Genomic DNA, 57,671 nt, shown 5'->3' with positions numbered 1-57,671 from the left:
ATATGCAAGAGAAGGCAGGCCAAGCTATTTGGGTGGCGCAAACCGAACAAGATACAATCGCTTTGGCGCAGCAGCTGGCTGCTTGGGCGAAGCCGGGCACATTGCTTGCGCTTGATGGTGATCTTGGTGCGGGCAAAACAAGATTCTCGCAAGCCTTTGCAGCAGCAATTGGCGTACAGGGCATTGTGAATAGTCCTACTTTTACAATAATTAAGGAATACGAAGGGCAAGAGCTGCCCTTTTATCATATGGATGTGTACCGGCTGTCGCTTGAAGAAGCGGATGAGCTTGGTTTAGATGATTATTTCTATGGTGACGGTGTGACGATTGTGGAATGGGCAAGCTTAATTAAAGAACTGCTGCCAACGGAACGGCTTGAGCTGTATATCGAGCATCTTGGCGATGAAGCAAGACGTATACAGTTGACAGGAATCGGAGAGCGATACGCAGCGTGGTGCGAAGCTTTGAACGAGATAGGAGCAATGGGATGAGAACAGAGCAGAATGGGCAATCGGGAGCGATATTGGCGCTTGACACGTCAACGGCCTCGATGGCTGCTGCAATAGTAAAGGATCATAAGGTACTGGCCGAAATTCAATCGCTAGCAGAACGGAATCATTCGGTTCACGTCGTATCGCATATCAAGCAATTGCTGGCAAGCAGCGGAATTACAGAAACGGATATTGAGGCTATTGCTGTCGGCAATGGTCCCGGCTCCTACACAGGGATGCGCATTGCTGTGTCAGTAGCGAAGACGCTTGCTTGGGTATGGGACAAGCCGCTTGTTGGCGTATCCAGTCTAGAGGCGATTGCTTATGGCGCTTGGCATCAAGACTTGGCGGCGAAACTTCAGGATTCGGCCAATATGGCGGGCGAGCACTGGGTGCTTCCTATTATGGATGCTAGAAGAGGGCAGGTTTATTCCTCTGGCTTCGCGATGACGGCCGAATCGGTGTGGAGACGCTGGGCAGAGGACGGCGTAAGGCTGATGAAGGACTGGGTTGAACAGCTAGCAGAGCGATTAGAGGCGGGGTCAAGTGGAGCTGCCCGCATTCAGAGCCTGTCGCTGGTTGGTGACTTGTCACTGCATGAAGAGGGGGCGCAGAGGCTGCAAGCGATTGGCGAAGCAGTGGGAGTGAAGGTTATGCTGCAGCCCTTTGTCCAAGAGGGACGTTTTATTGCTGAGCTTGGCCGCGCAAGGCTTGCGGCGGGTCTAACCGAGAATCCTCATACTTTTATTCCTAATTACACGCAGCTGACCGAGGCCGAGGTGGTCTGGAAGGCCAAGCAAGCAGGTGAACCCAAACCATGAAAATAGATGTAGATGAAATCATTTACCGTGCAATGACGATGGCGGATATACCTGCAATCGTGAGCATTGAACAGGAGGCTTTCACCAGTCCTTGGACAGCGGAAGCGTTCACGAATGAGTTGATGAACAATATGTTCGCCCGCTATATGGTGATGGATCTAGGCGGCGAAATAATCGGGTACGGCGGCATGTGGGTTATTATTGACGAGGCGCATGTGACGAATATAGCTGTACGAGCGGATTTCCGCGGGCAGGGACTGGGCAACTGCCTGCTGAGCGAGCTGCAGCGGACAGCGGTCTTTTTTGGTGCAGCCAAAATGACGCTGGAGGTTCGTCCCTCCAATGAAATTGCACAGCAGCTTTACCGGAAATTTGGATTTAAGCCTTCTGGCGTAAGGCCTCGTTATTATTCGGATAATAACGAAGACGCGCTTATTATGTGGGCAGAGCTCGACCGTGAGCAGTTGAAGGCAGGGGAGCAATGATCGTGAATCAGTCAGCATATGAAGCAGGGAACGAGCAGACGGACAGCAGCCTTATTCTGGCTATTGAAACGAGCTGTGATGAAACGTCAGCTTCCGTTATACGCGGAGGCAAGCATATACTATCTAACATCGTGTCGAGTCAAATTGAAATTCATGAACGCTACGGCGGCGTCGTTCCGGAAATTGCATCACGCAAGCATGTGGAGTCCATTACTCTTATTATCGAACAGGCAGTGAAGGAATCTGGATTCTCGCTGAAGGATATGTCAGCCATTGCCGTGACGCAAGGACCCGGACTTGTAGGGGCGCTGCTCGTTGGCATTGTTGCAGCCAAAAGCTTATCCATGGCTCTTGATATTCCTTTAATCGGAACGCATCACATTGCCGGACATATTTATGCAAATGAGCTTGTGCATGACATTGTTTATCCGTGCATGGCACTGGTCGTCTCCGGTGGCCATACCGAATTGGTGCTGCTTGAGAGCGAGGGGAATTTCCAAGTGGTTGGCCGGACAAGAGATGATGCAGTCGGAGAGGCTTATGATAAAGTAGCGCGTGCGCTGCGCCTGCCTTATCCAGGAGGACCGCATATCGATAAGCTTGCAATGGAAGCGGAGGAGTCTACCGTTCTTCCGCGCGCATGGCTTGAGGCGGGCAGCTATGACTTTAGCTTCAGCGGGTTGAAGTCGGCCGTGCTTGCTGTTATTAATCAGACCCGAATGAAAGGGTTGGTGCTGGATGAAGCAGCTTTGGCACGCGGTTTCCAAGAATCCGTAACGGAGGTATTAGTAACGAAAGCATTGCGTGCTGTTCGCCAATATGGTGCGAAGCAGCTGCTGCTTTGTGGTGGCGTAGCTGCAAACCGCGGCTTGCGTGCAGCACTTGCCGCTCGCTGCGAAGCGGAGAAGGTTCCACTCCTCATTCCGCCGCATACGCTTTGTACGGATAATGCGGCAATGATTGGCGCGGCAGCTCATCTTAAGCTGAAGCGGCAGCAGTTCACAGATCTCGATATGAAAGCTGATCCAGGGTTTTCGCTTGAGAGCTGGTCGGTTAGCCCTTTTTCCAAAAAATAATATATTTCGAATTGACAGACTATTTCTTAACGCATATAATAAGCAACAATACTTCAAACTTCATACGTTACAAACGCAAGGAACAGGAATAGTAAAGCTTGTCCGGGATGGTCGGCAGTATGGTAATGGATTTCGTTATCCTTACGGAACTGCGATTTAGAGAGCTGCGGGTCGGTGCAACGCAGTCGAAGGATGCTTGAAACTCGCCTGGGAGCGGAACTTTGGAAGCAAGACCAGCTATCATTAGATGGGGCTGATCATTGCAAGTACATTGTTACGGTTAACCCCCGTAATCGGGTGCATATGAGTCAACATCCGGAGTTGGCCATATTGCTTAAGGTGGGCGTCCCTGCTCGTTTGCGAACGTATGGGTGTCAACAAGGGTGGTACCGCGCGGGTCTTTTATAGCCTGTCGTCTCTTGAATAAAGAGACGACAGGCTTTTCTTGTTGTCCAGAAGGTGGAGTATCCAGCTTGAAATACAGAAGCAACAAAAACATAGAGTGAAAACGCAATGAACAGGAGCAGTAGAACATTAGGCTGGCAAAGCGGTTATCGAGGCACCCACATATGGTGATGGGCTCGAAATCGAACAGAGAGCTGCGGATGGTGTGACGCAGTCGAAGCTGAGGTTTGAATCTCGCCTGGGAGCGGAGCGGTGGAATGAGGTGAAGTAAGACACTCAACCTTGTGTACATCGTTACGGCTAGCCGCCGTCATCAAGCTATTAAGCGGGCTCGGACCCCGCAGCAGGCTGCATGTTGTCTCAGTGATGACAATTGCGATTAGCTTCTGCACCAGGGTCCGGTCAATTAGAGTGGTACCACGGCAGCGTAAAGGCTCGTCGTCTCTTACAAGGAGATGACGGGCCTTTTTGTTATTCAACCATAACTAAAAAAATTTGGAGGCTGATGAAAATGACAAACGAAATGAAAAAAATTCAAATATTTGATACGACTTTACGAGATGGTGAGCAATCACCCGGAGCTTCTATTGATCCTGAACGTAAAATTATTATTGCTCGGCAGCTTGGAAAGCTTGGCATAGATGTGATCGAGCCGGGTTTCCCGGTTTCAAGCCCTGGTGATTTCGCAGCTGTACAGCAAATTTCACGCGAGCTGCAGCATGTGGAAATTGCGGGTTTCGCAAGAGCGGTTAAGATCGATATTGATGCTGCGGTGAAAGCGACGCAGGATGCGGCTCGCAGACGGCTGCATCTGTTCATCTCTTCGTCGGATATCCATCTAAACCATCAGCTGCGCAAATCACGTGACGAGGTCGTAAATATCGCACGTGAGATGGTGGCATACGGTAAACAATTTGTAGATGAAATTGAGTTCTCAGCTATGGACTCTACCCGTTCAGGCAGAGACTTTGTTATTCAGCTGGTAGAGGCTGTTATCGCTGAAGGGGCGACGATTATTAATCTGCCGGACACGCTTGGCTACGCCATGCCGGAAGAAATGAGCGAGCTGTTCCGTGTCGTGCGCAAGGAAGCAAGAGGAGGAGATACCGTTAGATACAGCGCGCATTGCCATAACGATCTGGGTCTTGCTGTGGCGAACAGTCTGGCTGCCATTCAGGCGGGCGCAACGCAAATCGAAGTGACTGTTAACGGTATTGGGGAGCGGGCTGGAAACTGTTCACTGGAAGAGCTTGTTATGGCGATTGAAACGCGCAAGGATGCTATTCAAGCGGAGACGAATATTCAAATTGGTGAAATTTATGAAACGTCGCGGATCGTGAGCCGCGCCATGCATTTCCCAATTGCTTATAACAAGCCGATTGTCGGTCGCAATGCGTTCCAGCATGAATCGGGCATCCATCAGGACGGGTTGCTTAAGAATCGCAATACGTATGAGATTATGGACCCCGAAGCGATGGGCATTCCTCGTAATATGATTGTGCTTGGCAAGCATTCGGGGCGACATGCTATTAAGCATCGGCTTTCAGAATTTGGAATCAAAATTACAGATGCACAGCTGCAGGACGTATACGACAAATTCAAAGAAAAAGCCGATGAGCAAAAGATGGTAACGGATGACGAGCTGATTCGTATAGCTGGTGAAATGACAGAGACGCAGCCTGATCCTTATGTGCTTGTGGATCTGCATGTTCATGCTGGTACGCAGCGCTCTCGAACGGCTACGGTAACGATACGTGAGAATGAATTCGGCGGAGAGCAATCCTACATCGCTATGGGGGCGGGGCCGATCGAAGCCGTAATCCATGCAATCCAGCAGGCTATTCCTGTCGCAGCTGAGTTCGAGGATCTGGAGCTTCATTCCTTATCGACAGGCGAGGATGCGCACGGCGAAGCAGCTGTTAGTATCGTGCACAAGGGCCAGCGCTTCCGCGGTACTTCGATACACAATGACATCGTGCTTGCAGCGGCTCAAGCTTATGTCGCAGCATGCAATCAAGCAGTTATGACAACAGGAAGCAGAATTGTAGAAGCTAGCTGGGGCCAAGCGTCCAACTGAGCCAGTTGATTCCCTAAACGGTTGAAGGGAGAGGATCAATTTGAATAAAATGATTGATTACTACAACCAATTTGATGAGTGGGGGCGTCTCGAAAGAGAGCCCCTTGAGTTTATCATTAATTGGCATCACATCAAAAGCATGCTTCCACAGAGCGGACATATATTGGATAACGGAGCAGGGCCCGGGAAATATGCGATGGAGCTGGCAAAACACAGCTATGACGTTACGTTGACCGATTTAACACCGCGGCTTGTACAGCTAGCACGTGAGAAAGCGGCGGAGTTGGGACTCACGGAGCGATATAGAGGCTTCCATACAGCCAATGCAACGAATTTGAGTCTATTTCCTTCCGAGCATTTCGATGCTTCTCTTATGCTGGGACCGTTATATCACCTGCAGCAGCTGGAGGAGAGAAATCTCGCAGCAAAGGAACTGTATCGCGTTACACGCCGCGGCGGTTATGTTTTTGTTGCTTTTATGAGCCGAACTCGGCATTTATTAACTTCGCTGGCTTATCCGCAAAGCTGGAAGCCTACCGATAATATGGAGGCTATAAGAGCTTTTCTGGACTCGGGCATATTCAATCATTCGGACGAGGGAAGGTTCACCGGTGTTTATTACTATAATATAGAGGATATTAAGCCTTTCATGGAGGCGCATGGGTTTGATACCGTTAAATTAATTGGATCATCCAGCATAGCGGGGGGACTGGGTGGAGAGCAGCTTGATTATTGGCGTTCTCGCGGTAAGAAAGAATATGCGAATTTTGTTCAATTGGTTTGTGAGTCAGCAGAAGATGTTCATTTATTAGGAGCATCCTCACATCTGTTATATATCGGAGTGAAAAAGTAACTCGTTATTCTTCCAATATTAGTGTTGTGCACAAAGTTATCCACAGTTGAGTGAAGAATTGTTGATAAAGCTGAAAAATCCCCGAAAATAAAGGATTTACTGAAGCTTAACATTGTGTGCGAAAAGGGGATAGTTTTTTCTCAAGTAAACTGTGGATATTGTGCATAACGTGGATAAATGACTATTAACTATGAAGAAGTACCTAGAATGCGACGAATTCCGCGGAAATACTACTGCATCATTAGGCATATATCGACAGAATTAACTAACAATTTATACAGAGGTGTGGATATCTTTGTGGATAATTGTTAATGAATATATTTGGAATAAAGCTTCCTTCTATGGTTTTGCTGCCTCCATTTGCGCTCTTTTTGCGGTCACGCAAAAAAAATGCGTGAATTACGAATGAGATTTTCGGTGAAAAACATAAGGGTATACGTTATCGTAATAGTATGACGCATACCAACAACACAAATCTCACCTTAAAACGATAAACTCAAACGTTCGTTAAAGTGTGAATGGAGGTTAGCCAAGGAATGGATAAGCAAACAGTCATTCAGGTAAGCTCGATCAGCAGGTACTATGGTGCGAATAAAGCGGTCAATGGAGTGTCCTTCCAAGTGCAAGAAGGAGAAATTTTTGGAATTATCGGCACAAACGGTGCAGGGAAAACAACACTGCTCGAAATGCTGATGGGCATTCGTATGCCGGATAGAGGCAGCATTCAGATTTTGGGATTGGACGCACTTATGGAAGTAGAACGTTTGAAGGAAGACATAGGCATCCATCTGCAAAGTACTTCCTTAGTCGATAAAATGAATGTTCGCGAGGCATTGGAGCTATTCCAAGGTTTTTATGATCGAAAAAGTGATTTGGATTTAATTGTTGAACAGCTGGGTTTAGGGCCTTATGAGAATAAAATGATCAAGCGCTTGTCAGGCGGCTGGAGACAGCGGACTGCTCTTGCTATTGCACTCGTAAATGATCCGAAAATCATTTTTCTGGACGAGCCTACAACCGGTTTGGATCCACAAGCCAAACAAGAATATTGGTCTTTATTGCGCCAATTAAAGCAGCAGGGTAAAACGATTGTCGTTGCCTCTCATGATATGGATGAGATACAACGAAATTGTAGTCGAGTTGCTGTAATGCGCAAGGGCGAGCTCGTCATATGCAATCATCCTTCCAAGCTTATTTCGGGGTTGCCTGGCGGCGGGATGACGATGGAAGCCGTATATATGTATTATGCTGCTGATGCAGGGAGTATCAGCGTTAAGGTTGTATAGATAGGTAGGCACAAAAAAATTGAATTAGCTTTTACGTATACACCAAGGAGGGCTTTGAAGCACATGGATCATCGTGATCGCATCGAAAGTCCGTCAGTCGAGCGCAGAAAACTAATCGAGAAAAGAATGGAGATGGTTGGACTTTTATTTCAAAGAATGGGCGAGGGGGAGAGCTGCGGAGAGGATCGCAAAGAAAGCGATCAAAACGAAAATAAAAAGCGCATAAGCAAAACCGACTGTTACGGCAAAACGAGAATGTATTGGGTGAGAAGATTTGTTAATGTAGTACATGGTATGTTTCCTTAAGCAATCATTGTATAATAGAATGATGTTGAATCAAGCGGAGGAACAAACGGTGAAGGATAGCATTCCACTCATAGAGCAGAAGATGCGCGAGCTGGTTCAGCAATGGTTTACGGCTGAGCCTCTGGTGCATTTTACTGAGCTTTTTATAGCGGAGAAAGTGCGGGAATCATTGAAGTTTGGGCAAATGACTATCGTACATTTCCGAATGTTCGGCGGTACAGGAGATCATGTTCATCAAGCGGCAGCGGCTGTAGAGCTGTTTATATTGGCATCAGATATATTAGATGATTTACAGGATCAGGATGCTCCTGCAAAAGCTTGGATGAAAGCCCCGCAGGCTGTGTCGATTCATGTCGCGTCTTCTCTCTTGACGCTATCTCAGCAAGCTATGCTTGATTGCTCGATGGATAACGACATTCGAGTGGCATTAATGGAAATGATGAATCGTCAGCTCTTGCTTGCGGCCAACGGGCAAATGAATGATATTATGAATGAAATAACGGATGAATCGACTTATTTGGAAATGGTCAAACAGAAATCTGCGGCGTTGCTGGTTTTTGCTTGTATGACTGGCGTTATGCTGGCAGGACAGCCATGGAATCAGACGGTTGCGGAGTATGCAATAGAAGTAGGTGTTGCCGCTCAACTCCAGAATGATCTTCAAGACTTGCTGCGCTGGGATGATAAGAGCGATTTCCTGCAGCGAAAGCTTACACTTCTTACGCTGTATTTGCTAGAGGGCGAGGCAGAAGAGGATCGCTGGATAAATGATTATTTCCAAGGCCGATTATCGCTGGAAGAGGCGATGCTCAGCAGGGAACGATTCCAAGAAGCCTGTGAACGTACGGGAGCTATTTTGTACGGTTCTGTCATGAGTCGGTTGCACTATAATAGATTCGAAGAATTACTAGGTACTATCCAGGAAGCAAGTCCTTGGAAAGCAACTTTTTTGCAAATAATAAATGAAGAAATTGCATAACAACAAACCACGCAAAACCTCTTTCGGTAAATACGAATCAGTTTTGCGTTTCCTGTCGTATCTTTTCCTGTTATAGTAAAAATGTATCAAAAATAATAAAAAAATGACTAGAGAAGCGGAGGAGTTAAAATGTTGAAAGAAACAATTCGTCAATTGGTAAGCGGTACTGAAAAAATGTCTATGGCTATGGGTGGACAACCTCAGTTAGCAGGTATTTCTGCAGCCGAACAGAAAGCTCTTCTTGGTGAACTGAACAATAAAAACGAGAAGAACAGCGGTTACGCATTCTTGTGGAACTAGAAATTTGATTATGTTTGAAGGGAAGAGGACTACATGAGACCAACCTTACTTAATCGCTTACTTTCCATCCTCTTCCTAGTAGTACTTTTTTCAACCCTTTTGTATCTGACTGCAGTTATTGTCAGAATTCCATCTATTGGCGCGGTACTACTGCAGGAGTCGGAGAATCGATATTTTGTGAAATCAATGGAGCCTGCCGGGCAAGCGGAAATAAAAGGCATTCGAATTGGCGATCAAATATTGGAAGTTAATGGCGAGCCAGTCTACGATTTTGAAAATGTGAAAAAGTACAATTTAATAGAATATGCAGATAACGTTTTGGTATTACATAGCGATAAAACAACACAAAACATTATTTTCCAAAAAGGATGGACAGGTGATCATTCTGTTTGGGAATTATTAATACAATTATATATTCCGGGTATATCGCTCGTTGTTTTTTGTGCATTCTCGGGTTTCCTTTATGCAAAGCGCAGAAATGATAAAGCAGCTATTATGCTCATTTTATTTTTTATTTCTATTGGATTAAGCTACTACAGCTCAGCAGCTTCAAACCGAAGCGACCCAATTGGCATAACAATTATTTATCTTGTTTTGCCACAAATACCGTTAATATTTATGACCTTTATGAATATTTACTTGAAGAGATTTGATGTTCACTTTATTAATAGGCGAGTATTACACGTTCTGTTTGCTTTAGTTGGCTTAGTAGGGATAGCAAGTCTAGTTTATATTTGGACTGACCTGTCATCTATTGAAATATTTACTTATATTCAAATGGCCTATAGCGGTACAGTGCTAATAGGTAATTTTGTATGTGTGTACATGCTTATTCGAAAGTTTATCAAGCATCGTCGTACAAAACTACATTCATTATTCACTATCACTTTAATATCTCATCTTGTAGCTTTTACGCCATTTGCATTATTGAATTTACTTCCTCAAATTTTTGGAGCGGAACAAATTTTACCTGCAGCATTTACGGCACTCTTCCTATTCGTACTTCCAATCGTTTATTTCTATTTATCTACTTCGAATCAGCTGTTCGATATTGATTTTATATTAACGAGGTTCAAATACTATACGGCGCTTGCTTTACTGCCCTCCATCATCGTAGCCGGATTAGTTGCTTTTGTAATACTAGGTGAGAACAGTTCGTCATGGTCCGCATGGTTTGGCATATTTTTTGTCATCTATATCGGAATGACGTTGTTTTTATATGCAAAGGAACAAATAGATCAGCGTTTCAGGCCGAAGCTGTTCAAAGCGATGTACAGCTATCAGGATAGCCTTGATCGTTTCTCCCGCAAAATTGCTCGAGTCATGAAGCAAAGTGATCTTGAAGCGGTACTTAAACAAGAAATATCAGAGCTTTTGCCGGTGAACCGAATCTCTTTCCTACTCGTAGAACAATCGGAGAATACCGTGTATCCGATGGGTGAGCACCCTGAGGAACTTATTACAGCAGAGTTTCTGCTGGGCACGGTAAATGATATTCAGGTTGGCGAACTCATTGACTTGCCTTATGGATTAGGGCTTGTAATTGGCAGGCAACGGACGCGATACCACATATTGTGGATTGGTTTGAAGACGAATCATACTCGTTTCAACTCGGATGAGATTCGTTGGTTGAAAACAATGGCCAACTATGCAAGCATCGTGTTTGAAAATTTATATTTGATTGAAGGGCTGATCGAAGATCTTGAGTCTGAGGTTCGTAAAGAGCATTCTACCTCGCCTTGGGTGCTGCGCCTGTTATTTTGCTTGTCGGAGAACGAGCGGAGAAAGCTTGCAGCTGATTTGCATGATTCTGCCCTTCAGGATCAGCTTCTCTGGTATCGCAAGCTTGAAGCGGTTATGATGGATTATCCTATTTCCAATAAGCTTGGCCGTGAGCTAGAGGATATTAAAGAAGGCTTGCTTGATGTAATCCATCAAATTCGTGAGACATGCAATGAGCTGCGCCCGCCGCTTCTGAAGGAAATGGGTGTAATTGAAGCTGTTGAGTCCATTATTGAGCATACGCAAATGCGTGTGAATTTTGCAGTTGATTTCAATGCTCAACCGTTTAGCCGTCCCCTTAATGAGGAGCAAATAACGGCAATTTATCGAATCGTGCAAGAATTGCTGCGAAATGCGGATAAGCATTCCCAGGCGAAATTGGTTACTCTTGAGCTTGAGCAGCGCAAAGGGACTATCTATTTCCGTTATCAGGATGATGGTGTTGGCATGGATGTGAATCAAATGATCGCATCATTTGAACATATGGGGTTGTCGGGAATAAAAGAGCGGGTAACAGGTCTTGAAGGAGACATTTCTTTTTATTCTCAATGCGGTAACGGCCTGGAGGTTATTATTCTGTTGCCAGAAATGATGACAACCGGTATATCGGAGAGGGGTATATCTCGTGATTCGTATCTTATTAGTTGATGATCATCCATCTGTGGGTGAAGGTACCAAAACCATGATTGAGCAAGATTGCGAAATGAAGGTATCCGTTGTCCTATCTGCAGTTGAGGCATTGGATATCGTACAAATTGAGCAATTTGATCTCATTTTATGTGATTTAAATATGCCAGGCATTAGCGGACTAGAATTAACGAAGCGACTTATTCAACAGGATCCCGAGCGAAAGGTTATTATATATTCCGGCTATGAGATTGGTTCGCATTTCAACCTGCTTATCGAATCCGGCGTATCTGGCTTTATATCCAAGACCGTATCCCGAGAACAGCTTCATAATGCGATTCGATGCGTAATGCGCGGTGATACTGTAATTCCAATCTCCTTATTGAAGCAGCTTAGACGGCACGAGATCACGATAGGTCGTGCGGAAGTTGCGATTGAGGATGTTTCGATCAATGAAAAAGAACAAATTATATTAAATGAGGTCGCAACTGGTATCAGCAATAAGGAGCTAGCGGTTATGCTTCATGTCAGTCAACGAAATGTCGAATATCAGTTATCTCGTATTTTTGAGAAGCTGAATGTTCGCTCGCGTTCCGAAGCGATCAAAGAAGCACAGCGTCTAGGCATTATTCGTTCGGAGCAGTTTTAAATAAAACAGTAACGGCAGGCCTAGGATTACTCCATAGCCTGCCGTTTTATATGTTAGCTTCTGTTAACTACACGATGTGATTATATTTGAGCTTACATGAGCTGTTCCCATTCTTCATAAGCGGCTGCAAGGGAAGATTTGAATGTTTCGATGGACGCCTGAATTTCTTGAATTCGGATATAATCATTGAATATTGCAGGATCGGTTAACTGCAGCTCCAATTGTTCAATTTGCTGCTCCAAATTTGCAATTTCCTGTTCTAGCTGCTCGATCTTGCGCTGTCTTGTACGTTCATCACGTTTCGCCTGTTTATTAGCTTCGTAAGAGGTTGCCGGTATATTATCGGAATTCGTACCAGCTTTTGAGCCTGCTGTCAATTGTTTTGATAGTTTTTCCAGACGTTCTTCTTCTATTTCCATTTTTTTCTCTATCATTTCGTCATAATTTCCTAGGAAATGTTCCGTACCGGTTGGTTTAAGTTCTATAATTCGTTCTGCCATTTTGTTCAGGAAATAACGGTCATGAGAGATGAACAGCAGCGTTCCATCATAATCCAATAAAGCTGCTTCCAATACCTCTTTACTGTATAGATCCAGATGATTGGTAGGCTCGTCCAAAATGAGCACATTTGCTTGAGCCAGCATAAGCTTGGCGAGTGAAACACGTGCTTTCTCACCGCCGCTAAGCGAGGAAACCCGCTTGAGTACATCTTCACCGCTGAACAAAAAGTTGCCGAGTACAGTACGAATTCGTGCCTCCTCCATATGGGGATAATTCCCCCATACTTCTTCCAGTACCGTGTTTTGTCCGTTAAGACGTGTTTGTTCCTGGTCATAATAACCGATTTTCACGTGGGTACCGAATCGAATGGTACCGGAAGAAGGCTCATTCTGGCCCACAATTACTTTAAGAAGTGTTGATTTCCCAATTCCGTTTGGTCCAATCAAGGCCACTGTCTCGCCTCGGGTTAATTGAAAGGAGACATTGCGGAATATAGGTTTATCATGGCCGTCGAACGTAACGGAAATATCTTCAACCGCTAGAACATCCTTTCCGGTGGAACGTTCGATTTCAAAGCTGAAATGAGCTTTTTTCAAATCACCCATAGGCTTGTCGAGACGTTCCATCTTGTCTAATGTCTTGCGCCTGCTTTGCGCTCGCTTCGTCGTTGAGGCTCTTACGAGATTACGCTGGACGAATTGCTCCATCCGCGATATTTCATCCTGCTGCTTCTCAAATTGCTTCAAATTAATTTCGTATTCAGCCGCTTTCAGTTCCATATAACGGCTATAGTTGCCTGTATATCGCTTAGAGGTATGACGCTCGATTTCAATAATAGTTTGGGCAAGCGCATCGAGAAAGTATCGGTCATGCGATACAACAAGAATAGCACCTGAATATCCGCGTAAATAAGACTCCAGCCAAGTCAATGTCTCAATGTCGAGATAGTTCGTCGGCTCATCGAGCATAAGTAAATCTGGCGCTTGCAGTAGAATACGAGCCAAGGCCAAACGGGTTTTCTGACCGCCGCTTAGCGTTGCGATTAGTGTGTCTGGAGGGAAATCTCCAAAACCCATTCCGTGAAGAACGCTGTTAATGCGTGTATTGATCTCGAAGCCGCCCTGCTCACGGAACCAATCTGAACGTTTGGAGTATCGCTCCAATATATCGGCATATTTTTTCTCATCGGCGTGAAGCGCTGGATCAGAAATCTTTATCTCCAGCTCGCGCAGCTCTTGCTCAGCTTCCAACAAGTGTGAAAAAACAGCGCGCATTTCTGCTTCAATTGTGCGATTGGACTGCAGACCGCTATTTTGTGCTAAGTAGCCTATTTTCGTTTCCTTTGCCTTGTGAATTGCGCCAGAGTCGGCGGACATTTCACCTGCAATAATTTTTAACAGGGTTGATTTTCCTGCGCCGTTGACGCCAACGAGTCCCACTCGTTCACGCTCTTGAACCTGCAATGAAATATTGGATAATACGACGTTTACGCCGTAGCTCTTCGTAATATTAGAAACCTGCAGCAGCATTTTGAAACCTCCACCAAATAATTGTAAAGACCATTGCTCTCGTTCTATATTAGTGTACCATAAACGAGCGCTAACATTGGCGAAAGTTGCATAACAGTGGTAAACTACAGTTAATGAAATATAATGCTGGGAAGCAGAATAGGTGAATACTTTTGAGTGATCGAATGGAACGTGACATGAAAGCTCACATACGCAATATGATGACACAGAAGCGAAACAGCTTGTCTGACGAGCAACGAAGGATTTCGTCAGAATCCGCCTGCTTAAGCGCGCAGAAATGGTTAGAGAGTCGTTCTGCCGAATCATTTATGGTCTATGCTCCCTTTCGGAGCGAGCTGGATTTAACGCTGTTGGTGGAATGGGGCTGGAAGTCCGGAAGAGCGGTTATTGTACCGCGCTGTAAAGCTGAGGACCGAACGATGACTCTTCATTATTTGCGCAGCTGGGACGAGCTTGTACCAGGCGCATATGGCATTATGGAACCTCATTCAGCAGCTAGTCCGCCCATTAATGATTTTGTGCCCGATGTGGTGTTTGTGCCTGGTCTTGCGTTTGATCGTGCTGGGGGAAGACTCGGTTACGGCGGCGGCTATTATGACCGGTTTGCAGAGGCGCAGCTTGCATGCTCGGAAGCAGCGGAGCGGACCTCCTTATGGATTGGAGCTGCTTTTGAGATACAGCTTATTGATGACGTGCCCATAGAAAAGCATGATTTACAGATAGATGGCTTACTAACCGAACAAGGTATTTACATGGTTTAAATGCTGCTTGTCTTCAGCGAGAGATGCAGCTGTTAATAGAAGAGAGGGATGAAGCAAGTGGAGCTGACTCATTTCAATGAGCAAGGTCGGGCGCGAATGGTGGATATCTCCGACAAGGAAGTCACTTCACGAAGCGCGACTGCTCAAACGATTGTTAAGATGAAACCGGACACATTAGCCCAAATAAATGCAGGAATGATCGGTAAAGGCGATGTGCTGGCAGTAGCTCAGGTTGCAGCAATTATGGCAGCAAAAAAAACGGCAGATTGGATTCCAATGTGCCATCCGCTTCCGCTGACAGGCATCAATATCGTATTTAGCGATAATGGGACGGATGAGCTTTACATAGAAGGAACTGTCAAGACAACTGGCAAGACCGGCGTTGAGATGGAGGCGCTGACCGCTGTGTCAGCTGCAGCGTTAACTGTCTATGACATGTGCAAGGCGCTGCAAAAGGATATGATAATCGGACCGACGCAGCTTGTATCCAAAACCGGCGGGAAAAGCGGCGATTATCACGTTTCGTCTAACCCATGAACGGACTAGGGATGGGAGGTATGGGGTAAATGCGGTGGAAGGTAGCTATATTAACAGCAAGCGATAAGGGCTCACGTGGAGAACGGGAAGATACTAGCGCACAAGTTATTCGTGAGTTGATTGAAGAAGAATTGGGCGGAGAGATTATCGATTACCGCATAGTTCCGGATGAGCAGGATGAGATTATGGCAGCAATTATTGAAATGACAGAATATTTCCATGCTGATCTTGTGTTAACGACAGGCGGAACAGGGCTAGCAGAGCGTGATGTTACACCAGAAGCGACTCTAAAAGTGATTGATCGCGCCGTTCCAGGCATAGCTGAGGCCATGCGGATGGGAGCCATCCAGAAGACAAGAAGGGCAATGCTTTCACGCGGGGTATGCGGTATTCGCGGAAGATCACTCATCGTCAACTTGCCGGGCAGCCCCAAGGGCGTACAAGAAAGCTTGATGGCGATTATGGATCAATTGCCGCATGCGCTGGGCATTTTGTCCGGACAACTGGGGGAACATAACATATGAGTGCAAATCAGCATCATTCAAATGAAGCAATCGAGCAGCATGGAACAACAGTGCTGAAGGAAGTGTCGATTTATGATGCGATTGGCTTACGGCTTGCCCATGATTTAACACGAATTATTCCGGGGAAATTCAAAGGCCGTTTATTCAAGAGAGGCCATGTTGTTACGGAAGAAGACATTCCAAGCCTTCTAGATATCGGTAAAGAGCATATTTATATAATGGAACTTGGGGACAACGAGCTTCATGAAGATGATGCGGCTATTCGTATGGCTGAAGCCTTGTATGCTGAACATATGCAATTATCGGAGCCGCATGAAGGCAAGGTTAGCATAAAGTCGACGCTGCTTGGCTTGGCTAATATAAATAAAGACATAGTTGATGCCATTAATGGCTTGGGCGAAATTGCTTTGGCGACGCTTCAGACGAATACGGTCGTTAAGCCAGGCCAGATTATAGCAGCAACCAGAGCAATTCCGCTTGTTGTGCCGAGAAATAAAGTCGAGACGGTTGAGCAGCTGGTTAAGCAATTCCGAACGGCTCATGAAGGCTCTGCTCCTATTACAATACGGCCTTTCCGCAAGCTGCGAGTCGGATTGCTGACGACAGGCGGCGAAGTGTTTACAGGCAGAATCGAAGACAAATTTGGTCCAGCTGTGCGAGACAAGATTGAGCAGTTAGGTTCCGAGGTAGCTGAACAGCGATTTGCACCAGACGATCGACATACAATTGTCAAAGAAATACACTATTTGCTCAATCAACGTTATGATATGATACTAGTGACGGGCGGAATGTCAGTTGATCCTGACGATCGTACGCCGGGTGCTATCAAAGCCGCAGGGGCTGAAATTATAAGCTACGGCACGCCAATGCTGCCAGGATCGATGCTCCTCATGGGTTACCTGGAAGGAGTGCCGATCATGGGCTTGCCAGGCTGTGTCATGCATGATCCATATACCTCATTCGATGTTCTTCTGCCACGTATCCTCGCAGGAGATATTATCGTCCGTGAGGACATCGTTAATATGGGGTACGGTGGATTATACAGCTGCTAGCTGCTATAAAACCCCATACATAGTAACGGGGAATTAGGAATGGAAAAAATGAAATAGGAGGTTTTCAAAATGAGTGGAATTGGTGCAACGGGATTTATACTTCTCGTATTGGTTGCTTTGCTGCTGTTTGGTCCGAACAAATTGCCAGAGCTTGGCCGTGCATTTGGACGTACGCTGCGTGAGTTTAAAGCTGGCGCAAGAGAAATTATGGAAGATGATGACCGCAAGGATAAACAATCGTCTCAAGCAGAAGTGAATCGGTCAGAGAATAGTGATAAAGACAATAAGCGGCTTCCGGACTAATCGGGCCCGCTTTTTTCTTGATTAAAAGGATGCAGCGGAAAGCGAAGGAGGGAAGCACTCGTGGGATCGGAACCAAACAGTAAATCGGAGCAGAAGTCTCGCAGAGAACTGCTTCGCGAGGAAGGGCTAATGCCGCTTCTTGAGCATCTTGGAGAGCTTAGGAAGCGACTCATATATGTTATCATTATTCTTACTTTGGGATTAGTCGTCGGGCTCATATTTGCAGAGCCGGCTTATAATTTCTTAATGAGTCAGAAACCAGCGAACACCATATCGTTACATACGTTTTCGTTATGGGACGGAATTGGCATGTATATGAAGTTTGCATTTGTTATAGCCTTAATTTTGGCTATGCCTGTCATAGCTTATCAGCTATGGGCGTTCGTAAAGCCCGCCCTGCGTAAAAATGAGCAGCGTTCGACATTGAAATATGTACCGTTTGCTTTGTTTATGTTTTTGCTTGGATTAGCATTTTCTTATTTTGTCGTATTCCCGCTGGCCTTTAACTTTACGAGAACGGTATCTCAGCATCTAAATCTTGAAGAAACATACGGAATTGCGCAATATTTTGCCTTCATGTTTAACTTGTTGATTCCGATATCTTTGTTGTTTGAGCTGCCGCTCGTCATTATGTTCCTGACAGCAGCCCGGATATTGAATCCAATGCGGCTTCGCAAAATGCGGCGCCTTGCGTATTTCATTATGGTTTTTATTGGAGTCGTCATTACTCCGCCGGATTTCATATCCGACATTTTAGTAGCGATTCCATTGATTCTCTTGTATGAAATCAGCGTATTTCTTTCAGGCACCGTGTACAAAAAGCAGCTGGCTGCTGATGCGAAATGGGAAGCTGATTATGAAGATCAATTAATGAATACGTAGTAAGAAGGAGAGGGCATGCAGCCTCTTCTTTTTTTAACACTATAGAATTTATATGTTTTCGAGGCGGAACGAAAGTATTCCGCCTCATTGTCGAACAGTCACTTTCGTGTTTCTAGATTGTAAGTCAAAAGAGGAAATACCATTAAAGATTGTGCGGGATATGGATGTAATGGATGGGGGAGATCCGTCTGTACCTTCACGGTTCTCGTGTTAGGAATGTCAAGGGATTATGGATCCTCTATATTACAAGAGTGTGCATGGGTACGAGTACCGAATATATGAATGAAGTAAGTTTGTTGGGTTAGCACAATAAAGGACCGGAGGCATGGCCTCCGGTTTTTCTTACGTTCAAAAAAGGACCTCATCGTGATGTTTGTGTTCAACGCCTCGTAGATTTTTGCAGGGTACATTTTCCTTTAATGATGATAGTATTAGATAATCAACTTACTTATTGCGTTCTTGTAGATTGGGGTTAGGTTCATAATGAGGGGTATTCTCCGATTCGGTTCTCGTTCTATCTTGCTTTATATAATTGCTGCCGTTGTTATTGGTTTGATTGTAAGCTATGCCGTCATCTCTGAACCGGACTCCCCTAAGTTCCAAAGTGAAGAAGGCATTCTGGATTTAACGCAGGTTCATGTCAGTGAGAATCCGGTAAAGTTAAAAGGGGAGTGGGCGTTCTACTGGCAAGAGCTGCTGTCGCCTGAGGACATACAGATTCGTTCTACAAGGGACGGAAATCATGACCGCTGGATCAGCATCCCGGGCTCATGGTTAGGCTATCAATTAGATGGTCAGCTGCTGAACGGTACAGGCTTTGCAACCTTTCGGGTGGTCATTGAGCTTAGCGAGCAGGATAGAAATGAGCGGCTTGCTCTGCGGCTGCCTACCATCTTTCATGCGTATAAATTATGGGTGAATGGCGAGCTGCTGGCAGAAGTTGGTGTGGTTGGTCAGGACAAGAGTAGCGTGACACCGCGTCTGGCAACGAAGCTGGTGTTCTTTCAGCCCGAGAATGACAGGGTGGAGCTGGTTATGCAAGTTGCCAACTTCCATCATAAGCGAGGCGGCATCACCAAGTATATAGAGCTCGGCGGTAGTGATGTGTTGACGATCAGGACAAATCTGAGAATCGCTGCTGAAATGTTCATCACCGCAAGCCTGCTGGTGATTGGCGTGTATCACCTGCTGTTGTTTGTGCTGCGACGCAAAGACAGGGCTTCATTGTATTTTGGTCTGTACACCGCGTTGTCCGGTATCCGATCCTTGCTGGTCGGCGAGCTCTTGCTCACACAATGGTGGCCAGCATTTCCATGGGGCTTGCAGTTCAAGATCGAGTACCTGATTCTTTGCAGCATTGGTTATATCGTCACGATGTACTTTGATAGCATTTTTCCGAATTATGTGTCGCGTTGGTTTCATCTTGGCACGCGGATCGTTACCGGCGCATACTGTATCGTTGTTGTGGTGACCCCTGCACTTCTATATACCAAAATGTTACTGATGATCGGTGTGATGGTTGTTCTGCATATGGTTTATCTGATGGTTGGGCTGGTCAAAGCGGCTGTGTGGCGTATGGAGGGAGCGCTAATCTTCCTGTTGGTGTCGGTGGTTGGTTTAGCTACTGTCGTCAACGATTTTTTATATTACAATGAAAGGTCACGAATCGGAAATACATCTCCGCTTGGTCTGTTGGTGTTTACGATCGCACAGATGATTCTGCTTTCGTCGAGATTTACGAGGGCGGCTTCGAACGAGGAGAGAATTGCACTTGAGCTGCAGGACGCTAACAACAAGCTGACTGAAATGAATATGAGTTTGGAACAGACCGTGCAGGAACGCACACAGGCCTTATCCGCAGCTCATGATGATCTCCGCACTTCGTATGACCGATTGCTTCACTCCGAGGAAGGGAGGAAGAAGCTCCTTGCCTATATTACGCATGATCTGCGTATGCCTCTGTCCAGCATGCTTGGTTATGTCGAGGCTGTGCAGGACAGAGTCAAGCCGGAGCGCGATGAACAGTACTTGAAGTATATCCGGGATAACACGATAAGGATTAACCGCATGATCGAGGAGTTGTCATTCTTGTCGCATTTGGAGACGGGACAAGTCTCGTACCGAATGGAGCCGGTTCATGTGATTCACTTCTTGCGTAGTTTTTTTGAACAATATGAGCTGGTTGTGCGTGACGCAGGGTTGGATTTCATACTGGATATCGGAGATGCGGAAGATCAACGATCGAACTTGCCTGTTGTCGGGATGGATGCGCAAAGATTAGAGCAAGCGTTGTTTAATCTAGTATCGAACGCGATGAAGTTCACCTCTAGGGGTGGGCTGGTGCGTATTGCGTTAGCTGTGGACGAGGTGAATCCTACCCGCTATGCGATAATTAGCGTACAAGATTCTGGCACAGGTATTCCCCCGGATCAGCTCGAGCAAATCTTCAATCGTAATTACAAGTATGATCGACCGGGCGTGGAGAAGGGAGTAGAGGGCAGCGGACTCGGGCTGGCGATTTGCAGGGAAATCGTACAAGCGCATGGAGGGACGGTTCGAGCGGAGAGCGACGGCAAGACGGGGTCGATATTCTATGTATCGCTGCCTTGTATTGTAAATGAAGGAAGGTGACGGTGTGGTGAACACGCACAAAATAATGATCGTCGATGATGATCCCCATATATGCGAGATTGTTCAGGTGTATTGCGAGAGGGAAGGTTTCATATCCTCCTACAGTCATAGCGGGACAGAAGCCATGAAGCTGCTTGCATCGTTCGAGCCGGATTTGATTGTACTGGATGTACTGCTGGCTAATGAAAACGGCATAGATTGGTGCAGGAACGCACGTAGCTACACGAATGCGCCGATCGTGTTTCTGAGCAGCCGTGAGGAAGACGAGGTGAAAATCAGCGCATTATCCTATGGCGGCGACGATTATGTGACCAAACCGTTCAGTCCGGGAGTACTCATGGCCAAGATTAAGGCTCACCTTCGCAGAGTGTCGACGGGCAGAAGGGAACAACTGCTGGAGTTACCGGGTTTGACGCTGGATTTCTACGCACAGTCCGTCAACATGGGTAGTGAACCCATCTTTTTATCGAAAAAAGAGTTCAGTCTACTGTCCTATATGGCACAAAACGTTAATCGTGTCGTCAGTGTCGATGCGTTGTTTCAGCTCATCTGGGGAATGGAGAGTCTGGAGGATACGAGAACGGTCGCTGTACACATCAGTAATTTACGCAAAAAAATCGAGGCTGACCCTGCCAATCCTGAGAGAATCATTACGATTCGGGGGGCCGGTTATATGCTGGTTGCCAGAAGTGCGTTGCAAGCGCGAACATAACGAAATACAGATAAGTTTGAAATGTTAGCGAATGTGGTTTGCTTTCATTTTAATATCCTCCCTTACAACGCAAAACAGCCCCAATCCCGGCGAAAGGATGGAGGCTGTTCATTGTTTCGTTGTATGTTGCTCAAACTTTAAGGTAGATGGTTCCGCCGAGATGCGGCTGTGCTGATTGCTGCACGGCTTGCGCCTGCTTCAACAGGTCTACGATGCCCTCCGCATTATTAGTTGCCGTATTCATAGCCGTTTTCACCGTTGCCAGCGACGCCGCTTGCTTGACGCTGGACTGGTTTAACGTGATGGACAATGCTGCTACGTCCATACCAGTTCACCTGCCTTTCCGACCGTTAGTACCTTCGTGTAACGAATTACGATAATGTATAGGGACGAAGGACGACTTCCAGCTCGCGGTGTAAGACGAGGAATGCCGGTTGCAGACTGAATTGTAGCTTTTCTTGCACCTGTCCTGGCTGTTCCTGTTCGTAGGCAGTGACGACCCGTTCGAGCGATTGCTGCAGCTGTTGAACAAGCTGTTCAATGTTGTTGGCCGGAAGCCGCTTCAGTAGTGCGGGCAGCGCTTGCTCCAAATGGTAGAAACCCTCCACGACATTGCTCATGAGCGAGCTCGTTTCCTCAAATTGTCCTTCGTTAAGCTTGGCTTTGATATGCGCAATCGCCTCTAGACAGGTTTCGGACAGCTTTAGCGTCTTGTCCATGACATCGATGTATTTTTCCATTTCACGACCTCATTTCGGAGTATGAAAAAGGAGACCCTAGAGAGTCTAGAGTCCCCTTTGATAAGGATAATATTAACGGAGCAACTGTAGAACGCCTTGCGGCTGTTGGTTCGCTTGCGCCAGCATCGCTTGCGCAGCTTGGGAAAGGATGTTGTTTTTTGTAAACTCCATCATTTCTTTAGCCATATCGACGTCGCGGATACGTGACTCGGCAGCCGTCAGGTTCTCTGCGGAAGTTCCAAGGTTGTTGATCGTATGCTCCAGACGGTTCTGGAACGCACCCAGCTTGGAACGCTCGTTGGAGACAGTTTTGATCGCGTTGTCCAGTACTTCGATCGCAGCTGTTGCTTTATCCGATGTTGTCACATCCAGACCGTATTCAGCACCGGTATTGTTGGTTCCGTTCGTTACCGATTGAGTGGACGTGAACGCAGCACCGGCCACAGAACCTTGTGCAGCGCCAGCGCCTTTACCGGAAATACCAAGTGCCAGGGAACGCATATCTCCAATGTCAACGGTCAACGTTTGTCCGTTGTTTGCACCGATTTGCATTTTGAGGCCTTGATCTACAGCGTCGGCTCCAACTGTCGATTTAGCGCCTTCGGAAGCAGTCAGCTTCAATGTTTTCGCCAGCTCGTCCGCGCCGATCGTTACCGAACCTTTGCTTCCTTGAGTTCCAGCGGAGATGACGAATTTGCCATCTTCCAGACTTACCGTTGCGTTGGCAAGAGCAGGATCAGCCGCTCTGATCTGCGATTGCAGGTCGGATGCTAGACCGCCAGCTGTGTAATTGCCTGCGGTCAGCGAAATATTGACGTCAATGCCGTCAATCGTCAGCGTGCCGGTATTGTTGGCATTGTGACCCTGCTGCAGCGCTGCCGATCCGAGGCCCAGCGCGGAAGCCGCGCTGCCTGTAGTTGCGCCGATCGTGCTCGCGCTGCCAGTCAGACTGTTCGTAATGACAAGTGCGTTGTCAGCGTTGAAAGACGCCACCGCGTTGCCTGTGCCGAAAGCCGTATCCAGCTTGCTGTTAAGATCGGTCAGGAATGTTGAGCGATCGCCTGCCACAGTAAAATCATAGTTGCCGTCAGCCAATGTAATGTTTTTCGTGGCACCGCCAACTGTCACGGACAGTTGGTTGTTGCCCAAACCCTCAGTGCCTGTTGTGAACGATGTTCCGATAAGCGCTGCTGCGCCGCCGCCATCAATCGTGAACTCATCCGAAGAATCTGCAGTTGTGAACACAATTTTGTTGTTGTTATCGAAGCCAACCGTGACGCTAGCGAAATTGCCGCCCAGCGCCTGGATTTTCGCTTGAACATCAGCAACAAAATCTTCTGCACCATCATCCCCGCCAGCACTATAATTATTTGTATCCAGGGTGACCGTACGCGTTTCGTTGTTCAGCGTAATCGTTAACTGGTTGTTCTCCGTGCCTTGTACGTAATCCGCTTTGCCTGCATCCAGACCGAGGCTAGCTGCTGCGGAACCGGAGATGTTAGTAATGGTGCTCGCGCTGCCAGTCAGACTGTTCGTAATGACAAGCGCGTTGTCGGCGTTGAAAGACGCCACCGCGTTGCCTGTGCCGAAAGCCGTTTCCAGCTTGTCGTTAAGATCTTGCAAGAAACTGTCGCGTCCAGCGATAGTAGTCATATTGTAATCGGCTGCGGCCAAGCTGATTGTTTTCGTATCGTTGCCTACGGTCAGCGTGAGTTTGTTGTTAACCGTGTCGGCACCAGTTACGAGGTCAGCACCGTCGCCCGTAGTGGACAAGTGCGTCAGCGCGCCGCCACCTGCGATTGAGAAGGTATCAGTAGCGTCGGCAGTTTTGAACACAATCTTGTTGTTTGCGTCAAACTTTACTGTTACAGTCGCGAAGTCGCCGCCTTGAGCCTGAATTTGCGTTTGAAGATCTGCAATAAAATCGTCTGCTGATCCGGTAGTGCTGTAATCCGCTACTGAAAGCGAAATTGTCTTAATAGTGCCGTTCAGATCAATTGTCAGCTCGTTATTGCCAGCCGTTACGTTTGGACCAGAGCCGGCAGCAGCATGTCCGGTATATGCCTCAGCCGAGGTAATTGTCGCTCCGGTTTTAGTAGCGTCAATAACACTAAAGCCCGCTCCCAAAGTGGTAGCAACATTCACATTACCCGTAGCTGTCGCAGACGTACCATTAACATTCGGGCCGCTGTTCGTTTCAGACCGCTTATTGTAAGCCACGCTGCCTGTTACCGTGCTGCCGCCAACTGCAGAGAAGCTAACTTTGCCAAGCGCAGAACCTGTAGCCGTTGCTTTCGTATTCAAGTCCGTAATCGAAATATTGCCGGAGACTGCTCCGCCTGTAACACTGGCAGTGGACACCTTCTGTACGTTCAGTTCGCCTTTCAGCAGGCTCTTGGAGTTAAACTCCGTCGTGTTGCCGATCCGGTTGATTTCGGAAGTCAATTGATTTATTTCCTCCTGAATCGCCTGACGATCTTCGCCGGAGTACGTGCCGTTCGCCGATTGTGCTGCCAGCTCGCGCATACGTTGCAGGATAGAATGCGTCTCGTTCAACGCGCCTTCTGCTGTTTGAATAAGGGAAATAGCATCTTGGGAGTTGCGCTGTGCTTGATCCAATCCGCGGATTTGTGCGCGCATTTTTTCGGAAATCGCAAGGCCTGCAGCGTCATCGCCCGCACGGTTGATCCGAAGACCGGAAGACAATTTCTCTAAAGATTTGCCTGCTGCTCCTGTGTTACCTGCTAATTGGCGGTGCGTGTTCTGTGCTGCAATGTTGTGGTTAATTCTCATTTCTCATTACCTCCATGTGGTGTGTTTTAGGATGCCTATCCGTTGGCATCCTTTGAAGCGCATACCCTGTACTCACAAGTCATTGATGGATTGCGCGCTAATCCAAAACAAGGAATTGTAAGTCAAACTGTTATCTTCCTTGATTTCACCACTCGTCCTTAAGTGGCAGAGGTTTAGACCTTTTTTGCCATTTCTAAAGCTATATTGTTTTCTTCCCATAACTCTCCACGAACAATAGCAATATGCTTCGGTGCTTCAATTGCCAAGCGTAAATGGCCTTCATCGCTCTTAATGACCTTTACCATAATGTTGTCGTCGATCAGCACATATTCTCCGGGTTTTCTCCCTAACACGAGCATTGGCTCATCCCCTTATCCCGCTTATTATATTGACATAAAAAAATGAGCAAACAGGTCGCTGCCCTTCTTCCTCCTGAAGAATGACGGCGACTTATTTGCTCATCCTAAGTCTCGTAATTATTTAATAAATTATTCAATTGTCAAAAAACGACATTTAAACAACAAAAGGACGAATAAATAGGCATCTGTTTCAAGTGTTCCTCCTTGAAACTACATGCGTATTTACTCGTCCATGAGTAATCGGATATGTGATTAATTTATATATCGACAATTTATTTGAAATGTTTAGTCTTTTTGCAAAAAACTTTTTTGAAAGTTGAGAGAATTTCAAAATTCGAAAGCCTTACTGGGCTTGAGTTTTTAATGCGTGAAAAAAAGGAGTACCTCCCCAAATCTCGTGCAGAGTCGGATTTGCTTTGGGACTTCCTTGAACTGGTAATCCGTAATGCCGATGCCGAAAGGGGAATAATCCTGTTGGAGAGAGAGGGGAAATTGGTTGTAGAGGCTGAGAAAGAAATCAACCGGAGTCGAGGGAGACCCATGGATATCCAAGACCTTTATCTACTGGGGTTGTTCAATTCGTGATGCGAACGCGGGAATCCGTCGTTCTGGGGCAAGCTCGAAAAAGTATATTTGCATCCGATCCATATATCCAACGGAGACGATCCAAGTCGATTTTGTGCTTGCCCATTCGTTATCCGGATAACCGGGACGGCGTTTTGTACCTGGAAAATAGTCTAACATCCGGTGCTATTAATTCAGACCGTTTGGAAGTATTGGAAATGGTATTCTCGCGAATGGTCAATTTGAAGCTCTGGCAATTACAAGATAATGCTCAAGTGAACTGCAGCTATTGGACTAGTTCAAAGCTGCCGAAACGAAAGCTTGCATTAAAAATCGAGATACTTGTGCTTATTCTTGATTTAGCAATTCTCCTCGAACGATAGAGATATCTTTTGGCGCTTCAATAGCCAAGCGTAAGTGCCCCTCTTCACTTTTAATTACCTTTATGATAATTTTTTCGTTGATCACTATGTATTGTCCGGGTTTTCTTCCAACGACCAGCATCAGACTCACTCCTTTACCGTATGTGATTTGAACATCTTTTACGAGAATTATCATCATTCGTTCAATTGAAGTTTCCGTATTGCTTCCTCCAACAGTAACTTTCTTGTTTGTAACTATTGGTTGTTACCCTTTTAGGGTCAAGTTGTCCATTTCCTTTTTCAACTGCTAATATTTTTACTACTTACTCCTTAGCGATTTGTCTGACTTTGTACCCTCCCCTACTGCTTGAGCAGCAGGGAGGGGAAAGCTCAGTAGCAACGCTAAAAATAAGCTGACCATTGCCTTTTCATAGCGATTTTCCTCCTTGTATTTTATCATGGTAGATTAGCCTATTAATGAAACTCAAAGAAAACTTTAAGTTCGCGTTCGAGATAAAGCATGCGAAAGAAACAGATTACAAAGATAATTGGCTGTAAAAACGTTGATTCGATGCGAATGAATAGCAGGAGAGCGACTGCGGCCAGTCAGAGCAGAGGATCATCCTTTCTAACAGAAGGCTATAGTGAAAATATTACTTCCCCCCTAAGCAAAGCAAACCCCAAACTTCAAATTTTTTGAAGCTGCCCTATTGACAAAACAGGCTCATATGCTTCATATTTAAACAATCGTTTAAAACGGTTGTTTAAATAGAGATTAGGAGTGGTTACGTATGAAAAAAGCATTACAAGCATTTATGAAGCGTCCTTCGACGTGGGTAGGAATAATTACAGCCATCATGTTCCAGGTTATTTTCTCGGTCATATGGATGACGGGCTACAACGGGGTAACAGATCGAGTGGATCAGCTTCGCATTGCAGTGGTGAATGAGGATCAACAGATGGGTGAGCAAATATCAAATGGATTGATAAAGAATCTTCCTTTCGCTATGACTCAGGCAGCTAGGCTAGAGGAAGCCAAGGGGCAGCTCGACAATCGCGAGCTGCAGATGATTGTGGTCATCCCAGCTGATTTCTCACAGAAGGTGGCATCCGCTGATAGTGCTGCATCTATTCAATATCTCATAAATGAATCGAATCCGGCTCTCATCAAGAGCATTATGACCGGAGCTGCTGCGAAAATTACGGCAGAGGTAAACGGGCAAGCAGTTGCTGCAGGCGTCCAAAACGTTCTTGGAAGCATGAATATGCCGGCTGAGCAAGCGGCAGCGGCGGCACAGGGATTGTCCCAGCGCGTGACATCAGATATTCAGTCTACGAATGTAGTAAAAAATATGAGCAATCAAATGGTTCCGATGATGATGGTGCTTGCTTCCTTCGTAGGTGCTATGATTATGGGAATGAACTTTGAGCAATCCACTATGGTAATCAGCGCTACTACCGGCAAATGGCACAGGTTTGCTGCCAAAAGCTTGGTGAATGTGATAGCGTCGGTCTTTATATCATTAGTTGGATCTTCGCTGCTCGCTTCCTTCGGCGGACAAATGGAGCAGGGTTTCCTTCATTTATGGTTGTTCCAGTTATTATTCCTGCTTACGTTCATCTTTGTTACTCAAATGTTTCTTTACCTGTTCGGCATGGCGGGCATGTTGTTTAATATTATGCTGTTGTCTGCTCAACTCGTTACGTCGGGCGCAATCGTGCCTCGTGAGCTGTTGTCAGACTTCTACATTAAGCTTGGAGATTTGTTTCCTGCAACGTATGCGGTGGAAGGCATTATGAATATATTGTTCGGTGGACCCGCTGCAACCTCGGACGTTTGGGTACTTCTTCTTGTTCTCGTCGTGGCAATTGCGGTAAGCATGCTGAGAGTGGGCTTGAACCGTAAGTCGATTGAGCAAACATCGCCAGCGGTCGCTAATCAAAGGGCATAATCCTAATAGTAGGAGGATCAATATGACAGCAGAAGACGCGGACATCAAAATAAAAATATTGTTAGCAGCTAAAAAGCTGTTTGCCCAACAAGGGTTCGAAAAAACGACTATCCGGCAAATATGCGAAGTAGCAGGCGCTAATGTCGCGCTCGTGTCGTATCATTTTGGCGGAAAAGAAAATATGTTTGGCGCTCTATTCGAACACTTTTTTCCAAATAATCAAATTGCAGAAATCGATCCGTCATTAACTCCTGTAGAGGGTGTTAAACTCATTATTAGCGAAGTCATCACATTTCGTAACCATGATGAAGAGCTGATTAGCATCATTCAGCAGGAAATCATGATTAATACTCCCCGCATTCGAAAAATTCAAGATCATGTTATGCCGATCTGGCAGAAGCTAAGAGAATGGCTGGAGCAGGGACGAGATCAGGGGCTATTTCATTTCCGCTCACTGGATGGGACGTTAATGTCTGTTATCCGATTGATGCTGTTTCATCGAAATAGCGCTTACTGGGATGTTTTAATTGAGGAAGAGGAGACCAGTCTTGATCTCATGGTTGATGATCTAACTCAGTTCGTCTTAAACGCCCTACAGTACAACAAAAAATAGCATGGTGCAGAGACCGTTTGCGAGAAATCGCAGAGCGGTCTTTTTTTGTGCAAAATAAGGAAGTAATTGTTAATCGCAATCTGCTAAAATAGGTGGTACAGAGCAATTATACCTTTCGAATGAACAGATAAGATAAAAGCGAGGGAAGAAACGGAGCGATATTCAAAAATGAGAAAAGAGCAAATGAAAGACATGCTTGATCAAAGCAGAAAGCAAGGTCTTTCCTTACTTGCAGCAGGCGGCACGATCTCTCAGTTGAAAGAAAGGATGCTTTCGGAGTGGAATCAACCGCTTATTGCTGAAATCAGAGCGGAAGCAAAGCGGATGGTCCTGGAAAGTGATTCAGAGCTAACTTACTCCCTCTTTCAAAAATTTGATGAAACAGGCGAGAGGCTGAGCTATGAGCGTGTTTATTTCGAAAGGCGAAAAAGGCTGAATGCGTTCACGATTATGTCGATGCTGGAGCCTGACAATGAGGCATACAAAGAGGCATTTCATAATATCGTTTGGTCCATATGCAATGAGTATACTTGGTGTCTTCCAGCCCACTACAATAAGTCTTCAGAAAGAACGGAAATTGATTTATTTGCTGCAGAGACGGGCTTTGCACTGAGTGAGGTGCTGCTGCTAACCGAAGACGAGATGCCTGATTTGCTCCGAAAGCGGATCAGGGAAGAAATTGAACGGCGACTGCTTCAGCCATTTCTAGAAGAAGGCCCTTACGGCTGGGAGAAGGCTGATCATAACTGGGCTGCGGTATGCGCAGGCTCGATAGGCGCGGCTTCCATTCATCTGATTGAGAGTACGGAGCGACTGGCTCAAGTGTTGGAGAGGGTGCTTGAGGCGCTCGAAAGTTATTTAACCGGCTTCGGCGATGATGGGGCATGCCTGGAAGGCTATAACTATTGGCAGTACGGCTTCGGCTATTATGTTTATTTCGCTCAGCTTTTAAAGGCTGCGACAGCTGGCCGCGTGAATTTATTTGCTTCTAAGAAGGTAAAGGAAATGGCACGCTTTCAACAGAAATGTTTTACCGGCGGCAATACGGTCGTCAATTTCTCCGATTGTATGTCTGAATGCGGTATATTCATGGGACTTAGCTGGTGTCTGCATGATGAGTATGAGGATGTTGTAATTCCGGATATGAGTCTCCGAGCATCTTATGCTGCAGATCACTGTGGCCGCTGGGCACCGGCTATACGTAATTTGCTATGGACAAAGAAGGAGCACACCACTCTAAATGAAGGGCCGAACCGAACAATATGGCCAGCGGAGTCGCACTATTTGCCGGGTACACAGTGGCTGCTGTCGCGTCACGTAACAGATACTGGAGGCAGCTACAGCTTCGCGGCAAAAGGCGGACATAATGATGAGCCGCATAATCATAATGATGCGGGACAATTTATCGTGCATGCTGATGGAGAAGCATATTTGGCCGACCTGGGCAGCGGCATGTATACAGCACAATATTTTGGCCCAGATCGGTACACGCTCTGGTGCAACGGCTCTCATGGACATTCTGTGCCGATTATCGGAGGGCAGCACCAGAGGAGCGGAAGACAGTTTCGGGCAACCATTCAAGAAGCGGTGACGAATAATGAGTACGATCAATTGACAATCCATTTACACGAAGCCTATGAGAATGAGCAGCTGGATCTGGTTGAGCGCAGTTTTTATTGGAATAAAGACGAGCTGCCTGCTTTGACACTAACGGATACGATTGTATTTAAAGATGTTGCTGCGGGAACGAAGAATCAATCCGTCGTCGAGCGTTTTATAACTTTCCTTCATCCGATTCATGTTAAAGAAGGGCAAATGCGATTACTAGGGAAAAGGCAGCTGGGGGTGTACTATGATTATCTCGCATGGGAGCCCATTGTAACCGCTAGAAGCGATATGGATCATTATGGCCGTGAACGCTTCTGGTACACGCTGGATTTCAGACCGATCTTAGAGGATACTAATCGTATCATTGGTCATTTTATATTTCAGTTTGAATCATAAAGGATAGATTTGAAGCGAGGAGCTGAAAGGTTTGGAGCAGAACAATTGGTTGGAAGAAGCGTGGGAGAATGTACATAGGAAAGTAGCGCGAACGAGCGAGCGCATTGGCGCCAGATTTCCGCATGCCAGCGTAGATGGAGCTTACGTGCTGGAAGCGCCAAATTGGTGGACAGCAGGATTTTGGCCGGGACTGTTATGGTTATTGTACCGTGATCCCGCTTCTAGAGACGAGCGTTATAAGGATATTGCGGAAGCCTGCGAAAAACAGCTCGATGAGGTACTGATCGGTTATGATCGGCTTGATCATGACATCGGTTTTATGTGGTCGCTGACTAGTGTTGCCAGATATAAGCTGCTTGGCGAGGACCAGTCGCGGAAACGAGCGCTGCTTGCTGCGAGCGTGCTTAGCGGCCGATTTAACGTTAAGGGGAACTACATAAGAGCATGGAATCCTTGGGGGGAAGGAGGTCGGAACGAAGGCTGGGCTATTATAGATTGCATGATGAATTTGCCTCTGCTTTATTGGGCTAGCGAGACGACTGGCGACCCGAGATTTAAACATGTGGCAATGGAGCATGCCGACACAGTGCTTGCCCATTTCATTCGAGAAGATGGGTCAGTTAATCATATTGTTATCTTTGATCCTCAAACAGGGGAGTTTGAGAGCGTGAATGGCGGGCAGGGATATGCGCCGAACTCGGCTTGGTCGCGCGGAGCTTCATGGGCGATATATGGCTTGGCGCTAAGCTACCGTTATACGGGAGAGAAGAGATATCTTGAGGCAGCGAAGCGAGTAGCGCATTTCTTCATTGCGAATCTGCCCGAGGATTCTGTTCCTCATTGGGACTTCCGTTTGCCGTCTGGCGTAGAAAGGTATCGTGATACATCGGCGGGAGCTTGTGCAGCTTGCGGTTTGCTCGAAATTGCGGCTTCTGTGCCGCAGGAGGAAGCTACTCTTTATCAGCTTGCAGGAGAGAAAATGCTGATATCCTTGTATGAGATCTATGGGGCTTGGGATGATCCGGGCGAAGAGGGGTTAATCCTGCATGGCACGAGTCATTATCCGGAACGAAGAAATATTGATGTTCCGCTTATTTATGGCGATTATTTCTTTGTAGAAGGCTTAGCAAGACTAAGAGGAGATTCCACGACGTTCTGGTAGGAGTGGATGATAGGGGTAGCTTTAAAAATGAAGCTTTTTTCATTAGAACAGCCGATCAGGATTTCGAAACCTGATCGGCTGTATGGCTTCATTAGTCCATTGCTGCCTGTTCATGATTTAACGTTAGAATATGAAAAGCATGATGTCAATCAAGCGGTTCGATATAGCGATACGATTATGGTGATGAAAAACGGTGAAATGCTCATGGCTGGAGTGCCGGAGGAAGTCATTACAGAGCAGGCTATGAAGGACATATATGGCGTAAATGTTGCGATCAGGAGGGAGGAAGAGACGGGCCTGATTGTTGTTCCTCTAAGTATCGTGTAAAAAAACGGCAAATTCATGCCAAGCACTTGAAATCCATTACGAAAATGAGTATGATAAAAATAGTTGTTAGCACTTGAAGGTCATGAGTGCTAACGGAAAAAAATAAGCGACAATTTTTGAAGGAGGCTATTTTCAATGATCAAACCTTTGGGTGAACGCGTATTGATCGAAGCAATCGCGAAAGAAGAAACAACCGCTAGCGGTATCGTATTGCCGGATTCAGCGAAAGAAAAGCCGCAAGAAGGTAAAGTGGTAGCAGTTGGCAGCGGTACGCTGAAAGATGGCGTTCGTGTTGCTTTGGAAGTTAAAGAAGGCGACCGCGTTCTTTTCTCCAAATATGCAGGTACTGAAATCAAATACGAAGGCAAAGAGTATTTGATTATGAAAGAAAGCGACATTCACGCGATTTTTGGATAAGCAGCCCTTTTAGGGACACATAGAAGGCAAGACGGTGACGGTGCATTGCAAATGTACTTACAATATCTTTAGGAGGTTACTTAATAATGGCTAAAGAAATTAAATTTAGTGAAGACGCACGTCGCGCAATGCTGCGCGGAGTTGATGCGCTTGCAAATGCAGTTAAAGTAACACTAGGTCCAAAAGGCCGCAACGTAGTATTGGAGAAAAAATTCGGCAGCCCGCTCATCACAAATGACGGTGTGTCCATTGCGAAAGAAATCGAGCTTGAAGATGCATTCGAAAACATGGGTGCTCAGCTTGTTAAAGAAGTAGCAACAAAAACTAATGACGTTGCAGGTGACGGTACGACTACCGCTACTGTTCTAGCTCAAGCGATGATTCGTGAAGGCTTGAAAAACGTTACTGCAGGCGCAAATCCTATGGTTATCCGCAAAGGTATCGAGAAAGCTGTTAAAGCTGCTGTTGAAGAGCTTAAAGCCATTTCGAAACCAATCGAAGGCAAACAATCGATCGCACAAGTTGCCTCGATCTCATCTGCTGATGATGAAGTTGGCCAACTGATTGCTGAAGCTATGGAAAAAGTCGGCAACGACGGCGTTATCACAGTTGAAGAGTCGAAAGGCTTTGTAACTGAGCTTGAAGTGGTTGAAGGTATGCAATTCGACCGCGGATACGTTTCTCCATACATGATCACGGATACGGACAAAATGGAAGCGGTTCTCGACAACCCTTACATCCTTATCACGGACAAAAAAATTGCGAGCATTCAAGAGATCCTTCCGGTTCTTGAGAAAGTCGTTCAATCCGGCAAACAGCTTCTAATCATTGCTGAGGATGTTGAAGGCGAAGCACAAGCTACACTAGTAGTGAACAAGCTTCGTGGAACATTCACTTGCGTAGCGGTTAAAGCTCCAGGCTTCGGCGACCGTCGCAAAGCAATGCTGCAAGATATCGCTGCTCTTACTGGCGGCCAAGTAATTACAGAAGAGCTAGGCCTTGAGCTTAAATCAACAGATGTTGATTCCCTTGGTTCCGCTCGTCAAGTACGCATTACAAAAGAAACAACAATCATCGTTGACGGCAGCGGCAACTCCGCTGACATCGTTGCTCGCGTGAATCAAATCCGCGCTCAACTGGAAGAAACAACTTCCGACTTTGACCGTGAGAAGCTTCAAGAGCGTCTTGCGAAATTGTCCGGCGGCGTTGCTGTAATTAAAGTTGGCGCAGCTACAGAAACAGAATTGAAAGAGCGCAAGCTCCGCATCGAAGATGCCCTCAACTCCACTCGTGCAGCGGTTGAAGAAGGTATCGTATCGGGCGGCGGTACAGCCCTCATTAATGTATACAATGCTGTTGCAGCTGTTAAAGCAGACGGCGACGAGAAAACAGGCGTTAATATCGTTCTTCGTTCCCTTGAAGAGCCGCTTCGCACAATTGCTGCGAACGCAGGTCAAGAAGGTTCGGTTATCGTTGAGCGTCTGAAAAACGAAAAAATCGGCATCGGCTACAACGCTGCTACTGGCGCTTGGGTGAACATGTTCGAAGCGGGTATCGTTGACCCTGCTAAAGTAACTCGTTCAGCACTACAAAACGCAGCATCAGTTGCAGCTATGTTCTTGACAACTGAAGCAGTTGTTGCTGACAAACCAGAACCTAAGGGTGCTGGCGCTGGTATGCCAGATATGGGCGGCATGGGCGGTATGGGCGGCATGATGTAATAAGGGGTTAAACCCTTGTACATTAAGACTTTTCAAGCTTCCGAAACTTGAAAGGTAACGGAAGGGAAACGCCGTTAGACCACATTTTAACCACATAGTTTAATAAAAAACTTCTCATTAGATTTTACATTAATGAGAAGTTTTTTGTTAATTTGACTATGTTTAATCTTGTTGTTGATTTTCAAAGAAAACCGCCAATTGAAAAGCGATTAATCAACTTCAACTATAGATATCCATTTGTTGAATGAACATCTACAACCGAATGTTCTTTTAGGCAATCGGTGTACCATTTTTAACTGGCTCATTTGGTTTCAATAGTACAACATCACTTCCTCTGGAACACCTCAAATTACCAACACTGCAGATTCAAAACCAGCAATTCGTCTTACTGGAAAATTTACTATTGCGACACTTGACTACCTATAAGTTGTTCTCGTTCATATCTTCTCGTTATTTGGGCAAAAAAACGTTAATACCGATTTCACCAAAATCAATTTCTAATTTTATTGCAGGTTTTCGTGCTTTTGGAAAAGGCTCTGCTTTAGTCACAGTACCTATACGGGAATCTAAGTTCAAAAAATCATTGATTGTTGCCACGATTATTCACTCCACCTATTACAGATTACGTTGCTTTAACTTTCATACCGTTTAGTGTAGAGAAAAGAAGTTTGTCGAAAAGTGGTGTTTATCTTATTAAGAGTAAACAAGCAAGAAGCGATAACCATATTTTTGTCATTCGACGTTTTGCTCTCATATTCCTTGCTATTTAAGTAACGGAACAGCGGTTATGTTGCCGTTAGACCTCCCTTGTATGAGTTGCAGACATTTTAAATTTTAAGCAGTATTAGTAGGCGGTCATTCTTCTAAGGCAGGCAATGGTGTCTCCGCTTTTTGATTGTCTTTTCATAATTGAAAGTTAAAGTAAAAGGAAGAACTCAAGCGCTTGAAAATAGAAATGAATACTTTGTTAACGAAAACTTCTATTTACAATTTTGAAGTTTTTTTTCTTGATTAATAACAAAGTATATGATAATTTTAGAACGTAAGTTCATAATCAGGAAAATATATTCCGTATACAGAACGAAAAGGGGTGTGTACAGGGTCTATTTTCAATAGGCATAGTTAAAATTATGTAGAAAGATCTGCATTGTCAGAAAAGTAAGCGCAAACATTAAGTCGGAGATTATGACAGTATGCAGCAAAAGTGAAGGAGGAAATTAGGTTAAGTCAGGCTCTTTACAATAAAAAAGTAAAATACTGCATGATAGTCTACAATTATGGCCTATTATCAAAAAAGTATTGAGTGATTATTAATTGTACAGGAGGCAATCGACTTGAAATTAAAAACCAGTTCGTCATTTAAAAAAAGTATGAGTATGATCCTATCCTTGGTAATTTTACTTTCCTGCTTTCCACCAATTGGTCAAGCGGAGGGAAGCGTAAATACGGTCACTTCGGTAGGAGTCTCACCAACTCAAATTACATTTATGTATGATGACCATTCGAATGAATCTATTAATTTGAGATTTAATTGGATTACAAATACAGATATCAAGGACACGGTTATCGAATATGCGCCTAAAGTGTATTATACCGAGAACCATACGTTTCAATATCGAAAGGTTGGAACATACGTCAAGGCTGATATTAACCTAGGCTCGAGCGATCCTGTACACGGGCATAAGGTTGAAATCTCTAGTTTGGCAGCCGATACCGAGTATGTCTATAGATTAGGAGACGGTGCAGAGAATTGGAGTGAAATGTATACTTTCAAGACTAGACCAGCAATTGTTGAAGATTTTACTTTCCTGTTTCTTACGGACCCACAGAGAGATAATTATTCCGGTTACATGGATACACTGGAGCCAGCTATGAATGAAGCTTATAAAGATGTGCCCGATCCTGCATTCGCGCTAATTAGTGGCGATCTTGTGAATCACTCTTATAAGTCGGAGCAATGGTCGGGCTTCTTTGAGTCCATTCAGGATAAATTGACGAAAACACCGCTCGTTTCGACTATCGGGAATCACGAATATGAAGGCAACCCGAGCGATGGCTTCCTCAATTGGGAATCTCCAGATCCGTATTTCACGAATTTCAAAGCAAGATTCAATACACCTGAGAATGGACCTGCCGTTACTGGCGCTGCTGGTGACAAGCCCGTCGTAGTAGGTGCCGCTGCCAAAATATTGGATGGCACGTCTTATTCCTTCGAATATGGTGACGTATTGTTCATAGTGCTTAATATTTTCGATCAATTACCATGGAATACGATTCAACCACAACTGGACTGGATGAAAACAGTAGTCAAAAATTCGGATGCGAAATGGAAGATAGCCACTTATCATCATGGGCTATATCTTGGTCGTAGAGATCATATTTCTCACTATCGGGACATTGCGAAAGCATTCGATGATGCCGGAATCGATCTTTCATTATCCGGTCATGACCATATGTATCTGAGAACACATCCGATGTATAACGATAAAGTTGTTGAAAAGGGCGAAGGTACGACATACATTACTGGCGGTTCTGCATGGTCTAGTGAGGGCTACAAATTTAATCCGTCAATTGCCGGTTCGTATACTGCTATTCATGAAGATGAAATTAAAAGCGGCTACCATACGGTTCATGTGAGCAAGGATGCAATCTCAGTTATAGCCAAAAACAGAAATGCGGTAAATGGTGAATTTGAAGTTATTGAAAGCTATACGATCAATCAACCATTGCCGAAAAACCTTGACAATTGGATACCGCCTGAATCTCCAGACCGTGTAGAGGATGAGAATTTCCCGCCATTGGTAGATGGGGTTTATCAAATTAGTACAGCAGAGCAGCTTTGGTATATGAGCAAAAATATGGGGACGGGATTTAATAAATTACCGTATAACGGCTCTTATAAGCTGACGAATGACATTGATATGAAAAATATTAAAGGTTATCGACCGATTGGAGATGGAGCTGGTTCGAGCACCTATTTTACCGGTACATTCGATGGTAATTATAAGGTTATAAAAAACTTGAAAATTGTGTATGATCCAGGATGGGAATCAGGAAATGTAATCTCCTATGTCGGACTCTTCGGATATTTAGGTTCCAGTGGCTCAGCTCGTGGTGTCATTAAAAACTTGGGTCTCTTAAATGTTGATTACTCTAGCAGTATCAGCAGCACGGGTGGCATTGTCGGTATGAACTCAGGCGGCTTAATTGAAAATACTTATGTGACGGGTCGCATTACAAGTACGAATACCTTTGCCGGGGGAATAGCCGGCAGAATGAGAAACAACAGTAGCACATCCGATGGCGAGATTAGGAATAGTTATTCGATAGCAGTGGTGGAGGGCTTGAGCGAAGTAGGTGGAATTGTTGGTTCTATTGTTGAGCAGACAAGTACTACTAAAAAATCACGTGTCGAGAATTCTTATGCAACTGGGGAAGTAAAGGCGACGAAGGCCTCCGGTGCTATTGCAGGAGGAGTTGTAGGGAACATCAACTCTTCAATTGGAGTAGTCAAAAATAATGCGGCTATCAATATGAGAATATCAGGCACTTCCATTGGTAAATTATATGGAGCTGCCCATGCTTCTGCATCCATAACAGATAACATCGTTTGGAAAGATATTGAGGGTGTGGATGGAACAGCTTTTGTCGCTCAAAGAGGAGTAATAGGAGAGAAAGCTGAAGAAGATTTCTATCAACAAGCTACATTTAATTCACTTTCTTGGAATTTCACAGATACTTGGAAATGGCAAACGGTAGCCAGCAGCAATGCAAAAGGCTATCCAAATTTACAGAAAATTGCCAGCCAAGGCTTCCCTTATCCTTTCATCGATAAATTTGATCTTATTGCAGCTATAGAAAGCGTGACGGGGACGAATGCGAAGGTTGATGCTGATTACACGGCATTCAGTTGGGCGAATTTTGCCGAAGCCCTTGCGAATGCACAGCGAATCGCCAATGATTCTCGAGTTCTTCAGGATGAGATAGATAACGCCTTGCAAGCACTTCAAGCTGCAATTACGTTCCTAGCTGCACCGGGTGTGGGTGATGGCTTCACGGCTGCTACCCTTGCTGAGCTGCGCTTCAGAATTGCGGAGATTGGCAGCGGAACAGGTACAATTACAATTACGGATAGTTTCGACGGAGATGATAACCTAGGAAAGATCGTATTTGACGGCGGTAATATTACCCTAAGGGCCGATCATCCAGTAACCATCAAAATGAAGGGTAATATTTACCTAGAGCTGGTTGGAGGAGCATTGACAATAGGTGATAATATTACCTTGAAACAAGCTGCCGATAATACGATAACGAGCAGGTTCATTTATTTGACAAGCAATCCGATACTTCATGTGAATAATGCAAAAATTATTTCTGAAATACCATTTTTCGGTTCATCAGGTGTAATTGTGATTGACAACAGCAATGCTAAGATTCATATTAAAAATTCACAAGTTTCGGCAGAAGGTGCACGTACCATCTATTCGTATGATGCAGGGTCTGTTATCTCTATTGAGAACAGTACAGTCGCGAATAAAGAAACGGCACTTTATCGCGGAGATTATATCCTGCTCGGAAGCACAGTCCTAAATGGCAGTGTTGGCGGCAACGCAGTGCTTCATGATTTCAGAGCAACGGATATAATCGGATCTCCGAGTCCTGCCACAACAGTGACGTTGACTAAGACAGGTGCAGGAATTGCTGTTACGGATGCAAGCTATAAAATATTTTACACGACTGACGGCAGCGATCCTACAACAGGCATTGAGTATAAGTCACCTTTTACTATTTCTAAGGATACGGTCGTAAAAGCAATTATTAAACATCACAATTTCTTTGGAAATCCCGTTTCGCTTCACTACACAATCTCTGGAGAGCCAGAGCCAGAACCAACTGACAATGAATTTAATGTATGGACGCTGGGAAGCCTGGACAGGGCGAGAAAAGTGTCCGAAATAGGCAGTATAACATCTGCGGAAATGTATGCTGCGAAAGGAGAAACGACATCCTTTCAAATTGTTGTCAAAGCACCGGACAATGAAGCTTTTGATATAACGGGTGTGAACATATCGAATCTGTCGGGTCCCGGGGGCAGTGTGATTGACAGCTCCCACATTGATCTGTTCCGCGAGCATTTTATTAAAGTAGGAAAACATACGTCGGGCGGTCAGGGAGGCACGAATAATAGGCTTGACGATGACTGGTTCCCGGATGCGTTGATTCCGTTCATCGATCCAGTCACCGGAAAAGCGCCATCAGCAAGTGCGCAGTATAAAGCTATACCCTATACAGTAGCTGCTGGAGAAAATATGCCTTTCTGGGCAGATGTAAATGTCCCGTCGGATGCGGCTCCAGGCAACTATACGGGAACGTATACGGTGCAGACATCTGCTGGACAGGTCACTGGAGAGGTGAGCCTAAACGTATGGAATTTTGTCATGCCAGTGAAATCGTATCTTCATACGTCATTCGGCATCAGGGGTGAAGGTGCAGATAAGCCCCCTGGAGATTACGCAACTGCTCATGACTATAAGCGGGATGTGAATGTCCATAAGGAATTGCTCAGAAATAGAATCAACCCTGAATCCGGCGTGAATCCGGAGGATGAAGACGAGCTTATAGCGATGGGGCTCAAGTCATTGAACACGGATTTCTGGAGCAATGCCGATTGGGGTGCAACAGAAATGGATCCGCCTCCTACTGTAGATGAAATTCTTGCAGAGGTGATAAAACATGATCCCCGGTTGTTGCTCTATAATTACACTGCGGATGAAATTGAGTATATTTATGATAACCCGGCCTACCATGATCATTTCCGCAGCACGTTGAAAGAGTGGGCAGATCACCTGCATCAAGCAGGAGTGAAGCAGCTGGTGGTCACGAAGCCGTATTCCGATTTGTTAACCGATGAGGATCTCGGAGGCGAAGGCAAGCCGATTGTCGACATCTATGCTATTCTTAACGATTACTATAAAGATAATAAAGCTGTAGTCCGAGAAGCGCAGGATAAAGGTGCGATGGTATGGACGTATACCGCATTATCCCAGGACAAGTATTCTCCGAAATGGGCGATGGACTACGCACCGATTAATTATAGAATAAGTCAGGGATTTATTAACCAAAGCATCGGGTCGAATGGTTTGCTCTATTGGACAATCAATTTCTGGTCCAGTGATCCATGGACGAGTGTGAATGCCAGTGAAGCGAGCAAGAATGTTCCAGGCGACGGTATTCTCATCTATCCAGGCGAACAGGCCGGTCTGGCAGGAATAGCTCCATCCTTAAGGCTCAAAGTCATTAGAGATGGAATCTATGATTATGACTACATTGAAATGTTGAAGGAAGCAGGATATGGCGAATGGGCATTAGAGATCAGCAAGGGTATCGCAACTGATTTCGAGAGTTGGAACCAGTCTCCAGAGGCGCTCGAAGCAGCCCGTATTAAACTTGGGAATAAACTCAGTGAGATTCAAGACACCCAACTTTCATCGAACGCGGATTTGAGTGATCTAAAGGTAAATGGATTAACGGTTAACGGATTCTCAGCGGATGTGCGAAGCTATTCATTGAATGTACCTAACGCCACAACATCTGTTACAATCACCGCTAGTTCAACGGATGCAGGTGCTACGATTGAATTAATAGGTGGAGACTTGTTGATTGTAAAGAATAATACGGTCAGCAATCTGGCAGTAGGGGCGAATACAATCACAGTTACAGTAACGGCTCAAGACGGTACGAAGAAGAAGTATTCGATCGTTGTGACAAGAGCGAATGCGGCTCCGCCGACGGATACCGATAATCATAATCCACAAGCACCTAGAGATGAGGATACCAGACAGGAAATCATTGATCACGGTAATGGCACCATCTCGGTTACGGCTTCAATGAAGGGAGATACAGCAACAGCTAGCATTACTTTACAGCAAGCTCAAGGGAAAAGTATTACCGTGACTTCTCCGATTGCAACAATAACACTTCCAGTTGGAGCCATTGATATTCATACGTTAGAACAGCAGTTGGGAAGCAGTGCTTGGAAGCTTGTTGTAACCATGACCGAGCTGCCGGAGCAACAGCAACAAGCCGTAGCGAAGTCGATCCAATCATCGAAAGGTACCATCATTGGAAAAGTAATCGAATTTATGGTATTTGCAGAAGTGGATGGCCGTAAAGTTGAGGTTACGAACTTTAATGGTATTTATACTCCGCATACAGTGCTTCTTGATACGGCTGTTGACGGTCGATATGCAACTGTTGTCAGGATCGAGAATGATGGGACGTTCACATTCGTACCGGCTGTATTTAATGGGAAGGAAGTTACTTTCTATAGTCCAAGCAATAGCCGATACGCTATCCTGGAAATGAACAAATCGTTTGGGGATCTGCAAGGGCATTGGGCGAAGGAAGACATTGAAAGACTGGCCTCCAAATGGATTGTGTTCGGAACGAGCGATGCTGAATATATGCCTGATCGGAATATTACACGCGCTGAGTTTACTTCATTAATTATGCGCGCATTAGGCTTTTCGCCAGAATCCTCGTTATCATCATTCCAAGATGTTTCAGCAAACGCATGGTATGCCGGGACGATCGAGAAAGCAGTGGTGCTAGGTTTGGTGAAAGGGGGAACTGATGGCAACTTCCGGCCGAATGATGTGATCACACGAGAGGAAATAGCCATTATTCTGAATAAAGCAATGTCTATAGCTGGCAAGCCGTTGGCCCAAGGAACGACGACATCACTTGCTGCATTCACAGATTCCGATCAAATAGCGGGATGGGCGAAGCAGGAGGTCGCGGATGCAGTTAATAGCGGGCTACTCTTAGGTATGCCCAATGGCCAGTTACAGCCGAAGGAATCGGCAACTAGGGCACAAGCAGCTGCAGTGATTTTAAGACTATTGCTTCAAGCAGATTTTATAAATTAATTTGAACAACCCTTTCAAATACAAGAAAGTCCGGGTGGATGTTAACTCGGGCTTTTTTCATTACGATATAAACATCAACTGAGGGTTCTCTAAAGTATCTAAATATAATTTTTTCACATAAAAAGTACTTTTCTCTTGATTATTGGAAGAGTGTATGGTATTTTTAGGTCGTATATTCGTTATATAGAAATATTATTCTAAATACAGAATTAAATGGAGGTGTGAAAATTTAATATTTATTTAAAAGAAGCTCTGTCGGATTAAATATAGGGTCCTTTCACTTTAGTAAGTAAGCGCATACATTTCAAGGGAGTTAACGCATGAATAAAATTATAAGGGGGATTAACATGAAAAAAACTTTTTTTAATTTTATGGTGATTGCGCTTGTTATGTTCTTGGTGGCATCTTGCAGCTCTAAGTCTGCGAATAATACGGCTGATAACACAGCTCCACCGAAGGGTAACGATTCATCAGTAGTCGGAGAGCAGGAGAACGGAACAAATTCTGGCTCAATCTCTTCCGGTAAATACGATCCGCCGCTTAAACTGGATTTTGCAGTGGGAAGAGTGGATTCAGACGTTAACTTTCCTGATGGACAAACGACAAAGGATAATAAGTGGACAAGGCTTGTTGAAGAAGAGCTTGGAATTAAACTCAATGTAACACTCGCAATGGCAGCAAGCAGCGAGTACACTCAGAAATTGAACTCGCTAATCATTACAAATGAATTGCCGGATCTTTTCACAGTGCATCATACAGAATATAATCAGTTGGACCAGATTATCCGAGCGGGTCTTGCAGAAGACATCACCGATGTTTTCTACGAACATGCTTCCCCATTAGTTAGAGAGCTGTTGCCGGAAGAAGCGTTGGAGCCATTGAAGAGAGATGGCAAGCTTTACTTTATTCCCCAACTGCTTAACCCTGCGGAAGAAGGAAACATAATGTGGATCCGGACGGATTGGCTGAAAAAATTGAATATACAGGAACCAAAGACATTTCAGGATATCATTGCTATTGCGGAAGCGTTTAAAGCTTTGGATCCAGCTAAAAACTATGGTTTTCAAGCGGGATTAGAATCATGGGATATGTATAGCTTGAGCGGTTTTTTCGCCGCATATCATGCTTATCCGGACGCTTGGATCAAAGACTCTAATGGAAATTTAGTGAACGGGACGATTCAACCGGAAACGAAAGCGGCTTTGAAAAGCTTACAGGAGATGAAGAGCAAGGGACTGATCAACAAAGAATGGACGATTAACGATGACGGAGCCAAAGCTCGGGAAGATCTAGTTACCGGAAAAGTAGGAATTAGCTTCGGCAAATGGTGGGCTCCTGAATGGCCGCTGTTTATGACCAAAGATAATGATCAGGAAGCGGAATGGGATGCGTTTGCTTTTGTCTCTATAGACGATAAGCCTGCTTTGCATCTAAAAAATGTGGTATCGGCAAGCAGTTTCTATGTACTTAAAAAAGGCTATTCGAATCCAGAAGCATTGATTAAAATGCTGAACTTGCAGGCGGAACATTATTGGGGTGACAATCCTACAGTCGATCCTGAAGGAAGCTCCTTGTGGAAGATCGCTCCTGTAGTTTCTGAACCGTGGGGGAAAAACATTCAATTCCAAGCAGCGATTGAAGCTGCATTGGCTTCGGGCGACACTTCAAAACTGCATCCAGCGGCGGTTCAGATTTATGAAATGATTAAAAACGAAGGTGAAGATTCATGGGGTGTTGGCAAGGAATATGGAGTAAATGGCTCTCTTGGGCTCTACGCAAAACTTACAAAAAATAATCTATGGATTAATAATGAATTTTTCGGTACGCCAACCGAGACAATGGCAACGAAACAAGCCAACCTGGATAAGCTTTTTCAAGAAACATTTATCAGCATTGTCGAAGGGGCAGACATTAATACCTTTGATACTTTTGTAGAGCAATGGAAGAGCCAAGGTGGAGATGATATTACAAAAGAAGTAAATGACTGGTACAGGTCCAAATAAGTGAGTAGGGTGACGTCTGTCATCTGTAAGGAGGAATTTCAAATAATGGACAAAATCTTACTTTTGCGACATGGAATGAGACTCGATTTAGAAGATGAAGCTTATTGGAAGCATTATGCAAGACGTCCTCATGATACGCCGCTTTCTGGAAATGGAATTAAACAAGCACAGGAAACGGCTAAATTTATTAAGGATGAAGGTGTGAAATTCATTTTTGCCTCTCCCTTTTTTCGGACCTTGCAAACGGCTAATATCATTGCGGAATATCTTGGCTTAAAAGTGAACATTGAATACGGATTTATGGAACAGCTAAGCGAGCAATGGTTTACTGAATTTCCGAATATTGTTACGCGCGAAGAGGCTATAGAGATTTTCCCAAGTATCAATCAGGAATATCAATCAGCTGTTATGCCAAATTTCCCGGAAAATGAGTCGGATATCCAAGTATTCGAACGTACTGGCCGTACGTTAGAGCATTTATTTCAACAATATTGTGATCCGGTTCTTATTGTGGGACACGGAGCTTCGATTTGGGAAACGACTAGGAACTTATGGGATACAGGTAAAGCAATGAAATATCCGCCGGAACAATACAGCTTAAAAATGTGTTCGCTTCACAAACTTATTAAAGTGGATAGGAAATGGGATTTAGTTCTATCTACGACGAATCATTTGAGCTACGTTGACACATGGTAATAACGTTATATTAATCGCAGCAATTGATTTATAGCCGTACTGACTATAGGCAGTACGGCTTTTTGGTATGAGGAGGAAAGGCAGTAATCGTCTATCGTTGACACTGCGAAAAACTGGTGATATATTAAAAGTAGTTGGTATGGTGAAATTGAATTTAACATGTCGAACGAAAAGTTATTGGATAGGAGGAACTGGAATTGACGAAGGAAAAAAAGAATTACATTGTCCCGGCATTGGAAAAAGGGCTAATGATTCTTGAAAAGCTGGCCAAGTCGAATGAGCCGCTGAGAATTACGGATATTCACGAACAGATGGGCATTCCAAAAACCTCTGTTTTTATGATAATGTCTACACTTGAGACGATGGAATTCATCGAAAGGGTAGATGATAATAGATACAAGGTAACTATGAAGTTATATAATATAGGAATTGAAACATTGTCTAAGTATGATATTCGTGAGGTTGCTCGTCCCTATATGGAAAAATTGGCACAGCAATTGAGATACACTGTTCATTTGGCGATTTTGAGCAGAGGAAAGGCAGTATATATAGAGAAAGTGAACGCTCCTACATTCGTGCAGTTCGATACTAAAATCGGCCAATCCATGCATCTTCATTCTTCTGCGGTAGGTAAAGTGCTGGCGGCTTACCTCGATAGTGCTTCTTTGGATGAGATATTGAAGGATGCAATATTTGTTCAAGCTACAGATCATACGATCACATCACCGTTAACGTTTAAGAATTTTTTGTCAACTGTTCGAGAAATGGGTTATGCTATTGAAGATGAGGAAGGCGAAGTAGGCGTACGCTGCATTGGGGCTCCAATATTCGATGATAAGGGAGTTGTTGTTGCGGCTTTAAGTGTAACTGGAGTACGAAATGATTTGCAAAGCATACATTTTCAGGAGATTGGCTCGGTGGTTAAGGAACATTGTAGACATATTTCGGAACAGCTTGGTTATAAAGGAGCAGTTCTGAAACAATTCTAAAAATCATTGAAAATGAATAAATAAATGAGATTGAGGGCCCGCATATGCGGGCTTTCTTTTTTTTCTTGATTATCTATCAAATATATGTTAATTTGTAAACAACAATTCGTAATACAGAATCATGGGTTAACATTACAAACGATTCATTCGGAGGCGAGGATAAAAAATGAAGATTCAGTTTTCCGGCGATGTATCTCACTTGGAGCAAGGTATTAAATGGATCTCGGAGAAGTATAATTTTACGGTTGAGCAGGATGGATTTCTGTTACATTTGAATAATATTCATAATAGCAAATTAAAAGTTGTAAAAACGAAAACTGATGCTTCAATTACTTATTCGGACAATATCCATTTTTTTCGTGGGCTTGGATTGTTTTTGGAAGAATGCCAGGAGAAGGAACAATTTGAAATTGTGGAGGAGCCGCAATTTACGAACAATGGTTTATTTTTTGATGTTTCGCAGGGGAATGCTGTAATGAACCTGGATACGATAAAAGAAATACTTACACGAATGTCGATGATGGGACTAAATTGGTTTTTGCCATATATGGAAGATAGCTTTACGGTGGAGAGCGAGCCATTCTTTGGATACATGAGAGGGAAATATACATACGAGGATTTGAAAGAGATTGATGACTATGCTCATGCTCTTGGCATCGAAGTCATTCCAGTTATCCAAACCTTGGCACATATGCAGGAAGTGATGAAATGGCCTGCATTTAATGAAGTGAGAGAAGACGAAGCAACGCTTCTAGTGGGAGAACCGAAGACATACGACTTCATTGAGAGGTTAATAACTACAGTCACGTCCCCATTCAGGAGTAAGCGTATACATCTCGGTTTGGACGAAGCGTGGCGCCTAGGGTTGGGTGAATATTTACCTCGAAACGGATTGAAAAGCAAGTTCGAAATAATGACGGAACATGTCAATCATGTGATTAAGATAACAGAACGGCATGGATTAGTCCCTCTGATGTTCAGTGATATGTACTTCCGAACGCCACAGTTAGCCGGCTACGGAAACAACTATGATCCAGGAGCAGAAATTCCTGAGGAGATAGTAAAAGCGATTCCAGATGGGATGCAGATGAATTTCTGGGAATATAACCGGGATGATGTGCCGTTCTATGAAGCGATTATTGACAAGCATGCTGCTCTCGGCTCGCATACGGTCGTAGCAGGCGGGCTTCAGAACTGGCTCGGATTCGGGGTTAATTACGGCCTCGCCTTCAGAGCATCCAATGCTTTGCTAGAAGGGTGCAAAATCAAAGGGATCAAAGAGGTGTTCGCCACCCATTGGGGAGATGATGGAACAGAAAATAACATATTCTCCGCAATGCTCGGTTGGCAGTTGTACGCGGAGCATGGTTATGCAAAGGTGCTCGATGAGGAAAAGTTGAAGAAGCGATTTAAGTTTTGCACAGGAGGCAATTACGATGATTATATGGCCATCAAATATTTGGATGAAGTTCCGGGTACATCTCCAGACAATCCGAACATGTGTAATCCATCTAAATATTTATTATGGCAAAATCTATTATCAGGACTATTTGATAAAAACATAGAAGGTCTTAATCTGAATCAGCATTATGCGAAAACAGCGGAACGAATGAGAGATGCCATCGGTCGCAATGGCGAATTCGATCATATATTCGTCCTATTGGATAAAGTGTGCACCATACTTTCGATTAAAGCTGAGCTCGGAATACAGATTACAAATGCTTACAAATGCCAAGATAGCGATGAGCTGCACAGGATTGCCAAGAGTACGCTTGCCCATTTGGAAGAGTTAGTCAAAGACTTGCGACTTTATCATCGGGATTTCTGGTATAAAACGAATAAGCCTCTAGGCTGGGAAATTCTTGACCTACGCTATGGAGCTTTGCTTGCAAACATCGATACTACAATCGCTAGAATTGAGAGCTATTTAGCAGGGAATATAACGATGATCGAGGAGCTGGAGGAAAAACGTTTGGCTTATCCGTTCACAGATAATCTCCCAATGATTACCAGCTACAGCAGAATCCCCTCTGCTAGCAGAATGTTTCAGTAATAGAAACTCACCAGATACTCTATACAAGAATCAGCCTTCGTAAACCAACAAGGAGGATTCTTGTATAGAAAATTTATTGTATGCGCTTACAGATGGCGATGTTGATTAATTGAGGGATGAACTGCCCAAGATTTATCGAATTTTACTTCACATTATTATTAACTAACGATTTTCAAATCAAACTTGGAGGTGTTTGTACAAATGAAGAAACGTCTGTCACGCTTTTTTTTAAGAGTTACTTTAAGCTTCATGCTTCTTGCAAGCTCGCTTAATTTTGTGCCACCAGGCTTACGCTCTGTCGCCGAGGCAACTGATGCGAAGCCGGCAGAGCAGATTCATTACACGATAACCGGCCCGGACTCGGTTACTTTTGACTGGGTATACGGTCCCGCTACAATTCAATTTGGAGAAACAGCCACATATGGGCAATCTGTTAAAGCTGGGGACCCAATCATAAAACCGAGATACCCAGTGGATGGAATGTTTCGTGAAGCAAAATTAACTGGATTGAAACCCAATACAACCTACCATTATACAATTGACGACAGCAAGGATTATACGTTTAGAACAGCGCCGGTTGCCGGCAGTTCAGGCTTTTCAATAGTAACAACAGGGGATGTTGGCGCTGCCATTCGGTTTCAGAATGCCGGGCTTATGAATAATCTCATCGCCTCTTTAAATGCCGATCTTTACTTAGGACTAGGAGATTTCACCTATGGCGATCAGGAAGGCCTAGCCTCGGTTAGCGCACATTTTAATGATGTTATGGTTTGGAGCAGAGAAACGCCTTATATGCCTAACTGGGGGAACCATGAGTGGCAAAGTGCACACGATGACTTGACGAACTATAAAGGCCGTTTCAACTTGCCCAATGCACAAGTTGACAAAGGGATGAGCAGCAGCACGCCTACGTATGGGGTCCCGGGAGACTGGTATTGGTTCGATTATGGAAATACGCGTTTTATTGCATTTCCAGAACCTTTTGGTAATACTTCATGGTCCAAATGGACAGAAGAAGCCGCTGTAATTATGGCTCAAGCAGAAACAGACAACAAAATTAAATTTGTCGTTACCTTTGGGCATAGACCGACGTATTCCAGCGGGTATCACGGGAGTAATCCTGATCTGGCCGATCTTATGGAAGTGTTGGCGAAGAAGTATCCAAAGTTCGTTCTAAATCTGATTGCTCATGATCACCACTATGAGCGTACCGTTCCTGAAAAAACATTCGGCGTACTCCATGTCGTCGTCGGTACCGGTGGGTCAACGCTCTCGAGTGAGAAAGACACGGAATGCAAATTTAAAAACTGTACGCCTCCATCATGGTCGGCCGAACGATTCTACCATTTTGGCGCTTTGAAGCTGGATTTCAAAGACGATGAAATTCAAGGAAATTTTGTTTGCGGACCATCTATCAGCGCAGAAAGCATTAAATGCAACTCCGGCGAATTAGGAGATTCGTTTACGATTAAATCCAGAATACTGAAGCCAGACCCAGGTGCGGTCATGCAAGGGTCTGGATCAGTGGAAGATCCATACGTCGTTATGACAGCACAAGATCTCTATAACATAAGGAATAAACCGGCCGCTCAATACAAACTTGGCGGCAATCTTGACTTAACGTTTTTTGATGCGGGAGACGGCAAAGGTTGGATGCCTATTGATCCAACGGGCAGTAATCGTTTTTCAGGCGGATTCGATGGTAATGGTTTTATCATTAATGGACTTACAATAAAACGTCCCACTAGTGATCATAGTGCTCTTTTTGGTTACACAGGAAATTCGGCAAAAATTAAAAACGTTGCTTTAGAAAACGTGCATATCGAGGGCAGGAACTTTGTTGGTGCACTGGTGTCCTATCAGAGCGGCGATGGTTCGATCAAAAACAGCTACGCTACAGGCGAGGTCATTGGAACCAGTAATGTTGGTGGAATTGGGGGAGAGGTCAAAGTACCTATCTCCGACAGCTTTGCTCGAGTCAATGTAACGGGCACTGATAAAGTCGGGGGGTTAGTTGGAAGCTTTACGTCCTCTGCCTTCAACACGTATTCTACTGGTAAAGTGGTAGGAACCTCTAATGTAGGAGGTTTAATCGGAATTAATACGGGAAGTGCCAGTAGCTCTTACTGGGATATTCTTACCTCGGGACAGGTGGCTAGTGCCGGTGGTGGTGAAGGTAAAACGACAGCTGGTTTGAAGAAGAAAGCAACTTACGTGAATTGGGATTTCACTTTCGTATGGCAAATAGATGAAGGCAAAGATTATCCACTGCTAAGCGGATCGGTGCCGCCTGCATCAACCAATGCGAATTTATCCGAGATTAAACTAAATGGATCTCCAGTAAGCGGCTTCTCGCCAGGCAGATTTACTTATGATGTTATCGTGCCATACAGTATTTCTTACGCAGATGTGGAAACGATGACGATGGATGAGAAAGCAGAAGTTAAAATTATCGGTGAAATGGATTTGAAGGTTGGAGAAAACAGTATAACGATTAATGTGATGGCAGCGGATAAAATAAATACTCAGAACTATGCGCTTAATATCATCCGTGGGGAGCCGCTGATGTCCGGTGCAGGGACTTACGACAATCCGTATAAAATTAAGACAGCACAAGAACTTAATAAAATCCGCATGGATAAGAGTGCATATTATAAATTGACGGCGGACATTGATTTAAATAATTTTGATGATGGAGACGGCAAGGGATGGATGCCGATTGGTGTAGACAAATCAAGGTTTATTGGAAAAATTGATGGCAATGGGCATGTGATTAATGGTTTAAAGGTTGATCGATCCGATACTGATTTCGCGAGCCTCCTCGGCTATGTAACTTGGGGAGGATCGATTCAAAACGTTGGATTGACGAACGTTGATGTGAAAGGTAAAAACTACGTCGGCGGCCTTGTAGGCTACATGGACGGCGACGGTGAAATTCGAAACAGTTTTGTTACTGGTAAAATCAATGCAACATCGTCAAACGCCGGAGGCATTGGCGGTGACGTTCGAGTAAGCATCTACAATAGTTATGTACATGCTAATGTTGTTGGAAACAATAGGGTCGGTGGGTTGATTGGACGCATGCAAAGTAGCTCTAGCGCAGTCGATCTTCAGATCAATACCACTTATTTTACTGGTACCGTATCTTCACCTGGAGCTTTTGTCGGAGGCTTTATCTCGGAACTAGCTGCAGGAAAAATTATCAATTCGTACTGGAATGCCGAAACAGCAGGACAAACAGCTAAAGCATGCAGTGTCGACAATTTGATCGAGAGCTGCGGCGTAGGTAAAATGACTGCAGATATGAAGCAGCAAGCAACGTACGTTGGTTGGGATTTTACCAGCAGGTGGGTAATGGGTCAGAGCGGATATCCGGAGCTGCAGAGGTCTGAACAGCCGGAAGAACCGATACTTTCGACAAACGCTGATCTGAAAGCCCTTACAGTGGATGGAGTGACAGTAAACGAGTTTGAAGCCAATCTATTGAGCTACGCGATGGATGTTCCGTACAGTAAAGCTTCTGTAACTATTGCAGCAGCAGCTGCGGACGCTAAGGCCACGGTCGCAGGAGACGGACAAATCGATTTGTCAGTAGGAAGCAATACCATTGCCATTACAGTAACGGCAGAGAGCGGAATGAAGAAAATCTACCAGATTATCATCAAACGCGCGAAAGAGATTTCTACCGATTATCAAAAGTCTGACGTTTGGAAAATGGTAGAGCCTGGTGCGGGCGGGGCGTTTTTCTCCGTTGGCGCAGGGCCTTCAAGTGAAAAGTATCCATACGGTATTGCCGTAGCGGGATCTGATCTTTCAGGACCTTATCTCAGCTATGATAACGGTAAAACATGGGAGAACAGAGGCTATTGGAATGGTCTTATCTATCATAATCATACAAGCATGGTAGGTTATATACCAGACGACGCCAATGTCCTTTTCGTTGGTGCGGAGGATATTATGTACAAGAGCAACGATGGCGGACATCAATTCTATCCAATTCTATCGGAAGATTGGGATCCGTTCGAACGCACGGGTACATTTAAAGTCGTTAGAGATTTGAAGCCGGGTGAAATCGGTACGAAGTATAAAGATCCGCTCGGAGATGTGCATGACCAGTGGGCGGAAGAGCCATTAGAAGAGGGCGCACTGTTGTATTTTACAGCGATGACCTTCTCGAAATCAAATCCGAATATCGGATACGTGGCTGCTCACCATAACTGGGAAGGAACCGATGCGGTTATCTTCAAAACGACAGACAGAGGAGAAACATGGTCGCCGGTAAAAGCATTCCTGAATGATTACGACGATGAAGGCAATCTCGTAAAGTTTAATGAAAACATGAGGGTGCAAAAAATTGTAGTCGACTATACGAATCCGAATAGCCTCTACATCCTTTCTCAGCCAGATCAATTTACAGAAGAGACTGGATTGTATTGGGAAGGACCGAAGAGCGCCATTTATAAATCTGTGAACGGTGGAGTAGATTGGGAGCTTGTAGCTGGCGATATGCACACTAACCCGGCAAATAGCGGCGCTGCTGGTCTTGGTTTACCGCTATATGATGTAGACGGACAGCAGAAATTTATTCTTCATTCGAGCGGCGAGTACAGAACGGCCTATCAAAAGTCAGGAGACTTAACTGAGCCTCTGTTTATGAGGTATGTATCGGATTTTGAACTAGATCCTATAGATCCGAATGTTCTGTATGTTTCCAAGGGCAACAGAAGCAACCGGACTCTTCCGGGAACAGGAGTTTATAAAGGAACGTTCAATAACGGTACTTGGTCATGGGAGAAACTAATGGATACTTTCGGTATCGTCAAGGTGAAAGCAGTCGATAACCATTCCATTGTGAGACTATTCGATATCCGAGGTTGGTCTGATACTCAGCCAAGCGCCCAGACAAGAAATTATCCAAAAGTGTATGAGTATAGTTCAGCTAATGCAGCTAACGGGTTTGAGCTTATCGCTGAAGCATCAACTCCAGGCACATTTGAATTAGGGGCAATTCATCACTATTACTCTACGTCCCCTGCTTACGTTAAGACGATTGCCGCTTCCATGGCGAATCCGGATGTGTATTTCTGGGTCGATTCCCAATGGGTATTTATGTCTGACGATGGAGCTAGACACTTTAAGTCAGCGAGCTCGAATAAACGCACAGATGAACATGGAGATTGGTATTCTACAACAGGGGTAAGCAACGTCGTATCCTTAACGTTGAAAATCAGCGAAGCGAATCCAAATATTATCTATACGGGTAACTCCGATATTGGTTTTTGGAGAAGCATGGACAACGGAAGGTTCTTCCAGCACGCGAACCAAGCACAATTCGTAAGTGATTGGAAAGGGATTGGCGGCCAAGCACAAGCCATTTTGGCGGATCCGGATCGCGAAAATGTGGTATGGGCCGGACTGGGCGGATACTATATCGATCAGATTCTCGTGAAAAGTACGGAATATGGAGCAAACGGCTCTTGGATTGAATCGCATTCAGGCCTTCCAAAGTCAGATACTCCAAGGTGGAATAACTATCAGAACGGTGCAGCGATACGTGGCCTGTCTCTCGATAGAACAAGCCCGATAAATAATCGTACCTTGTATGTTGTTGCGGATGATGTTGTATTTAAGAGTACTGACGACGGAGTAACCTGGAGTAAGGTTTTGGATATGAGAGAGGCAACAGACAAGGAAGCATATGAGTATGACGGTAATGAAACATGGGATGTGAATCCCGATCGCACGGCTGCAACAGCGGTTGATCCAACGAATGGCAACTACGTATACGCAGGCGGCTCAGATGGATTTTTCCGTTCCGCGGATGCCGGAGCAACGTGGGAGAGAATTGGCGGTATCGAATTTGAAGGGATTCAGAAAATTATTGTTTCCAGACAAAATTCTGAGCATGTATTTGTAGCCGTTGGCCCTTACCAGAATGATGACTGGACGCCTTACAATTCTCCTGGATTGTATCGCAGTACGGATCGCGGCGAAACTTGGGAGCTGATCTTCGAAGATGAGTTCGTCAGAGGATTTGACGTCAATCCGCAAGATGAGAACATCATCATCGTCGGGTCAAGCAATGTATGGATCGCTGGAGGCATTCCGGAATCTAGCGGCGCATGGCTGACGGTTGATGGAGGCGAGACATGGCATCAAGTGAATGAAGGTCTGTCATGGCCTTATGTCAGAGATGTGGAGATGAATCCGCATGATCCAACCCAAGTATTTATCGTTACACCGGGAACATCGTTCCATGTTAGAACTTTTGATTATGATGCGTATTTGGGTGGAAACGAAGGGTCGCCGTTTAGTTCCAACGCTGATCTTGACAGCTTGACGCTCACTGCGGGAACCTGGAACACACCGTTTAGTTTATCAAATCAAAACTATACTATAGACGTAAGCCACTCCGTATCTTCCGTCGAGCTTATTGCGGAAGCTGCAGAGGAGCATGCAACGATCTCGGTGAATGGAACGGAATATACGAGTGGTACGGCCAATGTGATCAACCTGAACGTAGGAGAAAATACGATCGCAATTGTAGTCACCGCACAGAATGGCACAGAAAAAACCTATACGATTATCGTGAAACGTGCGGCAGCACCGAATGTGGATCAGGATAGCGGAGATAAGGTCATCGTTGCACCTCCCGCTGGGGAAGGCAGATTGACACTACCTGCTGGAAGCGGCGGCACGACCCAATTGGGCGAGGCGATCATAATTACGATACCTGCGGGCGCAACCAGTCAAGAGCTGAAATTGACCGTAGAAAAAGTATTGGATGGCATGAAACTTGTAACCGCGCAACAGATGCTACTTAGTCCGATATTTGAAATATTGAAAAACTTCTCGGGCAACTTCATCAAAGCGATTACGTTGACCTTTGCGTTCGATGCGAACAAGTTGAACGATAACCAAAAGGCATCTGTATTCTATTATGATGAAGTAATGAAAGTTTGGGTGGAAATCGGCGGAAAGATCAACGGAGACAAAATTTCTGTAGAAGTAGATCACTTCACGAAATTTGCCGTATTTGCAGTTGACAAGAAGGTTGCATCCGAAACGTTAAGTGACATCTCAAGTCATTGGGCTAAGGCTAATATCGAGCTGGCAGTGACTAAAGGCATTGTGAATGGATATCCGAACGGTACGTTCAAGCCGGACGGTGACGTCACCCGCGCTGAATTCGCAGTCATGCTTGCACGTACATTAAACCTGCAAGGGGCTGGAGCTAAACTGAGTTTCACAGACCAAGGAAGCATTGGCAAGTGGGCGCAGCTAGCTATTGCGCAGGCAGTAGAAGCGGGCATTATTACAGGGTATACAGATGGAAGCTTTAGGCCGAATGCGAAAATTAGCCGCGCTGAAATGATGACGATGGTCACAAGAGCACTCGGCTATGCGCTAGATAACGCCGGAGCGACTAGTTTTGCTGATGACGCCGACATTCCGTTGTGGGCGAAAGCAGCGGTTAAGGCATCTGCAGAGGCTGGTATTATCCAAGGTCGCGGCGGCAATCGATTTGTTCCGAACGGCTCAGCGACTCGAGCAGAAGCAGTAACCGTATTGCTAGGCGCGCTAGAGCTGAATAACAAGTAACACAGTAATTTAGGCAACGCGGAACTGGCTGAACCGCCCGGACCGCGTTGCTTTATTTCTAAGAGCCTATTGCAATAGATACAATACATATCTATGGGAGGTAAGCTAAAGGAATTGTGAACGGTTATCCGAATGGTACGTTCAAGCCGAATGCGGGTGTCACACGCGCTGAGTTCGCAGTCATGCTGGCACGCGCATTGGAACTGCAAGGGGCTGGAGCTGGAATCAACTTCATTGAACTGGATAATATTGGTATACGGGCGCAACAAGCCATTGCGTGTGCGGTTGAAGCAGGTATCATTACAGGGTACACGGATGGTAGCTTTAGGCCGAATGCAAAAATAAGCCGTTCCGAAATGATAACGATGCTCTCAAGAGCACTTGGCATTACGTTGGATAACGCTGAGACAACCAGCTATGCCGACGATAGCGATATTCCAGCGTGGGCGAAAGCAGCAGTTAAGGCATTAGCAGAAGCGGGAATCATTCAAGGCCGCGGAGGCAATCGTTTTGTTCCGAACGGCACAGGGACAAGAGCAGAAGCTGTAACGGTATTGCTAGGTGCACTAGAGTTGAATAATAAGTAACGCAGCAAAGTTGGGGAAACAATGCGGGCCGGCAAAGAAGCGCACCTGCGTTGTTTTCTTTAATATTTGGTGGAAAATACAAGAGGTTTATATTCTGATATTCCATAAAAGTAAGTTCGGCATGTGGAATTATCTTTTGTTTCACTTGATTATATTCAAGGTATGTGATAATTTATTAATAATGATTCGTAATTCAGAAATCAAATTCAACATAACGAACTTATATCACGAGTGGACATTATAAGTTAATATGATATTTTCTCAAATTAGAATACGCTTACATAACTAGTGCGAGATAAGAGAAAAGATGAAATTTAGACGATGTTTGGGAGGTGATACGTTACTGCAGGAAATAAATCAATATTTTGAAAGCGCATTCGAAGGACTCAAAGTAAAGCAACATCATTTGCGACATTGATTACTTCACTTATAAGCAAAGGGGAATGAAGGGGAGATGAGAATGAAAAAACTCACTACTAATTTGTTGTTAACTATGATGTTTATGCTTTTGATAGCAGCTTGCAGTAACGGAACAGATAAACCAAGCAACACATCAAAACCTCAGGCTACACCTAATAATAGTTCGACAACCGAAAGTTCCAGTTCAGGAGATAAGTACGATCCGCCTATAAAAATGACCTTCGCAGTCGGAAGAGTCGATGCGGACGTTGTGTTCCCTGACGGACAATCGACTAAAGATAATCAATGGACAAGGCTTGTTGAAGAAAAGTTAGGTATTAAGCTTGACGTGACGCTAGCAATGCCAAAAGGGCAAGAATTCACCCAGAAGGTCAATGCACTTATCGTTACAAATGATCTGCCGGATTTGTTCACAGTATCCGAAGAAGAAATGATTCAAGTAGATCAACTTATTCAAGCAGGCATTGCTGAGGATCTTACCGACCTCTTCGAGGAGTATGCCTCGCCGCTAGTCAAACAGCTTATGCCGGACGAAGCGCTTGAGCCGCTTAAGAGAAATGGCAGACTGTATTTCCTTCCTAACCTGCAAAGACCAGCAGAAGAAGGTTTTATGACTTGGATTAGAACGGATTGGCTGAAGAAGCTGAATATTCCGGAGCCAAAAACATTCCAAGACGTCATTGCGATTGCTGAAGCATTTAAAGCGATGAATCCTACCAAAAATTACGGCTTCCAAGCTGGAACAGAATCATGGGATATGTATAGCCTAAGTGGGCTATTTGCGGCATATCATGCTTATCCTAATGCTTG

41 protein-coding genes and 2 pseudogenes (1 of these 43 cut by a window edge) are annotated in these 57,671 nt (G+C 44.9%); 36 read left to right on the top strand and 7 right to left on the bottom strand.

The annotated features are described in order from the left end of the window. Positions 1-2: 2 nt before the first annotated feature. The 12 genes from tsaE to CEF13_RS24105 all read left to right on the top strand — a co-directional run bounded on the left by tsaE (position 3) and on the right by CEF13_RS24105 (position 12,137). Positions 3-491 carry a tRNA (adenosine(37)-N6)-threonylcarbamoyltransferase complex ATPase subunit type 1 TsaE gene (gene tsaE, locus CEF13_RS24155; RefSeq protein WP_102714729.1) on the top strand — a complete coding sequence of 163 codons (489 nt, stop codon included), beginning with the start codon at positions 3-5 and terminating at the stop codon, positions 489-491. Further along, entirely contained in the window at positions 488-1,312 is an 825-nt protein-coding gene (tsaB, locus tag CEF13_RS24150; protein ID WP_102714727.1) for a tRNA (adenosine(37)-N6)-threonylcarbamoyltransferase complex dimerization subunit type 1 TsaB, read from the top strand. The genes tsaE and tsaB overlap by 4 nt, the downstream gene beginning before the upstream one ends. Beyond that, the gene (gene rimI, locus CEF13_RS24145) at positions 1,309-1,797 is read left to right on the top strand and encodes a ribosomal protein S18-alanine N-acetyltransferase (RefSeq protein ID WP_102714725.1); all 489 of its coding nucleotides are present in this window, start codon (positions 1,309-1,311) and stop codon (positions 1,795-1,797) included. The genes tsaB and rimI overlap by 4 nt, the downstream gene beginning before the upstream one ends. 2 nt (positions 1,798-1,799) lie before the next feature. After that, positions 1,800-2,873, top strand: coding sequence for a tRNA (adenosine(37)-N6)-threonylcarbamoyltransferase complex transferase subunit TsaD (gene tsaD / locus CEF13_RS24140; RefSeq protein ID WP_244917117.1), 1,074 nt, complete (start codon positions 1,800-1,802; stop codon positions 2,871-2,873). Between the two features lie 916 nt (positions 2,874-3,789). Beyond that, on the top strand, positions 3,790-5,355 hold the full coding sequence (locus tag CEF13_RS24135) for a 2-isopropylmalate synthase (RefSeq protein WP_243864737.1): 1,566 nt from the start codon (positions 3,790-3,792) through the stop codon (positions 5,353-5,355). Positions 5,356-5,395: 40 nt separating this feature from the next. Next, the gene (locus tag CEF13_RS24130; protein WP_102714721.1) at positions 5,396-6,208 is read left to right on the top strand and encodes a class I SAM-dependent methyltransferase; all 813 of its coding nucleotides are present in this window, start codon (positions 5,396-5,398) and stop codon (positions 6,206-6,208) included. Between the two features lie 536 nt (positions 6,209-6,744). Beyond that, positions 6,745-7,494: an ABC transporter ATP-binding protein gene (locus CEF13_RS24125; protein ID WP_102714719.1), complete on the top strand. Its 750-nt coding sequence runs from the start codon at positions 6,745-6,747 to the stop codon at positions 7,492-7,494. Between the two features lie 63 nt (positions 7,495-7,557). Further along, entirely contained in the window at positions 7,558-7,800 is a 243-nt protein-coding gene (locus tag CEF13_RS24120; RefSeq protein ID WP_102714717.1) for a hypothetical protein, read from the top strand. Positions 7,801-7,849: 49 nt separating this feature from the next. Then, a complete protein-coding gene (locus CEF13_RS24115) occupies positions 7,850-8,779 on the top strand; it encodes a polyprenyl synthetase family protein (protein ID WP_166742895.1) in 930 nt (309 codons plus the stop codon). Positions 8,780-8,908: 129 nt separating this feature from the next. After that, the gene (locus CEF13_RS28970) at positions 8,909-9,079 is read left to right on the top strand and encodes a competence pheromone ComX (RefSeq protein WP_166742896.1); all 171 of its coding nucleotides are present in this window, start codon (positions 8,909-8,911) and stop codon (positions 9,077-9,079) included. A gap of 33 nt (positions 9,080-9,112) precedes the next feature. Then, the gene (locus CEF13_RS24110; protein ID WP_102714713.1) at positions 9,113-11,509 is read left to right on the top strand and encodes an ATP-binding protein; all 2,397 of its coding nucleotides are present in this window, start codon (positions 9,113-9,115) and stop codon (positions 11,507-11,509) included. Next, entirely contained in the window at positions 11,487-12,137 is a 651-nt protein-coding gene (locus tag CEF13_RS24105; RefSeq protein ID WP_102714711.1) for a response regulator transcription factor, read from the top strand. Before CEF13_RS24110 ends, CEF13_RS24105 begins: the two co-directional genes overlap by 23 nt. Positions 12,138-12,229: 92 nt before the next feature. Here the strand turns inward: CEF13_RS24105 and CEF13_RS24100 are convergent, their stop codons facing one another. After that, the gene (locus CEF13_RS24100; protein WP_102714709.1) at positions 12,230-14,167 is read right to left on the bottom strand and encodes an ABC-F family ATP-binding cassette domain-containing protein; all 1,938 of its coding nucleotides are present in this window, start codon (positions 14,165-14,167) and stop codon (positions 12,230-12,232) included. Positions 14,168-14,319: 152 nt separating this feature from the next. Here CEF13_RS24100 and CEF13_RS24095 point away from each other — a divergent pair, with 152 nt between their 5' ends. The 8 genes from CEF13_RS24095 to CEF13_RS24060 all read left to right on the top strand — a co-directional run bounded on the left by CEF13_RS24095 (position 14,320) and on the right by CEF13_RS24060 (position 21,569). Continuing rightward, positions 14,320-14,928, top strand: coding sequence for a 5-formyltetrahydrofolate cyclo-ligase (locus CEF13_RS24095; protein WP_243864738.1), 609 nt, complete (start codon positions 14,320-14,322; stop codon positions 14,926-14,928). A 57-nt stretch (positions 14,929-14,985) separates the two neighbouring features. Then, on the top strand, positions 14,986-15,465 hold the full coding sequence (moaC, locus tag CEF13_RS24090; RefSeq protein ID WP_102716537.1) for a cyclic pyranopterin monophosphate synthase MoaC: 480 nt from the start codon (positions 14,986-14,988) through the stop codon (positions 15,463-15,465). 29 nt (positions 15,466-15,494) lie between these two features. Next, positions 15,495-15,989, top strand: coding sequence for a MogA/MoaB family molybdenum cofactor biosynthesis protein (locus tag CEF13_RS24085; RefSeq protein WP_102714707.1), 495 nt, complete (start codon positions 15,495-15,497; stop codon positions 15,987-15,989). After that, the gene (locus CEF13_RS24080; protein ID WP_102714705.1) at positions 15,986-17,041 is read left to right on the top strand and encodes a molybdopterin-binding protein; all 1,056 of its coding nucleotides are present in this window, start codon (positions 15,986-15,988) and stop codon (positions 17,039-17,041) included. Before CEF13_RS24085 ends, CEF13_RS24080 begins: the two co-directional genes overlap by 4 nt. Positions 17,042-17,110: 69 nt before the next feature. Beyond that, on the top strand, positions 17,111-17,344 hold the full coding sequence (locus tag CEF13_RS24075; protein WP_102714703.1) for a twin-arginine translocase TatA/TatE family subunit: 234 nt from the start codon (positions 17,111-17,113) through the stop codon (positions 17,342-17,344). 60 nt (positions 17,345-17,404) lie between these two features. Beyond that, positions 17,405-18,226, top strand: a complete 822-nt coding sequence (gene tatC / locus CEF13_RS24070) for a twin-arginine translocase subunit TatC (RefSeq protein ID WP_424991981.1) — start codon at positions 17,405-17,407, stop codon at positions 18,224-18,226. 483 nt (positions 18,227-18,709) lie between these two features. Next, entirely contained in the window at positions 18,710-20,857 is a 2,148-nt protein-coding gene (locus tag CEF13_RS24065) for a sensor histidine kinase (protein WP_102714701.1), read from the top strand. A 7-nt stretch (positions 20,858-20,864) separates the two neighbouring features. Beyond that, the gene (locus tag CEF13_RS24060) at positions 20,865-21,569 is read left to right on the top strand and encodes a response regulator transcription factor (protein WP_102716535.1); all 705 of its coding nucleotides are present in this window, start codon (positions 20,865-20,867) and stop codon (positions 21,567-21,569) included. 130 nt (positions 21,570-21,699) lie between these two features. Here CEF13_RS24060 and CEF13_RS24055 read toward each other — a convergent pair whose 3' ends face one another. From CEF13_RS24055 to CEF13_RS24035, 4 genes are all read right to left on the bottom strand, one after another. Next, positions 21,700-21,894: a YjfB family protein gene (locus tag CEF13_RS24055; RefSeq protein WP_102714699.1), complete on the bottom strand. Its 195-nt coding sequence runs from the start codon at positions 21,892-21,894 to the stop codon at positions 21,700-21,702. A gap of 46 nt (positions 21,895-21,940) precedes the next feature. After that, positions 21,941-22,309, bottom strand: coding sequence for a DUF8042 domain-containing protein (locus tag CEF13_RS24050; protein WP_102714697.1), 369 nt, complete (start codon positions 22,307-22,309; stop codon positions 21,941-21,943). A gap of 72 nt (positions 22,310-22,381) precedes the next feature. Then, on the bottom strand, positions 22,382-25,102 hold the full coding sequence (locus CEF13_RS29530) for a flagellin N-terminal helical domain-containing protein (protein WP_279588947.1): 2,721 nt from the start codon (positions 25,100-25,102) through the stop codon (positions 22,382-22,384). Between the two features lie 173 nt (positions 25,103-25,275). Further along, the gene (locus CEF13_RS24035) at positions 25,276-25,461 is read right to left on the bottom strand and encodes a carbon storage regulator (RefSeq protein WP_102714695.1); all 186 of its coding nucleotides are present in this window, start codon (positions 25,459-25,461) and stop codon (positions 25,276-25,278) included. Between the two features lie 557 nt (positions 25,462-26,018). On the opposite strand from CEF13_RS24035, the pseudogene CEF13_RS28615 reads away from it, so the two are divergent. Next, positions 26,019-26,408, top strand: a pseudogene (locus tag CEF13_RS28615) (GAF domain-containing protein); the annotation flags it as partial. On the opposite strand, the gene CEF13_RS24025 reads toward CEF13_RS28615, so the two are convergent. Continuing rightward, entirely contained in the window at positions 26,374-26,529 is a 156-nt protein-coding gene (locus CEF13_RS24025; RefSeq protein WP_076338376.1) for a carbon storage regulator, read from the bottom strand. The pseudogene CEF13_RS28615 and the gene CEF13_RS24025 overlap by 35 nt on opposite strands. Before the next feature lie 649 nt (positions 26,530-27,178). Between CEF13_RS24025 and CEF13_RS24020 the strand changes: the two genes are divergently transcribed. The 7 genes from CEF13_RS24020 (at position 27,179) to groL (ending at position 34,583) form a co-directional block, all read left to right on the top strand. Beyond that, positions 27,179-28,339 carry a YhgE/Pip domain-containing protein gene (locus CEF13_RS24020; RefSeq protein ID WP_102714691.1) on the top strand — a complete coding sequence of 387 codons (1,161 nt, stop codon included), beginning with the start codon at positions 27,179-27,181 and terminating at the stop codon, positions 28,337-28,339. A 22-nt stretch (positions 28,340-28,361) separates the two neighbouring features. Beyond that, positions 28,362-28,952 carry a TetR/AcrR family transcriptional regulator gene (locus tag CEF13_RS24015; protein WP_102714689.1) on the top strand — a complete coding sequence of 197 codons (591 nt, stop codon included), beginning with the start codon at positions 28,362-28,364 and terminating at the stop codon, positions 28,950-28,952. A 168-nt stretch (positions 28,953-29,120) separates the two neighbouring features. After that, on the top strand, positions 29,121-30,956 hold the full coding sequence (locus tag CEF13_RS24010; protein WP_102714687.1) for a heparinase II/III domain-containing protein: 1,836 nt from the start codon (positions 29,121-29,123) through the stop codon (positions 30,954-30,956). Between the two features lie 22 nt (positions 30,957-30,978). Then, the gene (locus tag CEF13_RS24005; RefSeq protein WP_102714685.1) at positions 30,979-32,118 is read left to right on the top strand and encodes a glycoside hydrolase family 88 protein; all 1,140 of its coding nucleotides are present in this window, start codon (positions 30,979-30,981) and stop codon (positions 32,116-32,118) included. A gap of 27 nt (positions 32,119-32,145) precedes the next feature. Further along, complete coding sequence (locus CEF13_RS24000) at positions 32,146-32,445, top strand: ABC transporter ATP-binding protein (protein ID WP_102714683.1); 300 nt, start codon at positions 32,146-32,148, stop codon at positions 32,443-32,445. Between the two features lie 135 nt (positions 32,446-32,580). After that, positions 32,581-32,862: a co-chaperone GroES gene (gene groES / locus CEF13_RS23995; RefSeq protein ID WP_102714681.1), complete on the top strand. Its 282-nt coding sequence runs from the start codon at positions 32,581-32,583 to the stop codon at positions 32,860-32,862. An 86-nt stretch (positions 32,863-32,948) separates the two neighbouring features. Further along, complete coding sequence (groL, locus tag CEF13_RS23990) at positions 32,949-34,583, top strand: chaperonin GroEL (protein ID WP_102714679.1); 1,635 nt, start codon at positions 32,949-32,951, stop codon at positions 34,581-34,583. Positions 34,584-34,853: 270 nt separating this feature from the next. Here the strand turns inward: groL and CEF13_RS23985 are convergent. Next, positions 34,854-35,180 (bottom strand): annotated as a pseudogene (locus tag CEF13_RS23985) (tRNA-binding protein). 737 nt (positions 35,181-35,917) lie between these two features. On the opposite strand from CEF13_RS23985, the gene CEF13_RS23980 reads away from it, so the two are divergent. The 8 genes from CEF13_RS23980 to CEF13_RS23945 form a co-directional block, all read left to right on the top strand. After that, the gene (locus CEF13_RS23980) at positions 35,918-42,511 is read left to right on the top strand and encodes an S-layer homology domain-containing protein (RefSeq protein ID WP_102714677.1); all 6,594 of its coding nucleotides are present in this window, start codon (positions 35,918-35,920) and stop codon (positions 42,509-42,511) included. A gap of 347 nt (positions 42,512-42,858) precedes the next feature. After that, entirely contained in the window at positions 42,859-44,514 is a 1,656-nt protein-coding gene (locus tag CEF13_RS23975; protein WP_166742897.1) for a type 2 periplasmic-binding domain-containing protein, read from the top strand. 45 nt (positions 44,515-44,559) lie between these two features. After that, complete coding sequence (locus CEF13_RS23970) at positions 44,560-45,210, top strand: histidine phosphatase family protein (RefSeq protein ID WP_102714673.1); 651 nt, start codon at positions 44,560-44,562, stop codon at positions 45,208-45,210. A 197-nt stretch (positions 45,211-45,407) separates the two neighbouring features. Next, the gene (locus CEF13_RS23965; protein ID WP_102714671.1) at positions 45,408-46,199 is read left to right on the top strand and encodes an IclR family transcriptional regulator; all 792 of its coding nucleotides are present in this window, start codon (positions 45,408-45,410) and stop codon (positions 46,197-46,199) included. Positions 46,200-46,365: 166 nt separating this feature from the next. Continuing rightward, on the top strand, positions 46,366-48,252 hold the full coding sequence (locus CEF13_RS23960) for a beta-N-acetylhexosaminidase (protein WP_102714669.1): 1,887 nt from the start codon (positions 46,366-46,368) through the stop codon (positions 48,250-48,252). A gap of 201 nt (positions 48,253-48,453) precedes the next feature. After that, complete coding sequence (locus CEF13_RS23955) at positions 48,454-55,854, top strand: S-layer homology domain-containing protein (RefSeq protein WP_102714667.1); 7,401 nt, start codon at positions 48,454-48,456, stop codon at positions 55,852-55,854. A 113-nt stretch (positions 55,855-55,967) separates the two neighbouring features. After that, positions 55,968-56,441, top strand: a complete 474-nt coding sequence (locus tag CEF13_RS23950) for an S-layer homology domain-containing protein (RefSeq protein WP_341806396.1) — start codon at positions 55,968-55,970, stop codon at positions 56,439-56,441. A gap of 460 nt (positions 56,442-56,901) precedes the next feature. After that, a protein-coding gene (locus CEF13_RS23945) for an extracellular solute-binding protein (RefSeq protein WP_166742898.1) crosses the window boundary here: on the top strand, positions 56,902-57,671 show its beginning. Its footprint extends 862 nt past the window's final position; the window shows 770 of its 1,632 coding nt (coding positions 1-770); its start codon is at positions 56,902-56,904; its stop codon lies off the right edge, out of view.

Source organism: Paenibacillus castaneae, assembly GCF_002884445.1.
Classification (GTDB): Bacteria; Bacillota; Bacilli; order Paenibacillales; family Paenibacillaceae; genus Pristimantibacillus; species Pristimantibacillus castaneae.
This window is presented reverse-complemented; position numbering and strand designations above follow the sequence as displayed.

Coding starts and splice junctions, on each gene's coding strand:
- tsaE (WP_102714729.1), top strand. CDS start 3: ATGCAAGAGAAGGCAGGCCAAGCTATTTGGGTGGCGCAAACCGAACAA.
- tsaB (WP_102714727.1), top strand. CDS start 488: ATGAGAACAGAGCAGAATGGGCAATCGGGAGCGATATTGGCGCTTGAC.
- rimI (WP_102714725.1), top strand. CDS start 1,309: ATGAAAATAGATGTAGATGAAATCATTTACCGTGCAATGACGATGGCG.
- CEF13_RS24135 (WP_243864737.1), top strand. CDS start 3,790: ATGACAAACGAAATGAAAAAAATTCAAATATTTGATACGACTTTACGA.
- CEF13_RS24125 (WP_102714719.1), top strand. CDS start 6,745: ATGGATAAGCAAACAGTCATTCAGGTAAGCTCGATCAGCAGGTACTAT.
- CEF13_RS24120 (WP_102714717.1), top strand. CDS start 7,558: ATGGATCATCGTGATCGCATCGAAAGTCCGTCAGTCGAGCGCAGAAAA.
- CEF13_RS28970 (WP_166742896.1), top strand. CDS start 8,909: ATGTTGAAAGAAACAATTCGTCAATTGGTAAGCGGTACTGAAAAAATG.
- CEF13_RS24110 (WP_102714713.1), top strand. CDS start 9,113: ATGAGACCAACCTTACTTAATCGCTTACTTTCCATCCTCTTCCTAGTA.
- CEF13_RS24100 (WP_102714709.1), bottom strand. CDS start 14,167: ATGCTGCTGCAGGTTTCTAATATTACGAAGAGCTACGGCGTAAACGTC.
- CEF13_RS24085 (WP_102714707.1), top strand. CDS start 15,495: ATGCGGTGGAAGGTAGCTATATTAACAGCAAGCGATAAGGGCTCACGT.
- CEF13_RS24080 (WP_102714705.1), top strand. CDS start 15,986: ATGAGTGCAAATCAGCATCATTCAAATGAAGCAATCGAGCAGCATGGA.
- CEF13_RS24075 (WP_102714703.1), top strand. CDS start 17,111: ATGAGTGGAATTGGTGCAACGGGATTTATACTTCTCGTATTGGTTGCT.
- CEF13_RS24065 (WP_102714701.1), top strand. CDS start 18,710: ATGAGGGGTATTCTCCGATTCGGTTCTCGTTCTATCTTGCTTTATATA.
- CEF13_RS24055 (WP_102714699.1), bottom strand. CDS start 21,894: ATGGACGTAGCAGCATTGTCCATCACGTTAAACCAGTCCAGCGTCAAG.
- CEF13_RS24050 (WP_102714697.1), bottom strand. CDS start 22,309: ATGGAAAAATACATCGATGTCATGGACAAGACGCTAAAGCTGTCCGAA.
- CEF13_RS29530 (WP_279588947.1), bottom strand. CDS start 25,102: ATGAGAATTAACCACAACATTGCAGCACAGAACACGCACCGCCAATTA.
- CEF13_RS24035 (WP_102714695.1), bottom strand. CDS start 25,461: ATGCTCGTGTTAGGGAGAAAACCCGGAGAATATGTGCTGATCGACGAC.
- CEF13_RS24025 (WP_076338376.1), bottom strand. CDS start 26,529: ATGCTGGTCGTTGGAAGAAAACCCGGACAATACATAGTGATCAACGAA.
- CEF13_RS24020 (WP_102714691.1), top strand. CDS start 27,179: ATGAAAAAAGCATTACAAGCATTTATGAAGCGTCCTTCGACGTGGGTA.
- CEF13_RS24015 (WP_102714689.1), top strand. CDS start 28,362: ATGACAGCAGAAGACGCGGACATCAAAATAAAAATATTGTTAGCAGCT.
- CEF13_RS24010 (WP_102714687.1), top strand. CDS start 29,121: ATGAGAAAAGAGCAAATGAAAGACATGCTTGATCAAAGCAGAAAGCAA.
- CEF13_RS24000 (WP_102714683.1), top strand. CDS start 32,146: ATGAAGCTTTTTTCATTAGAACAGCCGATCAGGATTTCGAAACCTGAT.
- groES (WP_102714681.1), top strand. CDS start 32,581: ATGATCAAACCTTTGGGTGAACGCGTATTGATCGAAGCAATCGCGAAA.
- groL (WP_102714679.1), top strand. CDS start 32,949: ATGGCTAAAGAAATTAAATTTAGTGAAGACGCACGTCGCGCAATGCTG.
- CEF13_RS23975 (WP_166742897.1), top strand. CDS start 42,859: ATGAAAAAAACTTTTTTTAATTTTATGGTGATTGCGCTTGTTATGTTC.
- CEF13_RS23970 (WP_102714673.1), top strand. CDS start 44,560: ATGGACAAAATCTTACTTTTGCGACATGGAATGAGACTCGATTTAGAA.
- CEF13_RS23960 (WP_102714669.1), top strand. CDS start 46,366: ATGAAGATTCAGTTTTCCGGCGATGTATCTCACTTGGAGCAAGGTATT.
- CEF13_RS23955 (WP_102714667.1), top strand. CDS start 48,454: ATGAAGAAACGTCTGTCACGCTTTTTTTTAAGAGTTACTTTAAGCTTC.